A 57,671-nucleotide genomic window follows, 5' to 3' on the forward strand; every position below is an offset into this window, starting at 1 on the left:
GCCGGCCGGGCCGGGCCGCCGCTGCCGGGTCGGAGCGAGCCAGCGACCGCCGGCGCCGATCGCGCAACACGACACGCCCGCGGCACTTCCCTCGCGCGCGGTTCGCTACCAACCTGAGCGACGCGCCGGCGCCGCGATGGCGCCTCGCCGGACTTTCCATGCACTTCATCGATGAGGGATACGTCATGAGTTCACGCCGTAGCCGCACTGTTCGTCTGCTTCCCGCCGTGCTGGCCTTGGTCCTGGCCCAGGCCGGCGCCACGCCGCCGAAGATCGCGATCACCGAGACCGCCGCCTTCGACGCCGCCTCGGTGCCCGCCTTCACCGGCGATTACGCCGACGTGTATGCGCACCTGGAGAAACAGCGTGCGGCCGACCTCGCCCAGCTGCAGCGCTGGGTCAGGCAGCCTTCGATCAGCGCCCAGGACAAGGGCATCGAGGCGATGGCCGAACTGCTGCGCGGCGACCTGCAGGCGCTCGGCTTCCGCGATACCGCCCTGGTGCCGACCTCCGGCCACCCCGGCGTCTACGGTTATTACGACGCTGGCGCCGAGCACACGCTGGTGGTCTACATGATGTACGACGTGCAACCGATCGAGCCCACCGGCTGGAAGGTCGGCGCCTTCGACGGCGCGCTCGTCGACGACCCGCAGCTCGGCAAGGTGCTGATGGCGCGCGGGGCGACCAACCAGAAAGGCCCGCAGCGCGCCTTCCTCAACGCGCTCGACGCGGTGATCCGGGTGCGCGGCAAACCGCCGGTCAACCTGATCGTGCTGGCCGAAGGCGAGGAAGAACTCGGCTCGCCGCACTACCCGGAAGTCGTCGCCAAGTACGAGGCGCAGCTGCGCAAGGCCGACGGCGTGTTCTTCCCCATGAACACCCAGGATCGCGACGGCGAAGCCTCGATGTTTCTGGGCGTCAAAGGCATCCTGTATCTAGAGCTGGAAGCCAAAGGCAATCCCAAGACCGGCGGCCCGCAGAAGAGCGAAGTGCACGGCTCGCTCGCGGCCAAGCTCGACTCGCCGAGCTGGCGCCTGGTGCAGGCGCTGGCCACTCTGACCACGCCCGATGGCGAGATCGCCGTACCCGGCTATCGCGACGCGATCCGCCCGCCGAACGTCGAAGAGCAGCGTCTGTTCAACGGCCTGGTGGCCAAGCGCGGCAACGACACTCAGAAGCAGCTCGACGCCTTCGCTGCGGCGCGGTGGAAGAACGGCCGCAGCGACCGCGATGCGAGCGCCGCGGAACTGTTCGACACCACCCTCAACATCGACGGCCTGGTTGCGGGCTACACCGGCGAAGGAGTCAAGACCATCCTGCCGCACCGCGCCGTGGCCAAGGTCGACTCGCGCCTGGTGCCTAACCAGACCCCCGACGAGGCCGTCGCCCTGATCCGCAAACAACTCGACGCCAAGGGCTTCGACGACATCGAAATCCGCAAGCTGTCGGGCTACCCGCCGGCGCAGACCTCGGTCGACGCGCCGCTGACCCGCGCCGCGATCGGCGCCTACCGCAAACACGGCTTCACCCCGCCGGTCGCCCCGCGCATAGGCGGCAGCGCCCCCTATTACGTCTTCACCCAGACCCTGGGCCTGCCGATGATCGCCGGCGGCCTCGGCCACGGCAGCGGCGCCCATGCCCCGAACGAATACATGGTGATCGAACCCCCGAAGGGCTCGAAGATCGCCGGCCTCGTACAGGCCGAACGATTCTATGTCGACCTGTTGTACTCGTTGGCGGAGGCGTTGAAACAACCGAAGTGATTGCTTTGCTCGAGGGTAGCCGCAATCGGGCTGCGCCGGCGGGTTGCCGTTGCCGTTGCCGTTGCCGTTGCCGTTGCCGTAAAAGATTCTGCCGTTGCAGTGCGCAGTCTCGCACTAGCGAAGGCCATAGAAGACCCGGAGGGCGGCCCGCAGGGATGCGGGCCGTTTTTCATCGGGACAGGGAGGTCCCGTATGAAAAATCTCCGCGTATGCATCGAACGCGCGGGCCTGTGATTCAAAACAAAGCACTTTTCTTTGGTTACCTTTCTTTTGTTGCTTTAGACAAAAGAAAGTAACCCGCCGCTTTAGTGGCGGAAGCTTTGGGTTTGATCTTGATCTTGGTCTAGATGTTGATCTAGATATAGATCCTGATCTTTCTCGATCCATGCGCCGCGAAGCCGCCACAACGATTTCGCGGCTTGCGCCGCTCCTACCCTGGCGAAGGCGCGCCGCTTCGACGAACGGCGGCGGCCTCGTTACTACTACGCGTCCCGCGGTCGCGACTTACGTCGCTACTACAAGGGCTCGGCGAGTAACGACGCGAACATGAGGCGGCGCGGTCGCGGCTTGCGCCGCTCCCCCTGAGAGCCCGCCCGCTGTCGCTCAATCGAGAAACAAATCCGGCAACGGTTGCTTGCTCGCGTCCACCGCATAGCCGCTGAAATCGGTCACGCCGGCTTCGCCGAGCACTTCCTCGTCGATCAGGAAGCGACCGTAGAAACCCTGCGCCGGGCGCACCAGCACCGCGTGCACGGCGTCGGCGACGATGCTCGGCTTGCGGCAGCGGTCCATCGGGACGCCGGGGATCAGGTTCAGGGCGTCGGTGGCGATGATCGTCCTCGGCCACAGCGCGTTGACGGCGATGCCCTGCGGGCCGAATTCGCCGGCCAGGCCCAGGGTGACGAAGCTCATGCCCATCTTGGCCAGGGTGTAGCCGGTATGCGGCGCCCACCACTTCACGTCCAGGCTCGGCGGCGGCGCCAGGGTCAGGATGTGCGGGTTCGCCGCCTGCTGCAGGTAAGGCAGGCAGGCCTGCGCGCACAGGAAGCTGCCGCGCGAATTGACCTGCTGCATCAGGTCGAAGCGCTTCATCGGGGTGTCGAGCGTGCCGCGCAGCCAGATCGCGCTGGCGTTGTTGATCAGGATGTCGATGCCGCCGAAAGTGTCGACGACCGCGGCCACCGAGGCGTTGACCTCGTCTTCCTCGCGAATATCGCATTTGAGCGCCAGCGCGCGGCCGCCAGCCGCCTCGACTTCGGCGGCGACGCTGTGGATCGTGCCCGGCAGCTTGGGATTGGCGACCGAGGACTTGGCGGCGATGGCGATGTTGGCGCCGTCGCGCGCGGCGCGCAGGGCGATCTCGCGACCGATGCCGCGCGAGGCGCCGGTGATGAAGATGGTCTTGCCGGAGAGTGTGGACATGGCGGGATTCGGAAGGCGGGCGTCGGTCGCCATCCTAATCCGATTCGCGCCGCGTGAATCCGGACCGCAGGCTCGAACACGACGCTGCGAGTCCGACGCCTCCCGAATCGCGGTGAATCGAATCCTCGGCAGGCCACGGACCATACCAACGCGATACGTACCGCACGTTGGCGACTCACTCGCCGCGTTACCGCCTCGACGAGTCCCGGCTTCCGAACCGCAGCTCCATACCAACGCGATCCATATCGCCTGCCATCGAAGCCTCAATCGCCGAGTCACCGCTCCGGCGAGTCCCGAGTCCCGAGTCCCGAAACCCAAAACCCAAAACCCGAGCCAGCCCTCAAGGCTTCGGCCCCTGCCCCTCGTTGTCTTCCCAGTGCAGGATGCGCCGGGTGACGAAACGGTAGACCGGCTTGCCGGTGGCGAACCACAGCTCGCGCAGCCAGGAATGGCGCTTGAGCACTCGCCGTTCGACCGGGGTCAGCGCCCGCGGACAATAGGTGCGCTTGTGCTTGAGCAGATGGCGCAGGTCCTCGCGCGCCAGCAGGCGCATCCAGCGCGAACGTGGGTCGCCGCGAGTGGCGAGCTGGAAATCGATGATCGCCGGACTGCCGTCGACCAACACCAGCCAGTTGGCCTCCTTGGCCAGGTCGTTATGGGCCAGGCCGCGCCGATGCAGCCGCTGCAACAGGCGCCGGGCCTGGCGGAAATAGGCCAGGTCGCCGTGCGGCGGGCGCTGGTACATCGCGGCGCCGTCGAGGTAGCTGCGGTCGAGCCGGCGCCCGTCCCAGCGCAGCAGCTGCGGGGTGGCGTCGAGCCCGTCGACGCGTTGCAGCGCGCGCGCCTCGCGCCGCGCCAGCCACCAGGCCGGCAGGCGCAGCCACCACGGCACGTGGCCCAGGTCGCGGCGCACGAACAGCCCGGCACGATCGCGCATCAGGGCGATACGGCCGAAGCTATCTGCCTTGAGTGCGGCGACTTCGATGACATCGGAGGACATGCCGCCAGTGTAGCCGGGGACTCGGGACTCGGGACTCGGGACTCGGGACTCGGGACTCGGGACTCGGGACTCGGGACTCGGGACAGGCAAATGCATCGGCCCGGGCCAGGCAAGCGTTTGTGCGACTCTCGATTTCACCGCCCCCTTGCCGCCTTCAAGGCAGTGCCGTTGGTCACGGCCCGCCGTCAAGCGCGGGCAGTCATCCGCGCAACAGACATCGCTGCCTATAATCAGCCGATGGAACCTGCCTGGCTAGAAAGCGCGACCGCATGGATCGCGGCCAATCCGATCGCCGCAGGCATCGTGATCTTCCTGATCGCGTTCTGCGATGCTCTCGTCATCGTCGGTATCGTGGTGCCGGCCCTGCCCCTGCTGTTCGCGGTCGGCACCCTGGTCGGTCTCGGCCACATCAGCGGTCCGTATGCGCTGGTCTGCTCGACCCTCGGCGCCTTCGCCGGCGATGGCCTGAGCTACTGGGTCGGCTACCGCTGGGGGCCGCAGTTGCGCCAGCGCTGGCCGTTCTCGCGGTATCCGCAATGGCTGGATCGCGGCGAAAACCTGTTCCGCCGCCACGGCAGCAAGAGCATCGTGATCGCGCGCTTCGTCGGCGCGGTGCGGCCGTTCGTGCCGGCGATCGCCGGCATGTTGAAGATGCCGATGAAGCGCTATGCGATCCCGAGCTTTCTCGCCTGCCTGGTGTGGTCGGCGCTGTTCCTCGCGCCGGGCTGGGTGCTCGGCGCCTCCTACGACGCGGTCGCCGCGGTCGCCGACCGCCTCGCGATCGTGCTCGGCGCCCTGCTGGTCGCGGTCGCCCTGGTCTGGGCCACGGTGCTCTATACCTGGCGCTGGTTCGCCACGCACGCCAACAATCTGCTCGCGCGCGCCTTGCGCTGGACCCGCGCGCATCCGCGCCTGGGCCGCTACGCCGCGGCCCTGATCGACCCGAACCGGCCCGAATCGGCCTCGCTAGTGATGCTGGCGGTCTGCCTGCTCGGGATCAGCTGGATCTGGTTCACCCTGCTCGCCACCTTGCTCGCGAGCGGCGGGCCGCTGGCGATCGACCACAGCGTCCACGAGTTCATGTGGACCCTGCGCAATCCGCTCGCCGACCGCTTGATGGCGGGGCTGGCGAGCCTGGGCGATGCTGCCGTGCTCGGCCCGGCCTCGCTCGCGGTGCTGGCCTACCTGGCCTGGCGCCGGCGCTGGATGGCGGCGGCGCACTGGGTCGGCGCGATCGTGTTCGGTCTCGTCCTGACCTCGTTGCTGGAAGCGGCCATCGACATGCCGCGCCCGCCGACCGCGCCGGCCGGCTTCGGCTTCCCGTCGGTCGCGGTGACGATGACCACGATCGTGTTCGGTTTCTTCGCCGTGCTGATCGCACGCGAGCTGCCGGGCCGGCAGCGGGTCTGGCCGTACCTGCTGGCCGGCGTGGTCACCACCCTGGTCGGCTTCGCCCGCCTGTACCTGGGCGCGCACTGGCCCAGCGACCTGGTCGGCGGCACCTTGTTCGGCATCGTCTGGCTGCTGGTGCTCGGCATCGCCTACCGCCGCCACGTCGCGCGTTCGTTCTGGATGCGGCCGCTGGCTTGGCTGTTCTATACCGTGTTCGTCGCCGCCGCGCTGTGGCATGCGCCGCGCTCGGCCGACGCCTTGCTGGCCAAGTTCGCCGCCGCCACGCCGACCACCGTGCTCGACGCCGGGCCGTGGTGGAGGAGCGACTGGGCGACCTTGCCGGCGCAACGCAACGAGAGCGACGTGCGCCAGCGCTGGCCGCTCGACATCCAGATCGCCGGTCCCCTGCCGCCGCTGCGCGCGAGCCTGGAGGCCAACGGCTGGCGAGTGCAGGAGCAAGCCGACTGGCTGGCGACCATCGCCCTGCTCGACGACGACGCGCCGGCGCGCGAGCAGATCGTGCTGCCGGCCACGCTCGATGCGCAGGCCGAAGCGCTGTTGATGCTGCGCGACGGGCCCGGCCCGGACATGCAGTACGCGCTGCGCCTGTGGCCGGCCCCGGCGGTGCTCTCCGACGGCACCCCGCTGTGGGTCGGCACCACCCAGATCCTGCGCTTGAACAAGCCCTTCAACGCCGCCGCGCTGTGGCTGCCGCAGTCCGACGACGGCCGCGCCCACGCCGAAGTGCGCAAGGCGCTGACCGGCTTCACCATGATCGAACAGGCGCATCCGAAGAACGGCACCCGGGTGCTGCGTCTGCAATCGCGGTATCGCGTGCCGGGCACCGAACCGGCGCCGTGAGTTCGTCAGGGCCGGCGCCGGCCAATGCGGCGCCGATCAGGCCCGCAGGCGCGGGCTCAAGGCAAGACCGTCAGCAAGTGATCCAGGCGCTGGTGCGGCCCGTCCATCTGCAGCAGCGCCTGCCGCTGCGTCAACGACAGCGGTAGCAGCTCGGTCAGGCGCCAGCCGACCCAGGCCGCGTCGTCCATGCACGAATGCGGCGCCTTGGCGTGCTCGCCGCCGATCTGTTCGAGCAGGTGCTCGAGCAGGGTGACCAGCAGCGAATGCTCGGGCCGCACCACCTCGCTCGGGTCCGGTTCGCACCAGGCTACCTCGGCGACCTGCAGGCCGTTGTCGCGCACCCGCACGCGCTCGGCGTGGAAGCGGCGCGTGCCGCGCACCCGCAAGGTCAGCAGGCCGTCGTCGCCGGTGCCGAAATCCTCGATCACCGCCTCGGTACCGTAGGCCGCCGCCGCGGCCGGCGCGCCGGCCTCTTGGCCGTCGATGATCAGGCAGACCCCGAAACCGCGCCCCTGGCGGCCGCAATCGCGCACGAGGTCCAGATACCGCCGTTCGAACACCCGCAAACCGAGCGCCGCACCGGGCACCAGCACGGTATGCAGCGGGAACAATCCCAGCGATTCGGGGGCGGCGATGTCTTCGGACATGGCCGCAGTGTAGCCAAGAGTGGTGGCGGCCACGATATGGGGCGGGCGGCGGGCGGGTTTGTGGCGGGCGGTGGCGCGCGGCAATGGCCTCGGTTGCTTTGTTCGTGCGCAAGCGACGCGGTACCGCGATCCATCCCCTGTAGGAGCGACGTGAGTCGCGACAAGGGACGCAGAAATGACGGGGCCGTCGCCGGTCTTGGAAGCGGCGTTTCTTTCGCAGGGTAGGAGCGGCGCAAGCCGCGACATCGCCGCGACGGTCTTGCGACGTATTCCTCGTGGAAGCATCAATATCAAGTCCGAAGCTTCGGTTGCTTTGTTCTTGCGCAAGCAACGCGGTACGGCAAGGCCGCCCCTTGTAGGAGCGACGTGAGTCGCGACAAGGGACGCGCAGAAATGACGGGGCCGTCGCCGGTCTTGGAAGCGGCGTCTCTTTCGCACGGTAGGAACGGCGCAAGCCGCGACATCGCCGCGACGGTCTTGCGGCGTATTCCTCGTGGAAGATCAGCATCAAGATCAAGATCAAACCCAAAGCTTCCGCCACTAAAGCGGCGGGTTACTTTCTTTTGTCTAAAGCAACAAAAGAAAGATAACCAAAGAAAAGTGCTTTTCTTTGAATCAAGGGCCCGCGCGTTCGATGCATACGCGGGGATTTTTCATACGGGACATCCCTGTCCCGATGAAAAACGGCCCGCATCCCTGCGGACCGCCCTCCGGGTCTTCTATTGCCTTCGCTAGTGCTAGGCGGCGCACGGCAACGGCAACGGCAACGGCAACGGCAACAATGACAGGCGCACGCGCAGCCGCAATCGCGCCGGCGCCGTTGCGGGGACCTGTGCGGTCGCGGCTTGCGTGGCTCTTACCCGTATGGGGCCCGGCCGGTTACGGCGGGGGCCGACGCTGAGCGGTCGCGGCTGGCGCCGCTCCTACAATGGGGATCTGCGACGGCGATGGAAGCTACGCCGTCTACACGTTCCTCAACGCGGCGAAGAACCGGCGCGGCGCGCCGTCGAAACCGCCGTTCGACATGAACACCACATGGTCTCCGGCGCGCACGCGCTCGCGCAATGCGGCGATCAGGGCGTCGGCATCGGGCACGGTCACACCTTCGCCGCGCAGGCCTGCGACGACTTTGCCGGCGTCCCAGGCCAGTTCGGGACGGTGCAGGAAGATCACGATGTCGGCGCCGTCGAGCGAGGGCGCCAGAGCTTCGGAATGCGCGCCCAGGCGCATCGAATTGCTGCGCGGCTCCATCGCCACGACGATGCGCGCGCTGCCGACGCGGGCGCGCAGGCCGGCGAGGGTGGTGGCGATCGCGGTCGGATGGTGGGCGAAGTCGTCGTAGACGGTCACACCGCCGCTTTCGCCGATCACTTCCAGGCGGCGCTTGACACTGCGGAACGCGGCCAGGGCCGGCAGCACGCCGGCGACATCGACGCCGACCGCATTCGCGGCGGCCAGCGCGGCCAAGGCGTTCATCACGTTGTGGCGGCCGAGCAAGGGCCAGCGCACTTCGCCGACTTCGACGCCGTCGTGGATCACCGCGAAGGCGCTGCCGTCTGCCTCGATCAGGCGCGCGGTCCATTCGAAGGCCGGCTCGCCCGATTCGGAATGCAGGCCGAAGCGCTCGACCGGAGTCCAGCAGCCCATCGCCAGCACTTCGCTCAAGCGTTCGTCCTCGCCGTTGACGATCAGCCGGCCGCGGCGCGGCACGGTGCGCACGAGGTGATGGAACTGGCGCTGGATCGCGGCGACATCGGGAAAGATGTCGGCGTGGTCGTATTCGAGGTTGTTGAGGATCGCCACCAGCGGCCGGTAGTGGACGAACTTGCTGCGCTTGTCGAAAAAGGCAGTGTCGTACTCGTCGGCTTCGACGACGAACTCGCGGCCGGCGCCGATGCGCGCGGACACGCCGAAATCCTCGGCGACGCCGCCGATCAGAAAGCCCGGCTGGCGGCCGGCGGCTTCGAGCAACCAGGTCAGGATGGTCGTGGTCGTGGTCTTGCCGTGGGTGCCGGCGACGGCCAGCGTGTCGCGCCCCGGCAGCACCTGCTCGCTCAGCCACTGCGCGCCGGAGGTGTAGCGGCGGCCGTCGTCGAGGACCTGCTCGACCGCGGCGTTGCCGCGCGACAACGCGTTGCCGACCACGATCTCGTCGCAATCGGCGCCGATGTGTTCCGGCTTGTAGCCTTGCTTGAGCGCGATGCCGAGCTGTTCGAGCTGGGTCGACATCGGCGGATAGACCGCCTGGTCGCTGCCTTCGACCTCGTGGCCGAGTTCGCGCGCGAGCGCGGCGACGCCGCCCATGAAAGTGCCGGCGATGCCAAGAATATGGAGCTTCAAGATTCGACGTTCCGAATAAGGCTGCGAAGGTTCAACGAGTCGGCTGCCGCACGGCATCGACGCCCCCTCGCCCGCTGCGGCGACCGAAGGAAGCGCGTAGCCGACAGAGCCAGCGGCAAGCATGTGCGCGAATCGGCGTTCGCAGGGAACGCGGCAGTTGGGCCGCGGCTGATAAAACGTGTGCCCTCACCCCGCCCCTCTCCCGCAAGCGGGAGGGGGAGAACGACCGGAGCGCGAACGCGGCGCGGCCGGAAAGAGCGCAAGGCCGAAGCGCGAACGCGGTGCGTGAGGGCGAGGGTCAGCCGACCGTCGGCGCCGGTTCCAGCGCTTCGATGATGCGGGTGAACACCACGTCGAGCGAGCCGACGCCGTCGACCACGGTCAGGCGGCCGTGCTGACGGTAGTACTCGATGACCGGCGCGGTCAGCTCGTCGTAGACCTTCAGGCGGGTGCGCACCGCTTCCGGGCTGTCGTCGACGCGGCCCTGCTCGGCGGCGCGGCCGGCGATGCGTTCGACCAGCAGTTCGGTCGGCACTTCCAGTTGCACGGCGAAGTCCATCGGCTGGCCGATCTTCTTGAGCAACACGTCGAGCGCGTCGGCCTGGGCCAGGTTGCGCGGGTAACCGTCGAGAATGAAACCGCCGGCGGTGTCGGGGCGCGAGAAACGGTCCTCGAGCATGCCGAGCAGGATTTCGTCGCTGACCAGGTTGCCGGCGTCCATCACCGCCTTGGCTTCCAGACCCAGCTTGGAACCGGCCGCGACTTCGCCTCGCAACAGATCGCCGGTGGAAATATGCGGCACCTGCAAATGCTCCTTTAGCCGCGCAGCCTGCGTGCCCTTGCCGGAACCGGGCGCGCCCAGAAGTACCAATCGCATCAACATCGCTCCTGAAAACTAACGAAATCGTCGCGGCCGGCGTTCGCCACGCCGGCCTCGCAGCCCACCGGCCGCCCCAGGCTGGCCAGTCCGCGGGGCGGCGCTACACTCGGAGCCGCCATTCACCCGCCGGGCAAAATATTGCTGGCAGCTTACCGCAATCCGGCCGAAATCCTGGAATCCCCATGCCCAACGGAACTTTGCTGTACGCCCAATCCGGCGGTGTGACCGCCGTCATCAATGCCACCGCCTCGGCCGTGATCGAGACCGCCCGAGCCCGCAAGGTCAAGGTACTGGCCGCCCGCAACGGCATCCTCGGCGCCCTGCGCGAGGAGCTGATCGACACCTCCCGGGAGTCGGCCGCGGCGATCCGCGCCCTCGGCCATACGCCCGGCGGCGCTTTCGGCTCGTGCCGGGTCAAGCTGAAGTCGCTGGAGGCCGACCGCGCCCGCTACGAGCGCCTGCTGGCCGTGCTCAAGGCTCACGACGTGCGCTGGTTCCTCTACAACGGCGGCAACGACTCGGCCGACACCGCGCTCAAGGTGTCCCGGCTCGCGGCCGAGTTCGGCTATCCGCTGACCTGCATCGGGGTGCCGAAGACCGTCGACAACGACCTGGCCGTGACCGACTGCTGCCCCGGCTTCGGCTCGGCCGCCAAGTACACCGCGGTGTCGGTGCGCGAGGCCGCCCTCGACGTGGCGGCGATGGCCGAGACCTCGACCAAGGTCTTCGTCTACGAGGCCATGGGCCGCCATGCCGGCTGGCTGGCCGCGGCCGCCGGCCTGGCCGGCCAGGGCCCCGACGACGCCCCGCACCTGATCCTGTTCCCGGAACGCCCTTTCGACGAGGCCGATTTCTTCGCCAAGGTCCGCGTCACGGTCGAACGGGTCGGCTATTGCGTGGTGGTGGCCAGCGAAGGCATCCAGACCGCCGACGGCCGCTTCGTCGCCGATGCCGGCGGCGGCCACGACTCGTTCGGCCACACCCAGCTCGGCGGGGTCGCCTCGCATCTGGCCGGGCGGGTCAAGGACGCCCTGGGCTACAAGGTGCACTGGGCCCTGCCCGACTACCTGCAGCGCTCGGCCCGCCATCTGGCCTCCAAGACCGACGTCGAGCAGGCCCGCGCGGTCGGCAAGGCCGCGGTCGAGTTCGCACTGAAGGGCCACAATTCGGTGATGCCGGTGATCGTGCGTACCTCCGACGCGCCCTACCGCTGGAAGATCGAGGCGGCGCCGCTGAGCAAGGTGGCCAACCACGAGAAGAAGATGCCGGCCGGGTTCCTGCGCAAGGACGGCTACGGCATCACCGCCAAGGCACGCGCCTACCTGGAGCCGCTGATCCGCGGCGAGGCCCCGCCGCCGTACGGCCGCGACGGCCTGCCCAAGTACGTGGCGCTGAAGAACGTCGCGGTGAAACCCAAGCTGCCGGCGTTCGAAGGCTGAGCGAACTGCGACGGCCGGCCGCTAACCGAGCGGCCGCATCGCCCCGGGCGCGCCGCCCGGGCGGGGCGGCGCTATCCTCGGGCGGCGGCGAGGGTCGCCGCACCAAGGACCGCATTCGCTCATGGACAGTCGCACGAACACCGCCACGCGGGCCGCCTGGGCGGCCTGCCTCGCCGCGCTGGCGTCGGCGCCGGTCTGCGCCGGCGAGAGCTTTCTGTTGCATCGCTACGGCGAGCGCCCGGCGCGCGGCCTGATCTATGCCGACAGCAGTTGGATCGAGAGCGCGCTGCCGCCCGAGGACGAAAGCCGGATCTTGTTCGCCGACGGCCCCGACGCGGCGATGAGCGCACGCGAGGCGGCGCCGCGCTCGATCCAGGTGTTCGAGGTCATGGAACACGAATCCGCGCCGGACAAGATCGTCCACCGCCTGCAGTTCGACTGCGCGCGCGGTCGGATGCGCAGCACCTCGGCCGATGTGTATCGGCGCAACGACACTCAGGACACCCTGGCGCCGACCGACTGGGCGCCCACGCCGGCCGGCTGGATGAGCCAGGCCCAGCGCTTCGCCTGCGAGCCGGCCTCGCGCACGGCCGAACACGGCATGACCCGGCTCGACAGCGCGGCCAATCTGCTGAGCGTGGTCGACCTGTCCTGGCAGCGCTTCTGGACCGACGGCAAGCGGCCGCGCTATACCAGCAGCCGCTCCAAGACCCAGATCGCCGCGCGCCGGCAGGAAGTCGAGGGCGCGCTGGCGCGCCTGTCCGGCGCGATGGACCAAGTCCATGCCGAGCTGCGCGACCAGCAGGAGGACGCCCGCGCCCAGGCCGAGGCCGCGGCGCGCAGCGCCCGCGCGAGCGAACGCCGCGAACGCACGCCGAACCCGACGCTGGAAAGCTGGATCGACGCGCCGCTGCAACTGCTGGTCGGCACCTGGGGCGACCCGGTCTCGTATCGCGACGAAGATCGCAGCCGCTTGCTGCATTACCTCCTGCCGGCGGCCGAGCCCCGGCGCGGCCCGGCCGCGGACGCCGGCCGCTGCACGATCAAGTTCATCGTCCGCAACGGCACCGTCTTCGACTACACCGCCAGCGGCGCCGGCAACTCGTGCGAGAACGCCGCGGTGCCGGCGCGCTCGGTGTCGATGTGAATGCGCGAGAGCGTCCGACCGCATCCGGGCGCATGATCGTGGCTTGCCCCGCGCCATCGCCCCTTGACCCATGACCGCCGAATCTCCGCTGCCGGCTTCGTTGCATCCGTGGATCGAACGCATCTGGGTGTGCGAGCGCCCGCGTCGGGCGCCGCGCGCCCTGCGCGAGCATTCCTTGCCGAACGGCGCGATGCATCTGGCGGTGCGGCTGGACGGGCCGCCGCTGCGCCTGTACGCCGATGCCGACGACCGCATCGGCCGCCGCCACGCCGCCGCGACCGTAGCCGGCATCCGTGCCGGGTACTGCATCAAGGACGCCTCCGCGCCGGCCGCCTCGGTGGGCGCGGTGCTGCGGCCGGGCGCGGCGCTGGCCTTGTTCGGCGTATCCGCGGCCGAGCTCGCCGGCCAGCACGTGGCGCTCGGCGATCTGTGCGGCAGCGCCGCCGACCTGCTGGTCGAGCGCCTGGCCGCGACCGGCGATCCCGAGCGTCGCCGCCGAGTGTTCGAAGATTTCCTGCGCGAACGCCTGCGCCCGCCGCGCGGCCTCGACCCGCAGATCGTGCAGACGGCGAGCCGGCTTCAACGCGCCTGCGGCGGTGAGGAGGCCATCGCCGCGATCGTCGCCGGCGGCGGCGGCAGCCATCGCCATTTCATCGCCGCCTTCCGCGATACGGTCGGCCTGGCGCCCAAGCGCTATGCGCGGGTGCAGCGCTTCCGTCGCCTGCTCGCGGCCTTGTCCGCCGCGCCGCGGCCGGCCTGGGCGCAACTCGCGATCGAGCACGGGTATTTCGACCAGTCGCACCTGATCCGCGAATTCCGCGAGTTCGCCGGAGTCAGCCCGCGCGAATATCTGGCTTCGCCGCTCGCCTCGCCGCATCATCTGCCGATCGGGCCGGGCTAGCCACGCGCGCCGCGGCGGCGACGGTCAATTTTATCCAATCCTCGCGAGCGACCCGCCTCCATGCTGGCGCCGACATCCACCACGGAGCCCGCCATGGCCGTCCACGAACTGTTTTCCTATCTGTGCGTCGGCGACGCCCAGGCCGCGATCGCGTTCTACTGCAAGGTCTTCGACGCTACCGAAAAATTCCGCCTGGTCGAACCCGGCGGCCGCATCGGCCACGTCGAACTCGATCTCGGCGGCACCACCTTGATGCTGTGCGAAGAGTTTCCCGAAGTCGAGATCCGCCGCCCCGAGCCGGAGCGCGGCCACAGCCACACCCTGCACCTGCATGTCGACGACGCCGACGACGTGGTCGCGCGTGCGGTCGCCGCCGGCGCGCAGCTGGCGATGGCGCCGCGCGATCACTTCTACGGCGAACGCTCGGGCACGGTCATCGACCCGTTCGGCCATCGATGGAACATCGGCCACAGCATCGAGCAGATCGAGCCCGAGGAAATGCAGCGACGCTACGAACGCGACCCCGGCTGCTGAGGGCTGCGCGCCCTCGACAACCGCACCGCCAAGGGCCGTACAGCGAATACCGCAGGCCGCATCGCGCGCGCCCGCTACCGCCCTGAAGCCACAGGCCGCACGCCGCGTGCGGCGCAGCGTCCTGGCTGTGCGCACGACCGTTGCCGCGGCGACTGCGCGGCCGCGAGTTCAGCTTCGCGGGCGCCACAAGCTGTGCGCTGCGTCAGGAATAGGCACACAGCACATTAAGCCTGCGCCGAAACCCGTTGAATCGCCTGGTCGATTGCGGCACTCTGCCATCGCGCGCGTTCATGCACTTAATGGCGGACGCACGGACGCTGAGTTTCGACCCATCAAGGAGGCCTTCATGAAAGGCAAGCTGTTACCGCTGCTCATTCTCTTGCTGCCCTCGGCTTCGGCCCTGGCCGGCAAGTGCGAAGACAATTTCACCAAGTCAGGCAACCCGCTCAAGGGCACCGAGTACTCCACCTCGGTCACCGTGCCGGGCCTCAGCGTCGCCAGCGCGGTCGGCCAGATGAACAACATCGCCGTGTCCGACGGCATGAACGTGATCGATGCGAACAGCGAGTCCGGCTCGCTGCTGCTCGAAGTAGCACCGAACCTTGCCCACCGCGGCCTGCAGGTCTACGTGACCGCGGTGGCGGACGGCACCGTGTCGATGCTGATGAAGACGCGCCGCGGCGCGCTCGCCAACGCCGACTCGATCAAGACCTCGATGTGCAAGATGCTGTACCAGCTCAAGCCCGGCAAGGCACCGCCGAAGGCCGCTGGCGGCGGCGCCAAGCCGATCTCGATCTCGGCCATCAAGCTGGCCGACGAAGTGTCCAAGACCGTCCAGGACAACGTCGCGATGATCGACGTGCGCAACAAGGGCAAGACCTACCGCGTCAGCGGCTACTTCCTGGGTTCGGAATCCGGCAGCGGCGGCCTGAGCGTGTTCTACGACATGAAGCCCTCGTTGCTGCCGGGCTTCATCCCGAGCAGCCGCGACGCCATCGTCTTCACCCGCGTGATGTGCCACATGGCCTCGGACCAGCGCGGTTATTCGATGACCCTGCGCAAGGGCGACAAGCTCGACCTGATCGGCACCTTCGACTCCTACCAGGCCGACACCCGCCTGATCCACCTCGGCAACTGCCGGGCCGCCAAGTAAGCGCAGCGGCTTCGCGACGAAGCCGCCGCACTCGAACGGGACGAAAGAAAGGGCCGCATTGCGGCCCTTTCTTTATGCGCGACGCTCTTCGCGGGACGCTCTTCGCGCGCTGCTTATCCCAGAGCCCTCGTCGCGCGATGCCCGCTGCGCGACGGGCCCATGGCTACGACGCGTTCAGCCGCCGCAGCTCGCGCCTTCGACCTTCATCGACGCGGCGAACATCGGCACCGCGGCGAGCTTGTTGGCCGCGGCCTTTTCCTTTTCGTCCTGCAGGTACAGGCGCGACTTGCCCTGCGCATCCAGGGTCGGCGGCACCGCGGCCGCAGCCGGCTTGCGCCAAATCCGCACCACCGCCTGTTGCTGCGGGCAGGCGGCGCTGGGCACGCGAATCAGGTCGTTGAATTTCCAGCCGCTCGCTTCCGACGGCTGCGCCTTGGCGGCGTCGACGAAGCGCGCACGCGGCTGGCAGTTCGGGCTGGTGCGCACGACCGCGAATTTGTACGGCTCGGCGGCCTGGCCGGTGAATATGCCCTCGATCCGCGCGCAGGCTTCGGGAATCTGGCGCAGGGTGTGCAGGCGGGCGACCGCCTGGGCCGGGATCGGCCCGCGCTGGATCTCGGGCGCCGGGTCGGCGGTGGCGGCAGTCGCGAGCGCAGGGCTAGCGCACAGGATCGAAACGAACAGCACTGGGACGAATCGCATCGTCGGCTCCGGTCTGGCAAGGCCGGCGCAGACTGGCATGCATCGGCTGAACCCTCGCCGGCCGGATGCGGAGGCTGGCCAGCCGCGTTCACAGGCCCGGCGGCGGCCCGGACCGCGAACGCGCCGGCCGCCTCGAAGGGCGGCCGGCGCGCGGGGTCTAGCCGACCCGCGGCTCACCCGCCGGGCTTGCGCCAGCGGCGATCACTCCAGCGGGATGGGGCACTGCTTCTGCACACAGCACGCCCAGCAATAGGTCTGGGTGTTGCCGGCCAGCTTGCAGTCGTAGATGCACTGCGCCATTTCCGGGGTGATGCTCGAGCCGCCGGCGGCGGCGGTCAGGCCCAGCCCCATACCGAACACGAACACACAACATGCGATCAGCTTCTTGCTCATGGACATCTCCTGATTGAGGTTCGAGGGACAGCGTTTGCTTGGCTCAGCGCGCGGACCTCGGCGTCGACGACGCCTCCATCCGTGGCTCCCCTGCGGAACACCCGCAGTGCGCATCGGCAACCTCAGCGTTTCCCCGGATGGCGACTCCCCGGCCGGCACGATGCGCGCCAACGACTAAACGGCGCATCGCGGGCACTGTCAAACCGAGGCCGCTCCAGCGCGACGCGCGCGCCGGAACGCGGGTGCACGCCACCGTCGCGCCCCGCTCGCCACGCGTATTCAGCCGCTGCGTCACAGCGCGCGCGTGCACCGGTCAAGCCCATAACGGGGTCGATCCCGGGAACGAACCGGACCCGATCCGTGACTGGAGTCGCAGCCCCGCCGATGCCGCCTCGCCTCTCGCACCGCCTCGCGGCAGCGAGGTTTCACCGGCCCAGTGCGTGTGCGATAGTCGCGACACCGCCGTGTTCGCAGCACGGCGTCGCTGCAATGCAACACGCATCAGCGCAAGAAGCGATTCCGCGGCACACCGGCCAACAGCTTTCCGCGGCACAACACGATCGACCCGTTGTCCTGTGATGTCCACTTCTACATTTGGGGAGGGGTTCATGCTGGAGCAGTACGGTTTGACCTTGGCGCTGGGCTGCGCCGTCATCGCGATCCTTTACGGCATCGTGTCCGCGCGCTGGATCAGCGCTCAACCCGCCGGCAACGAACGAATGCAGGAGATCGCCGGCGCGATCCAGGAGGGCGCACGCGCCTATCTCAACCGCCAGTACATGACCATCGGCATCGCCGGCGCGGTCTTGTTCGTGTTGATCTGGTTCGCTCTCGGCGGGCCGACCGCGATCGGTTTCCTGCTCGGCGCGGTGCTCTCGGGCGCGGCCGGCTACATCGGCATGAACGTGTCGGTGCGCGCCAACGTGCGCACCGCCGAAGCCGCGCGCAAGGGCATCGGCCCGGCGATGGACGTGGCCTTCCGCGGCGGCGCGATCACCGGCATGTTGGTGGTCGGCCTGGGCCTGCTCGGCGTGGCCGGCTACTGGCTGGCGCTGGCCAAGCTCGGCGTGACCGGCGAGAAAGCGCTGCACGCCCTGGTCGGCCTGGCCTTCGGCTCTTCGCTGATCTCGATCTTCGCCCGGCTCGGCGGCGGCATCTTCACCAAGGGCGCCGACGTCGGCGCCGACCTGGTCGGCAAGGTCGAAGCCGGCATCCCCGAGGACGACCCGCGCAACCCGGCGGTGATCGCCGATAACGTCGGCGATAACGTCGGCGACTGCGCCGGCATGGCCGCCGACTTGTTCGAGACCTATGCGGTCACGGTGATCGCGACGATGCTGCTCGGCAGCCTGATGACCAGCACGGTCGGCGCCAACGGCGTGCTGTACCCGCTGGTGCTCGGCGGCGTGTCGATCATCGCCTCGATCATCGGCGCGTTCTTCGTCAAGGTGAAAGCCGGCGGCTCGATCATGGGCGCCCTGTACAAGGGCGTGATCGTCTCGGCGGTGCTCGCGGCGATCGCGTTCTATCCGATCACCATCGAGCTGATGCGCGATGCCAGCCACGGCGCGATCAACCTGTACGGTTGCGCGCTGATCGGCCTGGTCCTGACCGGCGCCATCGTCTGGATCACCGAGTACTACACCGGCACCCAGTACGCACCGGTCAAGCACGTCGCCGCGGCATCCACCACCGGTCACGGCACCAACATCATCGCTGGCCTCGGCGTGTCGATGAAGTCGACCGCGCTGCCGGTGATCGCGGTGTGCGTGGCGATCTGGGGCTCGCATGCGCTCGGCGGCCTGTACGGCATCGCCATCGCCGCGACGTCGATGCTGTCGATGGCCGGCATGATCGTCGCCCTCGACGCATACGGCCCGATCACCGACAACGCCGGCGGCATCGCCGAAATGGCCGAGCTGCCCTCGGACGTGCGCGCTGTCACCGACCCGCTCGACGCGGTCGGCAACACCACCAAGGCGGTGACCAAGGGCTATGCGATCGGATCGGCCGCGCTCGCCGCGCTGGTGTTGTTCGCCGATTACACCCACAACCTGCAGGCCGCGCATCCGGGCGTGCTGTTCAACTTCGACCTGTCCGACCACATGGTGATCATCGGTCTGCTGATCGGCGGCCTGATCCCCTACCTGTTCGGCGCGATGGCGATGGAAGCGGTCGGCCGCGCCGCCGGCGCGGTGGTCGAGGAAGTGCGGCGCCAGTTCCGCGACATTCCCGGGATCATGGAAGGCACCGGCAAGCCGCAGTACGACAAGGCCGTGGACATGCTGACCAAGTCGGCGATCAAGGAAATGATCGTGCCGTCCCTGCTGCCGGTCGCGGTGCCGGTGGTAGTCGGCCTGCTGCTCGGGCCGAAGGCGCTCGGCGGCCTGCTGATCGGCACCATCGTCACCGGCCTGTTCGTAGCCATTTCGATGACCACCGGCGGCGGCGCCTGGGACAACGCCAAGAAGTACATCGAGGACGGCCACCACGGCGGCAAGGGTTCGGAAGCGCACAAGGCCGCGGTCACCGGCGACACCGTCGGCGACCCGTACAAGGACACCGCCGGCCCGGCGATCAATCCGCTGATCAAGATCATCAACATCGTCGCCCTGCTGCTGGTGCCGCTGCTGCCGGTGAACGGCATGGGCACCGCGGGCGCCGCGCACGGCGTCAGCGAAGTCGTGCTGACCGCGCCGGCGACCGACGTCGGCGGGCCGGTGGCTTCGAGCGGAGCGGCTTCCACCGAAGCCGATTCCGCCGCAGCGGGCTCGACCGGCACCGAGGCATCGGCCGCGGTCGAGTCCACCGACAGCGCGTCGGCCGCGGCGGCCGCCGGCACCGCCAAGCTCTACTTCGGGGTCGATTCGGCGACGCCGCCGGCCACCGCCGAGGCCGACCTGGCCGGCGTGGTCGCCGCGCTGAAAGCCGAGCCCTCGACGAAGGCGCGCATCTCCGGTTTCCACGACGAGTCCGGCAATGCCGCGAGCAACGCCGAGCTGGCCAAGCAGCGCGCGCAAGCGGTGCAGCGCTGGCTGGAATCGCAGGGGATCGGCCAGGACCGCATCGTCCTCGACAAGCCGACGGTCACCGCCGGCGGCGGCAGCGCCGAGGAAGCGCGGCGGGTGGAAGTGAAGGTCGAATAAGTCCGGCACCTGCCTCGAACGGAAAACGGCGGCCTCGGCCGCCGTTTTCTTTTGCGTCCCCGAAGCTCGGGGGCGTCCGGCAGCCGGGCGACTCAGCGCGCCGCGAACCCGTTCGCGGCGACGTCGAACCACGGCGTGCACACGAGCTGCTGCCGCTCTACCACTGCGAACGACGCGCGCCAGACCTCGACCCCGCCAGCGCTTTCGGGCGCGGTGAAATCCCGGTCTTCGAACGCCGCCACGCCGAGACACCAGCGCAACCGTTTCGGCGCATCGAGGCCGGGCAGCGCGAACTCGAAACGCCCGGCGGTCTGCGCACCCGCGGCTACGCGGATCGCCAACGGCGTCGGCGGCGAAACCGGCGCCGGATTCGGCAACGGCGCAGCAGCGTGGCTCAACGACACATCGCCTCCCTCGATCCGCCAGGCCGGCGCGGCGATCGCGCCGGCGGTCTGCCGCCCCGTCGCCACCGCATGACGGTCGCCGCGATCGAACACCGCGAGCGGCCCAGCGCTGAGGTTGTGCACGCGGTAGCTCACCGTCACTACGCGCTTGGAGCCCGCATAAGCGAACTCGGCTTCCAGCGCGACGCCGCGACCTCGCACCTTCGCGGTACCAGCGGCGTCAGAAGCGCTGTCAGCAGGCATGGGGTCGGGCTCCGCGGATGAGGAAGGTTGCGCATGCGCGCAGGCGATCGCGGCGAGCGCCAGCGAACACGCGAACCAGCGGCGAATGCGAGAGTACATCGTCGAGCTCATGCCGGCACTCGTTTAAAAAAGAAGGGGCGGCGCAGGCGGCGGACGAATACGGCCGCCACGGCCCACGCTCGATCGGGAACAACGACGTCCACCGATCTTAGACAAACCTCCGAGACAAAACCGGGCAGCCCGCGATGAACGCGGGCTGCCCGCCTGTCTCCCCAGAGATCGTCGTCACGATGCGCGGAAGGCCGCGCGGTCAGCTCGCATAGCTCGGCCGGTCCGGCAGGCCGAGTTCGCCCCGGATACCGTTCTCGGTCAGGTGATCCGGATTGGCGGTGGTCTTGGGCGTAGTGGGGTCGCCGTCGAAATCGTAGGCCGGTGCGCTGGTTTCCAGCCCCACCGCCTGGCGCTCGGCATTCGGCACTCGGCCGTCGTCGGGTCCGGTGCCCTGGTAGGTGCCCGGCTGGAAGGTGCCGGTGACGCCGTTATAGGCGTGCGACATCTCGTGGTAGAGCACCACCACCGGCGCCGGGAACTCGGCCAGATGGAACGAGGGGTTGTAGCTGATCTGCACGTCGCCGCCGGCGCCCGGCTTGCCGTTGACGATGTCGGCGTCGTTGCTGAAGGTCTGGGCGTAACCGTTCTGTTCGTTCGCCAGTTCCTTGATGGTCACGCTGTTGCCGCGCGCGGCGGCCCGGTCGAATTCGGCCAGCATCTGCTGTCCGTTCGGCGAGCTGCGCAGGAACTCGATCTCGGCGCCGACGCGCTGCTTGAATGCGTCCGAGCCCTCGATGGTCACGCCCTTGCTGGCGCTGATCTCGACGTTGATCACGGTGTTGCGCGCCCCGGTGGCGGCATTGATGAGGTCGCTGGCCTGCTGCGCGTACACGGTATCGTTCCCGCCGCCGTTGTCGACCGTGTCCCGGCCGGCGCCGGTGTAGACCGCATCGTCGCCGCCGCCGCTGCGCAAGGTGTCGTCGTCGAGGCCGCCCGACAGCATGTCCTTGCCGGCGCCGCCGTCGAGCGTGTCGCCGCCCCGGCCGCCTTCGAGGAAGTCCACCCCGCTGCCGCCGCCGAGCGTGTCGGCGCCGTCGCCGCCATAGATCACGTCGTCGCCGTCGCCGGCATCGAGACGGTCGTCGCCGCTGTTGCCGAATATATCGTCGCGGCCGGCGCCGGTGGAGACCACGTCGTTGCCGAGGCCGGCGTCGATGCGATCGCTGCCGGCACCGGTGCTGATCGCGTCGTCGCCGGCGCCGCCGTCGACGACGATGTTCACCTTCACGTTCGAGGCGACGTTGATGGTGTCGTTGCCGGCGCCGCTGCGGATCGTCAGCTCCTGGTTCTCGCCCAGGCGCACCTCGTACTTCTCGCCGTTGATGCCGACGTCGAGGGTGCCGTCGTCGCGCTGAGTGATCTGCACGTCGTCGTTCTTGGTACCGGTGGTCAACACGACCTGATCGCTGCTGACGTAGCTGCGACCCAGGCCGGCATCGGCCAGGGTCTGCTCGCGCGCGATCGAGACCTCGGCGCCCCGGTGCAGCGGATCGATCTGCACGATCTTGCCGTCGGGCGTGCGGCCCTCGCTGCGCTGCTGCGGATTGGTGTCGCTGCCGTCGATCGCCACCGCCTCGTCCAGCCCCGGATTGGCGATCGTCGGGTTGCCCGCCTCGGCGATCGTCGGTTCGATCGCCGGCGACTGCGGCTCGGCCAGCCGGTTCGGATCGGCGGCGACCGGATCGTTCCAGTAAGAGTCGACCGGCGGCGCGGAACGGGTGGCGTCGAGCTGTACGGACATGGCAGGCCTGCGATGGAAAGAGTACGAGCCTCCTAGATACGCAGACGTATGGCTGCATCCAAGCTAGGGCGTACCCAAGCTAGGGTCGTCCCCAGGAGCGGTTCGGCGGCGGGCCGGGCGCTCACCAGGCCTCCAGTTCGTAGATGCGGGTGGCCGGATCGGCCGGGTCCTGCGCCGGCTGGGTCACGTCCAGGCGCACATAACGCGCCCTAGCCGGCGCGATGCGATGCACGCTGACGGCATCGACGTTGTCGTCGACCTCCGCCACCTGCCGCCAGCGCGCGCCGTCGTCGGACACCGACAACGCGAACTCGCGGGTGTTCATCGCCGCCGCTTCGCCGCCGGCCTGGGCATGCTTGACGGTGAAGCCGCGCAGCTCGCGCTGAGCCTGCAGGTCGATGCGCAGCCAGGCCGGCCGCTGCAGCGAACAGAACTTGTCGTGGGTCTTGCTGGCGAGCAAGCCGTTGACCGCTTTCTCCGCTTCCTCGCCGGGCTTGCAGATCGCCGAGCCGGTGGCCGGCCGATGCAGGGCCAGATTGGCTGGGGCGGGCTCGCCGGTCGCCGCCGGCCCGCACGCGGCGAACAACAGCCACGCGACGACCGCCCCGCGCCTCATGGCGCCTCCTGTTGCGCCAGCCAGGCGCGTTTGCTGACCTGCGCGGTCTTGTGCTCGCCGTCGTGGCTCCAGCCCGGCGGCATGAGCGGATACAGCAGTTTGTTCTTCCATCCAGGCGCGGCGGCGATATCGCGCGACAGGGCGACGAACTCGCCGAGATAGGCATCGAGAAAACTGCCGGGTTTCAGCGGCCGCGTGATGCCGTACTCGATCCACACGTCCTCGCGCTGCGGCTGATAGGTGCGGAACACGCGGTCCCAGACGTTGAGCAGGTTGCAGAAATTGGTGTCCATGTAGACCGCGTTGCGGGCGTGATGCACGCGGTGATGCGCCGGGGTCAGGATCAGCCGGTGCAACGCCCCGAGGCGCCCGTCCTTCAGCGCATGCTCGCCGAGGTGGATGAACTGTCCCCACAGCCCGTCGACGAACATGATCAGCAACAGCAGCGGCGGCTCCACCCCGGCCAGGATGCAGATCGTGGTGCGCACGAAGTCGGCGTAAGGCGCTTCCAGAAACAGGTGGGCGTAGTTGACCGACAGATTCATCGCCACCGGCGCGTGGTGGGTCGAGTGCAGGCACCACAGCAGGCGCACTTTGTGGGCGAGGTAGTGGTAGACGAAGTGGGCGAACTCCCAGACCAGGTAGCCGTAGATCAGCCCGGGCACGCCGATCCCGACCTGGAACGGCGCATACGGCTGGAACAGGCCGATGCACAGGGTCACCACCCCGAAGGTCAGGAAAGTCGAGATCAGCCGGTTGGCCAGCAGGGTCAGGAAAGGGAGCTTGTAGTCCTCGAGCTTGAACCGGCGCTGGGCCACGGTGCGCAGCAATTCGTACACCAGCAGGATCGGGATGACCGGATACAGCAGGGCAGCGGCACCGTCGGCACTGAGCAAAGCCCGGTATCCCTGCTCGGCCAGCAACTTCAACAGGGCCCCCAGGCCGAAGAAACTGATCAGCTCCTGCTCGACATAGCCCCACCACGCCATCGCCGCCCCCGCGTTTGTCTCGATCTAAATGCAGGATTAACACCGCCCGGCGGGAGCGGCAACCGCCTCGGGCCGAACCCGCCCGGGCGGCATTGGACGAGGCCTTGGCGCGTTTGGACATGGCGCGGACCGCCGCCCGCGCGGCCGCGCTGTCGCCACTCGTTCCACGCCGTTCGGTGCACGAAGCCGCCGCTTTGCCGCCGATTGACCGTTTACGCGTCGGCTGGCGCCGTGCCGGGCCGGTTCCCGCCGCGTGCTGCAACGCAGCACCCGGCCGCGTAGAATGGCCCATCTTCTTTCACCGCCCGCCTTCCGGCGGGCCACAGCAGTCGGAGCACACATGGGTCTGGACCTCGTTTCCACCGGCAAGAATCCGCCGCACGAGATCAACGTCATCATCGAAATCCCGAAGGATGCCGAGCCGGTCAAGTACGAGGTCGACAAGTCCTCCGGCGCCATCTTCGTCGACCGCATTCTGTCGACTCCGATGCGCTATCCCTGCAACTACGGCTACGTGCCGCACACCGTCTGCGGCGACGGCGACCCGGCCGACGTGCTGGTGATCCTGCCGCTGCCGCTGATTCCGGGCTCGGTGATCCGCTGCCGTCCGGTGGCCGTGCTGAAGATGTCCGACGAAGCCGGCAGCGACGAAAAGCTGCTCGCCGTGCCGGTCGACAAGGTCTTCGCCGGCTACAGCCACATCCACGACATCGAACAGGTCAGCCCGCACTGGCTCGAGCGCATCGGCCACTTCTTCGAGCACTACAAGGACCTGGAGAAGGGCAAGTGGGTCAAGCTCGACGGTTGGGGCAATGCCGAGGAAGCCAGGAAGATCCTGGTCGAAGCCATCGAGCGCTACGCGGCCACCTCGGAAGAAGACAAGCCGAAGTTCTGATCGGTACTCGGTTCTGCATCAGACAAAAGGCCGCCTTCGGGCGGCCTTTCGCTTTGCGGCGAGGCACCGTTGGCCCGCTGGCGAGCCTGAAGCCGATTCGAGCGCCACGCCGTTACCGCAGTCAACACCTTCCTCTTTTGATCAGATCGAGCAGGTCTCCCAAGAGCACGAACGGCTAAGCCCCCGAAACCAAGAATGCATAGGCTGCGGTCTCCAGATCGTGCATGAAGCAATAAACCACCACTGTAAACACAGCTACCGAGAACAGATAAATCTCGGCGCCAGCCAAGTGTCGAAGTGTCATGTCATCGCTCTCGATTCTTTCCCTTCAGGCCCAACTCGCACTGCACCATTCACCCGCTTTCAACCGGTCGAAAAGGATCGCAGCCGCTGAACCGCCATAACGAGCAAGGCGAACAACATCCCTTTAAACAACCGTAGCCGAACCAAAAGAGCAGCCCGCCCGCGATAGCTACAAAGGCAGCTACTTTCTGCTCTTTCCAAAAGCGCCGGCTCACGACACTCGCCTCGTCCTCCATTTGGCGCTCTTCCAACGAACGGCGAGAACCAACGGCCGCAGCCTCATCGGCCGCTTCCGCCACAAAGAACTACGGCCCCTTTCGGGGCCGTAGTCGTATTGCGGTACTACCTGACGCTTATCAGAAGCGCTGCGTGTACTTCATGTAGACGAAGCGACCGATGTCGAAGCTGCCGTTGTACGAGAAGCTGCTGTTCGGCTGGCTGTACATGGTCTGGCCGACGTGGTCGAACACGTTGTTCGCGCCCAGCGCCACCGTGGCGTTCCACGGGGTGTTGTAGCGGACCTGCACGTCGTGGAAGGTGTTGCCGCCCACTTCGCGAATCGGCTGGATGCCCTTGTAGCTCGACTGGTAGTTCGGCTTGTCGCATTCCGCGCCGCCGTCCAGATCGTACGAGCACTCTTCCTTCAGGCCGGAGTAGTAACGCAGGCCCCAGCTCGCGCCGAAGTCGCCGTAGCTCCAGTCGGCGTTCAAGTTCGAACGCACGCGGAAGTTGCTGCCGCCGTCGGCGACCCAGCTCGTACGCTGCTCGACCGGGGTGGTGGACTCGCCGTCGCGCTTGTATTCCAGGTAGTCGACGTAGGTCGTCTTCCAGGTGAACGAGAAGTTGCCGAAGCGGGTGTCCATCAGACGGTAGGCGATGCCGAGGTCGTAACCGGCCGTTTCCTGGTAACCGCCGTTGATCAGGTTGCGAGTCACGCCCACGACCTGGCCTTCGCCGTCGCGCACGAAGCGGCCGCAGGCCGAGTCGATGCCGAGGACGTAGCAGTTGTTGAGGATCGAGGTGACGGTTTCAGCCGCGATGACGTCGTCGATCTTGATCTTCCACCAGTCCAGGCTGATGTCGAGGCCGCTGACGTAGCTCGGGCTGTAGACGAAACCGATGCTGGTCGACTTCGAGGTTTCCGGCATCAGATCCGGGTTCGAGCCGGACAGGAACGCGCTGTCGGACTGGGCGTTCGGACCGGTGGCCGGACGACCGCCGGAGGCGACCTGGCGGAAGTTCGCCGGGACCACGCCGCCGCAACGCGCGGCGACCTGCGGGTTACGCACGGCCGAGCCGAACAGCGTGTCGCAGGGATCGGTGTAGTTGTCGAAGCTCTCGCTGACGCCGCCGTACAGGTCGGCCACGGTCGGGGCGCGGAAGCCCGTCGCGTAGGTGCCGCGCACCAGCAGGTCGTCGATCGGCTTCCACTTCAGGCTGAACTTGCCGTTGGTGGTGTCGCCGAAGGTGTTGTAGTCCGAGTAACGGCCGGCGAGGCTGAACGACAGTTCCTTCGCGAAGGCCACATCGGCCAGCACCGGCACGGCGAGTTCGACGTAGAACTCGTCGAGCGAGTAGCCGCCCTGGGTCTCGCTACCGGCCAGGTCGGTGCTCAGGCCCGACTGCAGCAGGGCGTCCGGCGAGTAGTGCGCCGATTCCTTGCGGTGCTCGTAGCCGGCCGCCAGGCCGAGGTCGCCCGCCGGCAGCGTGGCGAGCACGCCGCTGAGGTTGAGGCTGTAGACCTCGGTCTTGGTGGTCGAGGTGTCGTGGGTCGGCAGGTACAGGTACTTCTGCAGATCCTTGTTGTTCAACGAACCCGGTGCATTGACGTCCGGACCCAGCAGCGGGTTCCAGGCCAGGCAGTCGGCGATCGGGTTGGCTGCGGTGCCGCAACGGGCCACGCCGCCCGCGTCGATGAACGACGGGCCCAGGGCCTTCTCGGCGTGCGGCAGGTACAGATTGCCGGTGCCGGTCTTGACGCCCTTGTTCTGGTTGTACATGTAACCGGCGTCCCAATCCCACGGCTTGCCGGCCAGTTCGAACGAACCTTCGAGACCGCCGCTGAAGCGGTAGGTGGTCAGCTCGGACTTGGTCTGGCGCGGGACTTCCCAACCACGGCGGTAGAAGTCGGCGTCATAGCCCAGCGGGTTGAACGCGCTGCCGGCCTTCAGGCTGAGGTCGCCTTCGTAGCGGTCGCTGAAACCGGTGGAACGGAACGGATAGCCGGCGATCTGCTGGATGGCTTCGCGGTCCGTGTACAGGACGTCGGCCTTGGCGCGCAGGTTGTCGGTGATGTCGAACTCGGCGTTGGCGAACACCGAACGACGCTCCAGGCCGGTCGACAGATACATCTGCTCGTTGGCGTTGGCGTAGTCGGTCAGCGGGTTCGTCGCGTGGAAGTTCGCGATGTTCGAGGTGTCGGTGGTGCCACGGTTCGCGGTCAGCCCGTTGCCGGCGTCGTCGAACAGGGTGCCCCACTGGTTGATGCCGCTCCAGCCGTTGGTGCGGATGCCGTCCGGGCCGATGTCCGGGACCGGGTGGCCACGACCGTTCGGGTAGCGAGTGAAGGCGCGATCGCGGGCCATGACCGGATCTTCCTTGCTGTACTCGGCGCCCAAGGTCACCGAACCGCGCTCGCCGGTCTGGCCGACGACGAAGTTATAGACTTCCTTGTTGCCGTCGCCCTGGCCGTACTGGCCCAGGTAGGCGCTGGCTTCGAGGCCGTCGAAACGCTTGCGGGTGATGATGTTGACCACGCCGGCGATCGCGTCCGAACCGTACAGGGCCGAAGCGCCGTCGGTGAGGACTTCGATGCGCTCGACGATCGAGCTCGGGATCGCCGCCAGGTCGGAGTAACCGCTGGAGCTGATGCCCATGCGCTTGCCGTCGATCAGCACCAGGGTGCGCTGCGGACCGAGGTTGCGCAGGTCGACGTACTGGCCGCCCACGTCTTCGCCCGACGCCAGCGCGTCAGCGCGCGAGATCGCCGGCGAACCGGTGGCGGTGATGTTCTGGACGATGTCCGCGACGCTGGTGAAGCCCTGCTTCTGGATGTCGGCGCGCGTCATCGTGACGACCGGCTGCGAGGTTTCCAGATTCGCCTGACGGATGCGCGAACCGGTGACTTCGATGCGGTCGAGGGTGGTGGTGGCCTGATTGGAGGCGTCGGCTTCCTGTGCGCCAGCGATCGCCGGGATCAGGGCCGACACTAACGCCGTAGCGATGGCGGACGGCAGCAAGCCGTACCGCGCCGCGGGGCGCAGACTGCGATGGTTCATCTATCTCTCTCCAGTAATCTCGTTATGGGCGTGTTAAAACGCTTTGCAAAAGTACGACCCGAACGCCGCTGGTGCTTTGCCCTTGAGGCCGGGAGACTTTGCCGATTGAGTCGTCGCGGTCGTGGCCACAACGCAACGAGCCAATCAAGCGCCGATCAAAACGCGTCGCCTCGCTCATGAGCGAATTCGCGAAGCGAGTCGATGCGACGCTGCACACGCGGGACGCATGCGTTTGCGCGCGACGACCGAAACGTTTGCCGATGCTGTCGATGCATTCGGAATGAACGATGGATGAATTCGAGCCGCTTCGGAACGACGCGCGCGACGCGAATCGCCGCGCAACGATTCAGCGCAGGTTGCTGGAGAAGAAATCGAGATGGGGCGCTGCGTGCTGGGAGATCGCGTGCGGCGATCGTGCCGGGCTGGCCCTGCGCTCGCGGCCGTAGCCACGATCCTCGCCGAAGTTTCGATGCGCGCGCGGCGCGCATTCGAAACTTCAGCGGTCGTCCTGATTACCTGTTGCGATGTTGCGGTAATGCGATGCCGCGTACGCCGACCTGCCGGCCCACGATGACCGACGCGGTCATGCGGCCTTGCGCAGGGGCTCGGCCGCCGGCTTGACCGCTTCCAACTCAGCCGACTTCGGCTGGATCGCTTTCAGCTGAGCGGCCTTCAACTGGGCCGATTGCAGCTGGGCCGATTGCAGCTGGACCGATTCCAGCTTGGCGCTGGCGGCAGCGCTGCGATACCGCGTCGCCGAGGTGCCGAAGCGTGCGCGGAAGGCACGGGCGAAACTGCAGCAGTTGTCGAACCCGCTGGCCGCGGCGACCTCGCCGATCATCATCGAGGTGTTCTTGAGCAGATCGGCCGCGTGCTCCAGGCGCATGCGCGCCGACGCCGCCTGCGGGCTCTCCTCATACAGACTGTGGAAGGTCTTGGAGAAGTACCAGCTCGAGAAGCTGGTCAGCTCGGCCAGCTCGCTGATCCGCACCACCCGGTCGCAGTTGCCTTCCAGGTACAGGCGGGCGCGCTGCAGACGGCCGAACACCTGGCGCTTGCGGCTGCGCGAGCGGCCCGGGCAGCGCTGGATGCGCGCGGTCAGCTCGCGCTGGACGCCGGCCAGGTGCAACAGGATCGGGCGCAAGGCGTTGATGTCCAGGCCGCCGTCGGCCTCGCCGTTGCGGGCATGGGCCTGGCGCCACAGGCGCAGGGCGATGCGGGCGTCGTGGCGGCTCATGTGGCCGCGGCCCGCGTACAGGTTGCACTCGGCGAGCCGGGCCATGGCCTTGATCGCGTCGGCGGTCAGGTTAAGGCCGATGCAGACGCCGTAGCGGTCGGCCTGCAGGACCGGCTTGGAATCGCGCTCGAACGCGATCCAGTCGCCGCGCTTGAGCCGGAACTTACCTTCCTTGGCTTCGACCCAGGAGCTGCCGCGCAGCTGGACCCAGATCGAGAAATGCGCGCCCGACAGCTGGGCGCTGCCGAGACGGGAGACGCCGACGCAACTGGCCTGAACGGCGGGATCCTGACCGTCCAGCTGCAACAGCTGTCCGCGGTCCGCCCACAATGCTTGCTCCATTGGTCCACCTCATGTGCCGAGAATGAGGTGTTGTTTTGCCTAACTCCGGCGCGCGACTTCAGAAATTTGACGGAGAGTTAGGCGAATTCGGAACGACGTCACAACCGAAGCTTTTCCGAAAGAACATTTATTCGAAAAATCAATCAGTTGAGCCAGCCGGGCACGAAGGTCTTCGGTTCTTCGGGCAGGTCCATGTAACCGATATCAGCGCCATCCCACTTGGCCAGGGCCAGATAAACGGCGTCGCCGCGCGGACTCAGGCTGAATCCGTTGATGGCCGAGCGCCGGCTCTGGTCCAGGCACAGCACCGACGGCGGCAGGTCGGGCGAGGCGATCCGGCGCAGCAGGGACAGGCAGGTCGGCTGCTGGTCGAGATAGCGTAGCTCGCCGGTCTCGGTGGCCACGTCCCACAGCCGGTAGCGGTCGGCGACGGGTTCTCCGTCGTCGATGCGACGCACGCTGGCCGGAGTCAGGTCCAGGTCCGACTGCCACAGCCCGGCCTCGGTCTGGCGGGTGAACAACAGGCGGTTGCGCGCGCCGTCGACCCGCACCTCGGACACGTCGGCCAGCTGGGCCAGCCGCCGCCAGGGGCGCAGGCGGCGGTCGAACAGATTCAGGCTCAGCCGGCCGTCGCCGGTGCCGGCCAGGACCAGCAGGCGATGCGGGTCGGGCAGCTGCACCGCCTGGATCGGGTCCTGCAGCGGTACCGGCAGGCGGGTCACGCGGCCGCTGGCCGGGACGATCTCGTGAACCACGTTGCGGCCTTCCGCGTCCGGCCCGACCACGGTCACCCGGGTGCTGTCGCCGGACCACGACGGCGCGTAGCGGGTGCCGGGCTGCACGCCCTGGAGCATGCGCAGCGAGTCCGGCTGGTCCATGTCGGCCCACCACAGATGAGTGCTGCCGGAGCGGTCGGAGACGAACACGATCTGGTGCGCGTCCGGGGCGATGGTCGGCAGGATGTCGCGGGCCGAGGACGGGAACAGCGGATCGACCACGTGCACCGCGCCCTGCGAGGTGTCGCCGAGCACCACCCGGAACAGGCCGAAATACGGCTTGCGCTGGACGAAGGCCGCGGCCGGCCGCGCCGCCGCCACCGCCGGCGCCTGAGCCGACTCGATGCCCAGGTCGCGGGCCTGGCCCGTGTCGAGGTCGAGGCGGAACATCCGGGTGTCGCCGTCGATCATGCGTCCGAACAGGATGTTGCGGCTGTCCGGCAGCCAGTCCCAGCCGCGCACGTCGGCGCTGAGGTGGCTGAGCCGTTCGGCCTTGCCGCCCTCGGCCGGCAGGCGCCAGAAATCGCCCTGCGGGCTGTTGCGCACGAACACCAGCCAGCGCCCGTCCGGCGAGAACCGCGGCGACAGGTCGAGGTTGCCGGCGCCGGGCTCGTAAGGCACCGCGCGCCATTCGCCGCTGGCGAGGTCGAGCACGCGCATGCCGACGATGCCTTGCGGGGTCCACATGCTGCCGAAGATCAAGCCGCGGCCGTCGCCGGTCCAGTCGAAGGTCGGCGGGTTGCGCGAGTCGCAGCCGCCGACTTCGCGCTCGGCGCCGCCGTTGGCGGCGATCACCAGCACCCGGCACGAGACCCCGGGCTCCAGCCGCAGGAAGGCGATCGAACGGCCGTCCGGCGACCAGGCCGGGGCGCTGTCCTCGGCCTGCCCATTGGGCTGGGTCAGTTGGCGCGGCGGGGTCTGGTCGGTGGTCTGGACCAGGATCGCGGTACCGCGCTGGCCTTCGGGAATCGCCACGTACGCCACCATCGCCGCATCCGGCGACAGGGTCGGGGCGAGCTCGAAGCCCGGCATCGAGGTGATCAGGCGGTACGGGCGCGGAGCACTGGTCGCCCGCGCCGGATCGACCGCCGGCGCGGCCGCCGGGGATTGCGGCTGGCGCGCGAGCGACCACCACACCAGGCCGCCGACCAGGCCGATCACCAGCGCGATCACGCCGACGATAGAACGCCAGGTGCCGCGCGGCCAGGCACTGCTCGGCAACGGCACCGGCTCGAGGTGTTCGTCGACCGGCGCCGGCGCGGCCGACAGTTCGACATCGTCGGCCGGTTCGTGGCTATGCGAGGGCGCGCTCTCGGGCGGCAGCCATTCCACCTCGGCCAGCAGGCGGTAGCCGTTCTTGGCGATGGTCTCGATGTAGCGCGGGTTGCCGCGGTCCTCGTCGAAGGCCTTGCGCAACTGGGTGATGGCCTGGGTGACGACGTCGTCGGTCGGCAGGGTGTCGGGCCAGACCTCGGTCAGCAGCGCATCGCGGCTGACCACGCGGTCGGCGTGTTCGACGAGCACCAGCAGCACGCCCATCGACTTGGGCGTGATGCGGCGAGGCCGACGGGCGCCCGGTGCGCGGATCTCGCGCAAGGGAATGTCGACCAGGCACTCCCCCACCCGCAGTTGCTCGGCGGGCGGGGGCGGTAACGATGGCTCGTGAATTCGCGGCATGTATCCTGCTGATGATGCGCACTCGCCCAGCGCCGGTCATGTGCCTGAACGCATGGGCGGCGAGACGACAAACCGACATATCCGGCATGGCGCGATGGCGCAATCGGTAAAGCGCGTTGGAACCGCCTATTCTAGCGTCCGCGAAGCTGAGCCGGGCCTGTTCGAGTGACGCAGGCGGCCCGAAACCGGCCGAAACGCCGGAACGTATCGTTCCAAAAGGGCCCGCGAGCCGAGCATGGTCCTGTAATCGGGCGGTGTTAGCGGCTCAGCGCCGCTCGTTGCGCAGGATGGTCAGGCCGATCAGGCGCGACACCACCGCGGCGATGTACCCCACCCCGGCGAACTGCTCGAACATGGTCAACACCCGCGCCGCCGGGCTCATCGGCAGGATGTCGCCGAGGCCGACCGCCGACAGATTGGTGAAGCTCAGGAACAGCAGCTCGATCCAGGTGCGCGGCTCGCCCGGGCGTTCGGCGCCGACGAAACTGCCCGGATACCAGGCCTGGCAGACCAGGAAGGCATAGGCGAAGCCCCAGGCCAGCAGGGTGAAGGTCGCCCCGGCCGCGAACAGCTCGTCGGCCGTGACCCGGTGGTCGCTCATCATGTAGGCGATCAGGCTGCCGGCGGCATAGAAGTACAGCGCCGCCTCCAGCGCCGACGAGGCGATCAGCAGGCTCGGGCTGGCGAACAGCACCGACAGCACCGACAGCGCGAACGCCGGCACCGCGATGATCCAGGCGATCCACTTGATCGCCGGGCTGCGGTTGACCACCCACACCGCCAGCGCCAACACCAGCACGCCGAACGCGCCGAACACCACCCGCCCGCCGCCGGACGGCTCGAACAGGGGATAGGCGAGCATGCTCAGCAACTGCGCCGCGAGCAGGAAGGCCGAGGGGTGGCGTCGCGCATGGACGCGCCATTTCAGGGAGGTGTAGCTGCGCTCGCTCATGCGGCGAGAGTGTGCAGGACTTGGCCGGCGGCGCACAGAGGGGTGAGCGGGGTGGTCGCTCGAATGCAGGCCGGGCGATCGCTCCCTGCAGGAGCGGCGTGGGCCGCGACCCACCGAAGAGGCCGAATACCACGACGCCGCCGAAGCTTGGGGCATCCGGTCGCATCCGGTTTCGAGATTCGCAACGAACAGCCGAGCTTTCGTGCAACGAGGCTTCGGCTACTGCGGCTACTGCGGCTGCGTTCGTCGCTGCGGGTGGTCGGGGCTTGCGCCGCCCCCACCCTCAAGCGCGACGCCGCGGCGTGCTGTCGTCGCAGCCCCGCGACACCGGCGCGACGCAACCGCGTCGCGCCGGGCGGTCCGCGCCGCTCAGGCGCGGCGGTAGACCTCGGCGCCCTGGGCGCGGAACTCGGCGGCCTTTTCGGCCATGCCCTCGTCGAGCGCGGCGGTTTCCTCGACGCCGTGTTCCTTGGCGTAGTCGCGCACGTCCTGGGTGATCTTCATCGAGCAGAAGTGCGGGCCGCACATCGAGCAGAAGTGGGCGACCTTGTGCGCGTCCTTCGGCAGGGTTTCGTCGTGGTACTCGCGGGCGCGCTCCGGATCGAGGCCGAGGTTGAACTGGTCTTCCCAACGGAACTCGAAGCGCGCCTTGCTCATCGCGTTGTCGCGCGCCTGCGCGCCGGGATGGCCCTTGGCCAGGTCGGCGGCGTGGGCGGCGATCTTGTAGGCCATCAGGCCTTCGCGCACGTCGTGCTTGTTCGGCAGGCCCAGGTGCTCCTTCGGGGTGACGTAGCAGAGCATGGCGGTGCCGAACCAGCCGATCATCGCCGCGCCGATCGCCGAGGTGATGTGGTCGTAGCCCGGGGCGATGTCGGTGGTCAGCGGCCCGAGGGTGTAGAACGGCGCTTCGCCGCAGACCTCGAGCTGCTTGTCCATGTTCTCCTTGATCAACTGCATCGGCACGTGGCCGGGGCCTTCGATCATGGTCTGCACGTCGTGCTTCCAGGCGATCTTGGTCAGCTCGCCCAGGGTTTCCAGTTCGCCGAACTGGGCGGCGTCGTTGGCGTCGGCGATCGAGCCCGGGCGCAGGCCGTCGCCGAGCGAGAAGGCCACGTCGTAGGCCTTCATGATTTCGCAGATTTCCTCGAAGTGGGTGTAGAGGAAATTCTCCTTGTGATGCGCCAGGCACCACTTGGCCAGGATCGAGCCGCCGCGCGAGACGATGCCGGTGACGCGCTTGGCGGTCAGCGGCACGTAGCGCAGCAGCACGCCGGCATGGATGGTGAAATAGTCCACCCCCTGCTCGGCCTGTTCGATCAGGGTGTCGCGGAAGATCTCCCAGTTGAGTTCCTCGGCGCGGCCGTCGACTTTTTCCAACGCCTGGTAGATCGGCACCGTGCCGATCGGCACCGGCGAGTTGCGGATGATCCACTCGCGGGTCTCGTGGATGTGCTTGCCGGTCGACAGGTCCATGACCGTGTCGGCGCCCCAGCGGATCGACCACACCAGCTTCTCGACTTCCTCGGCGATGCCCGAGGACACCGCGCTGTTGCCGATGTTGGCGTTGACCTTGGTCAGGAAGTTGCGGCCGATGATCATCGGCTCGCTTTCCGGGTGGTTGATGTTGTTCGGAATGATGGCGCGTCCGCGCGCGACTTCGTCGCGGACGAATTCCGGAGTGATGATCTTCTGGATGTTCGCGCCGAAGCTCTGGCCCGGGTGCTGGGTCAGCAGATGGCCTTCGCGGATCGCTTCCAGGCGCTGGTTCTCGCGGATCGCGATGTATTCCATTTCCGGGGTGACGATGCCGCGGCGCGCGTAATGCATCTGGGTGACGTTGGCGCCTGCGACGGCCCGGCGCGGCAGCGGCCGGTTGCCGAAACGCACGTGCGCGAGCTTGGGGTCGTGCTCGCGCTTGCGACCGAACTCCGAGGACAGGCCGCCCAGCGCCTCGGTGTCGCCGCGTTCGGCGATCCAGCCGGCGCGCAACGGCGCCAGGCCGGCGGCGAGGTCGATGACCGCGCCGGTATCGGTGTAGATGCCCGAGGTGTCGTAGACCGCCAGCGGCGCATTGTCTTCGCCGCCGAAGATGGTCGGGGTGCGCGCCAGCGCGATCTCGCGCATTGGCACCTGCAGGTCCGGGCGCGAGCCTTGCACGTGGATCTTGCGCGAGCCGGGGATCGGGCGGGTGACGTCGGCCGACAGCTTCTCGGCTTGCTGGATCAGTTCGCTGGGCACCGCATTCATCGAAGTTCGTCCTGTGGATAGCTCTTTGAGCTTGGCTCATTCGAGCCGGGACGAAGCGGGCGGCGCGCGGACGCGCCCGCGGCGCCTCCGGCGAAGCTTCCCTACGGCGGTCTCAACCGCATCAGGTTCGAAGGGTCTGTCTCAACCACCGGGCCGTTCAGGCCGCCGGCGGTACCCCCGCTTCAACGCGCATTAGACATGGAAACCGGCGACGGCGCCAATCCGGGCGGGCCGCGGGCGAATCCGCGCAGGCGCGATCCGGCGATTGCCCGCCGCGGCCGGGCCGGCTAGGGTTCGGCGATGAAACCGTCCCAGCCGCGCCGACGCGCCGACCGCCCGCCCACTCTCGCCGCGTTGCTCGCGGCCCCGCTGGCCCTCGCCCTGGCCGCTTGCACCGGCCCGACCGCGAAGCCCGGCTCCGCCGATGGCGCTTCCGCACCGGCCGCCACCGCGGCGAGCCATCGCTCCGACCTGCTCGACCGTCTGCGTCCGCTGTGCGGCAAGGCCTACGCCGGGCGCGTCGTCGTCGACACCCCGACCAGCGCCGACAACCCCTTCGCCGGCAAGCCCCTGATCATGCACGTGCGCGATTGCGGCGCGAACGAGATCCGGGTGCCGTTCCATGTCGGCGAGGACCGCTCGCGCACCTGGGTGCTGCGCGACGACGGCGCGCGCTTCAACCTCAAGCACGATCATCGCCACGCCGACGGCAGCGCCGACGCGATGACGATGTACGGCGGCGACTGGCGCGAGTCGCAGGCCAGCGGCCGCTACGAGTTTCCCGCCGACGATGAGAGCAAGGCCTTGTTCGGCCGGCTCGATCGCGCGGTCTCGATTCCCAACGTCTGGGCGATCGAGATCGACGAAGGCCGCTTCGTCTACGAACTCGCCCGCCCCGGGCGATTGTTCCGGGTCGAATTCGACCTGACCCGGCCGGTGCCGGCTCCTCCGCCGCCCTGGGGCGCCTGAGGCGCGCGTCCTGTCGCCGGCCGGCGATAATGCGCCCCGCTACCCCGCATGAGCGTGCTGCGCGCACGCCCCGCCGATGCCCAGGCCTCGGTCCATCGCTCACACGGATGCCACGCCATGAACCTGTTGCGCCACGTTCCGTCCCTCGTCCTGCTGCTCGCATCGCCGCTGGGATCGGCCGCCGAGTTCGTCGTCGAGAGCCCCGACATCCGCGAGGGCGACGCCATCGATGCGCGCCACGTGTTCAACGGCTTCGGCTGCAAGGGCGCCAATCGTTCGCCGGCGCTGGCCTGGCACAACCCGCCGGCCGGCACCCGCAGTTTCGCGGTGACCATGTACGACCCCGATGCGGCCGGCGGCAAGGGCTGGTGGCATTGGGTGGTGGTCAATATTCCGGTCAAGGCGGCGTTTCTCGACAGCGGCGCGAGTTCGGTCGCGAAAGCCTTCCCGCCGGGCGCCGTGCAGACGCGCAACGATTTCGGCCGCGCCGGTTATGCCGGGCCCTGCCCGCCGGTGGGCACCGCCCATCGCTACGAATTCACCGTGTGGGCGCTGAAGGTCGACTCGCTCAAGCTCGATGCGAACGCCGGCGGCGCGCTGGCCGCCTTCATGCTGCGCGACCACGTCATCGGCCAGGCCCGCATCACCGCGAACTACGGCCGCTAGTCCGCGCCGGGCCGGTCCGCCCGCGGGCCGGCGCCCGCCGGCGCAGCCGGACCGGGCGGCGGCCGATTCCGCCGTTCGCCACACTCTGGCCGTCCCCCTCTTGACGCGCCGCACAACGGCGGGTTATTGCTAGCCCATGCACCCCGCCTTCGCCATCGCCCGCAACGTCTCGACCCAGCCGCAAGGCGGGGTATCGGCGATTGCGTCGATGTCGATTACCACCACCGGTACCGGTACCACCTCTCACCAGGTGCGGACGGGCGTGTCCAGCTAATCGACCACGCCGCTCCGCACCCGACCAGGGTGCGGGCTGCCAGCCTCACCCGAACCGGGACACGGAGCTCCATCAGGAGTTTTCCATGTCGTCCGCTCAGCCTCAGTCAGTTCTAGACGACCAGCCCGAAGCGGCTGGGTCCGACGCCGAAGCGTCCAAACCCGCGCACGCCTTCTCGCCGCCCGTGCAGGGCTCGGCCCATGCGCCGGTGCGCGCGCCCGCGCGCCATGCCCACAAGTTCGGCGGCAGCAGCCTGGCCGATGCCGGCCGCTACCGCATCGCCGCCAGCCTGCTCGATGACGGTTCGCCGCACCGGGTGGTGGTGGTCTCGGCGATGCAGGGCGTCACCGATGCCCTGGTGGCCCTGGTCGCCAGCGCACGCGCCGGCCAGGATTGGGCCCCGGCCTGGGCGCAGTTGCGCCGCCGCCACCTCGACACCGCCGACGCGCTCGACGCCTCGCATCGTCATGGCGCCAGGGCCGCGATCGAGGCCGAGTTCGAAACCCTGCGCGCGGCGCTCGAACCGCTGGCGAACGCATCCGATTCCGCCCGCGGCGAGGCCCTGCCCGGCCTCGGCGAAGTGCTGTCCTCGCATCTCATGTACGCCGCGCTCGGCGGCGACGCCGCGGGCTGGACGCGGCTCGACGCACGCGAGGTGCTGGTGGTGCATCCCGGCGAGATGGGCGTCGGCGTGGACTGGGCGGTGAGCCGCGCGCGCCTGGCCGAGTGGCGCAAGCAGCATGCCGGCGGCGACGTGGTCATCACCGGCTTCGTCGCCCGCGACGGCCAGGGACGCGACACCACGCTCGGCCGCAACGGCAGCGATTACTCCGCGGCGATCTTCGCCAACCTGTTCGACGCCGATGCGCTGACGATATGGACCGACGTCGACGGCGTGCTCTCGGCCGACCCGCGCCTGGTGCCCGACGCAGTCTGCCTGCCGACGATGTCGTACGCCGAAGCCTGCGAACTCGCCTACTTCGGCGCCAAGGTCCTGCATCCGCAAACGCTGGCGCCGGTGCAGCAACGCGGCATCCCGCTGCGCATCCGCAACACCCGCAACCCACAGGCCCCCGGCACCCTGATCAGCCTGGTGTCGGAACCCGATGCGGCGCCGGTCAAGGGATTGAGCCTGGTCCACGATCTGGCCGTGCTCGAACTGGTCGGCAACGGCATGGTCGGCGTGCCCGGCACCGCCGAACGCCTGTTCGGCGCGCTGCGCAGCGCCGGCGTGTCGGTGACGATGATTTCGCAAGGCTCGTCCGAACATTCGATCTGTTGCGTGGTGCGCGCCGACCAGGCCGCGCGCGGCCGCGACGCCATCCTCGCCGCGTTCGCCGACGCGATGGCCGACGGCCAGGCCCAGCACGTCATCGTCACCCCGGACATCTGCGTGCTCGCCGCGGTCGGCGACGGCATGGTCGGCACGCCTGGCGTCGCCGCCCAATTGTTCGACGGCCTGGCCAAGGCGCGGATCAATCTGCGCGCGATCGCCCAGGGCGCCGGCGAGCGCAACATCTCGGTCGCGATCGCCGCGCGCGACGCCACCCGCGCCCTGCGCGCCGCGCATTCGGCGTTCTGGCTGTCGCCGCATTGCCTGTCGATCGGCCTGATCGGCCCCGGCAAGGTCGGCCGCGCGCTGCTCGCGCAACTGCACCAGGCGCAATCGCGTTTCCAGCGCGACCGCCGCCACAACAAGGTCGACCTGCGCCTGCGCGCGGTCGCCGACAGCCGCCGCATGCATCTGGCGCCGCGCGCGATGGCCTTCGACGATGCGCACCAGGCCCTGGCCGGCGGCGGCGTGGAAACCCTGGACCTGGAACGCTTCGCGGCCCACGTGCGCGCCGAGCACATCCCGCATGCGCTGATCGTCGATTGCAGCGGCAGCGATGCGGTCGCCGCGTTCTACCCGCAGTGGATCGCCGCCGGCATCCACATCGTCACCCCGAGCAAGCACGCCGGTTCCGGATCGCTGGCGCGTTACGAGGCGATCCGCGAGGCCGAACGCAGCGGCGGCCAGTTCCGCTACGAAGCCACGGTCGGCGCCGGCCTGCCGGTGATCCAGACCCTGCGCTCCCTGCTCGACACCGGCGACGAGCTGACCGAGGTCGAAGGCATCCTCTCGGGCACCCTGGCTTGGTTGTTCAACCGCTACGACGGCCAGACCGCGTTCTCCGAACTGGTGCGCGAAGCGCATGCGCTCGGCTATACCGAGCCCGACCCGCGCGACGACCTGTCCGGCACCGACGTCGCCCGCAAGCTGGTGATCCTCGCCCGGGAAGCCGGCCGCGCCCTGTCGCTGGACCAGATCGAAGTAGAGAGCCTGGTGCCGGAAGCGCTGCGCCAAGTATCCAAGGAAGAATTCTTCGCGCGCCTGCACGAACTCGATGCGCCGCTGCAGCAACGCTTCGACGCCGCGCGCGCCGCCGGCCTGAGCCTGCGTTACCTCGCCCGCCTCGATCGCGACGGCCGCGCCAGCGTCGGCGTGGTCTCGCCGCCGCCGGGCCATGCCGCCTTGCACGGCGCGCTCACCGACAACCTGATCCAGTTCCGCACCCGCCGTTACGCCGATAATCCGCTGGTGGTGCAGGGCCCCGGCGCGGGCCCGGACGTCACCGCCGCCGGCGTCTTCGGCGACCTGCTGACGATCGCGCAAACCCTTGGAGCCCGTGCATGAGCGCCGCTTTTTCCTCCGCTTCCTCATCCGCTCCGTCCGGCTCCGGCGCCGCCACGGAACGGCGCCAGGCCAGCGCGTTCGCGCCGGCCAGCGTCGGCAACATCGGCGTGGGCTTCGACCTGCTCGGCCATTCGATCGAAGGCCCGCGCGATGTCGCCACGGTGCGCCGCATCGACGCGCCGCAAGTGCGCATCCGCGCGATCCGCGGCGACGTGCCCGGCGCCGACTCGCTGCCGCTGGAAGCCGCGCGCAACACCGCCGGCCAGGCCTTGATCGCGTTGCGCGGGAAACTCGGCCTGAGCCATGGCTTCGAACTCGAACTCGACAAGGGCATTCCGCTCGGCTCCGGCCTCGGCGGCTCGGCGGCGTCCTGCGTCGCCGCGCTGGTCGCCGCCAATGCGGTGCTCGCGCAACCGCTGTCGCGCGATGCACTGTACGAATTCGCCCTCGACGGCGAGTCGGTGTCGAGCGGCAGCCGCCACGGCGACAACGTCGCGCCGATGCTGCTCGGCGGCGTGGTCATGGCGACCTCGACCCGGATGATTCCGTTGTCGGTGCCCGAGTGGCTGTATGCGGTGGTGGTGCACCCGGACCAAGTGTTGGAAACGCGGCGCGCCCGCGCCGTGCTCGCCGACCCCTACGGTCTGCCGCTGGTGGTGAAGCAGAGCGCGCACCTGGCCTTGTTCCTGACCGGACTGCAGCGCGGCGATGCGAGCCTGTTGCGCGAAGGCCTGGTCGACTTGTTGGTGGAACCGCGTCGCGCCCCGTTGATCCCCGGCTTCGCCGCGGTCAAGGCGGCTGCGCTCGATCACGCCGCGCTCGGCGCGAGCATCTCCGGCGCCGGCCCGAGCTGCTTCGCCTGGTTCGCCTCGCGCGCCGAAGCGGCCGCGGCGGCGCCGTCGATGCGGCAGGCCTTCGCCGACGCCGGTTTCGATTCGCGCGCCTACGTCACGCCGGTGGCGGGACCGCGCGCGGAGGTGATCGGGTAGGGAGGTGGCCTGGGGTTGAGAACATAAGCAACAGCCCCCCAGTCCCTCCGTCAAAGGTGAGAGCAAAGGCAAGCTCCGCACTTCCATCCACTTCCGGCATCCGCCTATCCGACGTGCTTGTTTTCCCCCTTTGACAAAAGGGATCGAGGGGGAAGTTGCTGTTCACGCAACAAGCGCCACCCCATCACTTCCGGACACCGCATGAACTTCCTCAGCACCCGCGGCAACACTCCGCCGACCGCAATCGACCAGGCGCTCGTCGCCGGTCTCGCGCCCGACGGCGGCCTGTATGTTCCCGAACGCATTCCGCCTGTGGCGCAACCACTCGAAGGCGAACGCCTCGCCGATACCGCGCACGCGATTCTGGCGCCGTACTTCGAGCACTCGCGCCTGCGCGACGGCCTCGCCGAAATCTGCGGGCACGCGTTCTCCTTCGATGCGCCGCTGCGCCCATTGTCGCGGCCGGACGATTGGCTGCTCGAGTTGTTCCATGGTCCGACCGCCGCCTTCAAGGATTACGCCGCGCGTTTTCTCGCCGCAGCGCTCGCCGGCCTGCGCGCGTCCGACGCAGCACCGACCACGATCCTGGTCGCGACTTCGGGCGACACCGGCGCCGCGGTCGCGGCCGCGTTCCATCGCCGTCCCGGCTTCGAGGTGGTGATCCTGTATCCCGACGGCCGCGTCTCGCCGCGCCAGGCGCACGGCCTGGGCTGCTGGGGCGACAACGTCCGCGCGCTGCGCGTCGACGGCGATTTCGACGCCTGCCAGCGCCTGGCCAAGCACGCCTTGTCGGACGAAGCCCTGCGCACGTTAAGGCCGCTGAGTTCGGCCAACAGCATCAGCCTCGGCCGTTTGTTGCCGCAAGCGGCGTACTACGCGCACGCCGCCGCACGCCATTACACCGAACGCGGCGAGCCGCTCAACTTCATCGTCCCCACCGGCAACCTCGGCAACGCCTGCGCGGCGTTCGTCGCCAAGGGCATGGGCCTGCCGATCGGCGAGATCGTGCTTGCGACCAACGCCAACGACACTTTGCCGCGTTACTTCGCCGGCGCCGACTATCTGCCTCAGCCGACCCGGGCGACCCTCGCCAACGCGATGGACGTCGGCGCACCGAGCAACTTCGAGCGCCTGCGCCATTGGCACCGCGACGACGCCGAGCTGCGCGCCGCCGTGCGCGCGGTCGGCGTCGACGATGCCACCATCACCGAGACCATCCGCAACGCGCCGCAGCGCCACGGCATCGTGCCCTGCCCGCACACCGCGACCGGCCTGCACTTGCTCGAGGCCTCGCGCGCGCGCGGCGACGAACGCCCGTGGGCGGTGGTCTCGACTGCGCACCCGGCCAAGTTCGACAGCATCGTCGAGCCGCTGGTCGGCCATGCGGTCGAACCGCCCCCGGCCTTGGCCGAGTCCTTGGCGCGCCCGGCGAGCGCCGAACCGTTGGCGGCCGACTACGCGGCGTTGCGCGAGCGGTTGTTGGCGGGTAGCGCTTAGTCGGTGGATCGTGCCTGAGCAAACGCGCGCGGCCCACGCGCCCCCTTTGGCAAAGGGGGCCACGTCCGGCGCAGACATGAAGTCTGAACGCGGCGGCACGTGGGGGATCTGCTTTCGCGAAGAGATGAAAGCCAGAGCAGACCCGCCTGCCCCCCCCCTTTTCCGAAGCGGGGAACTGCATGGGAGAACTGCAGTGGGCACAAAGCACATTGGCTGCGCCAAGCTGAGGTGTGACCGCTTACGCGGCCTGCGATGGTTTTCCAAGAAACTATTGACAAGCCCGGAACGGGCATGTTCTTCTCGCTGACATGACGCAGCGCAACAACCACTCGCAGACGACTTCGGTCCAGGCCCGGCAGGCCTCGAACGACGCCGCGCGCGTTGCGCTCCGACACGGTCCGGCTATCGCCACGCTTATTCTCGTCCTCGTACTTATTACCTCGCTAACCAGCGCGGGAGTCGGGTACGTGTAGCAAAAACACACAAACCCAGGTCGAAAGAACCTAGACCCCGCGCCCGAAAGGCGCGGGGTTTTTCGTTTTAAGGCCCTGGGTTCCTGTCGCCAACGACTTAGGAACACCCGTTCGTGAGAAGCAACGCCATCAAGCAAGGCCCGGCCCGAGCCCCCGCACGCGCGATGTTGCGTGCGACCGGCCTCGACGACGCGGCCATCGCCAGACCGCTGGTCGCCGTCGTCCACACCTGGTCCGACGTTTCGCCGTGCAACATCACCCTGCGCGACCTGGCCCAGCACGTGCGCCGCGGCGTGCACGACGGCGGCGGCACGCCGATCGAGTTCAACACCATCGCCGTCACCGACGGCATCGCGATGGGCACCGACGGCATGCGCGCTTCGCTGGCTTCGCGCGAAACCATCGCCGATTCGATCGAACTGGCGGTGTCCGGCCATTGCCTGGACGCGATGGTGCTGCTGGTCGGTTGCGACAAGACCATCCCGGCCGCGGCGATGGCCGCCGCGCGCCTGGATATCCCGACCGTGATCCTCTACGGCGGCACGATCATGCCGGGCCACTGCCCGTCGAAAGCCGGCCAGGACGACAAGCCGCTGACCGTGCAGGACGTGTTCGAGGCGGTCGGCGCGCATTCGGCCGGGCGCATCGACGACGCCGAGCTGCATCGCATCGAGTCGCATGCCTGCCCCGGCGCCGGTGCCTGCGGCGGCCAGTTCACCGCCAATACCATGGCGATGGTGCTGACCTTCCTGGGCCTGTCGCCGCTGGGCCTCAACGACATCCCGGCGATCCACGCCGACAAGCCCGAGGCCGCGCGCGCCTGCGGCGAGATGGTCATGCAGCAGTTGCGCAATGGCGGGCCGAGACCGCGTGCGCTTCTCTCTCCCCATGCGTTGCGCAACGCAGCGCGCGCGGTCTCGGCCACCGCCGGTTCCACCAATGCCGCCCTGCACCTGTTGGCGATCGCCCACGAAGCCGGCGTCGCTTTCGACCTGGAAGAATTCGAGGCCGCCGCGCATACGCCGGTCATCGCCGACCTGAAACCGGGCGGCCGTTACACCGCCGCGGAGATGTTCGAATTCGGCGGTGCGGCACTGGTCGCTCGCGAACTCAAGGCGGCCGGTTTGATCGAGGATATTCCGACGGTCACCGGCCGTTCCTTTTTCCTGGAGTTGGCCGAGGCGCGCATGGCCGACGTCCAGGACGTGGTGCGGCCGATCGCCGACCCGCTGAAGCCGCGCGGCGGCTATTCGATCCTCTACGGCAACCTCGCGCCGGAAGGCTGCATCCTCAAGCTGGCCGGCCACGGCCGCGAGCATTTCGCCGGCCCGGCGCGAGTGTTCGATTCCGAGGAAGCCGCGTTCGCCGCGGTGCAAGCCCGCAAGATCAACGCCGGCGACATCGTGGTGATCCGCTTCGAGGGCCCGGCCGGCGGCCCCGGCATGCGCGAAATGCTGGCGGTCACCGCCGCGCTGGTCGGCCAGGGCCTGAGCAACGACGTCGCGTTGATCACCGACGGCCGCTTCAGCGGCGCCACCCACGGCTTCATGGTCGGCCACATCTCGCCGGAAGCCGCGCACGGCGGCCCGATCGCACGCCTGCGCGAAGGCGACGTGGTCAGCATCGACGTCAAGAGCCGTCGCCTCGACGTCGCCGCCGACCTGGCCGCGCGCGAGCCCGCGCGCATCGAGCCGCGGGTGACCACCGGCGTGTTGGCCAAGTACGCGCGCCTGGTCGGTTCGGCCTCGCAGGGTGCGGTCACCGCGCCCGGCCCGCGGCAATCGCCGGCCCCGAAAAAGATCGACGCGGCACTGATCGACACCGCGCTGCCCCAACCCGCCTGACCCGCTCCATCGCTCGCTCCTCTCCGCTCACTCCTCCTTACGAGATCGTCATGACCACCAGCACCGCCTCCCGCCCCAAGATCGCCATCGTCGGCTACGGCAGCCAGGGCCGCGCCCATGCGCTGAACCTGCGCGACTCCGGCTTCGACGTCACCGTAGGCCTGCGCCCGGGCGGCCCGACCGAGATCAAGGCCAAGGCCGACGGCTTCACCGTCAAGTCGCCGACCGAAGCCGTCGCCGGCGCCGAGCTCGTCGCCGTGCTGACCCCGGACATGGTGCAGGCGCAGCTCTACCGCGACGTGATCGAACCCAACATCGCCCAGGGCGCCTGCCTGCTGTTCGCGCACGGCTTCAACGTGCACTACGGCCAGATCGCCCCGCGCGCCGATCTCGACGTGGTGCTGGTCGCGCCGAAGGGCCCGGGCGCGCTGGTCCGCCGCGAATACGAAATCGGCCGCGGCGTGCCGAGCGTCTACGCCGTGCACCAGGACACCAGCGGTCGCGCCGAAGAATTCGCCCTGACCTATTGCGGCGGCATCGGCGGCGCGCGCCAGAACGCGATCAAGACCACCTTCAAGGAAGAGACCGAGACCGATCTGTTCGGCGAACAGGCGGTGCTGTGCGGCGGCGCGACCAAGCTGGTCCAGGCCGGTTGGGAAACCCTGGTCGAGGCCGGTTATCAGCCGGAAGTGGCCTACTACGAGTGCCTGCACGAGCTGAAGCTGATCGTCGACCTGTTCTACGAAGGCGGCGTGACCCGCATGCACGAGTTCATCAGCGAGACCGCGCAGTACGGCGCGCTGACCCGCGGCGCCTACGTGGTCGACGACAACACCAAGGCGCAGATGCGCAAGGTGCTGGCGGAAATCCAGGACGGCACCTTCGCCCGCCAATGGATCGCCGAGTACGCCTCGGGCAACGCCAACTACAAGGCGCTCAAGCAGGGCGATCTCGACCATCCGATCGAAGCGGTCGGCAAGAAGCTGCGCGCCAACATGAAGTGGCTGGACACCGCGCCCAAGGCGCCGGCCGCCGCTCCCGCCGCGCCCCGTGGCGAACGACAGGAAGAGGCCGCCTGATGAACGGTGCCCGCTGGCTGGTGCAAGCACTGGCCGCAGAAGGCGTGGACACGCTGTTCGGTTATCCGGGCGGCACGATCATGCCTTTCTACGATGCCCTGCACGGGTCGGACCTCAAGCATGTGCTGGTCCGTCACGAGCAAGGCGCGGCTTTCGCGGCCAACGGCTATGCCCGTGCCAGCGGGCGAGTCGGTGTATGCGTAGCCACGTCCGGCCCGGGCGCGTCGAACCTGGTCACCGGCATCGCCGACGCGATGCTGGACTCGGTGCCGATGGTCGCCATCACCGGCCAGGTCGCGACCTCGCTGATGGGCACCGACGCGTTCCAGGAACTCGACGTGTTCGGCATGACCATGCCGATCGTCAAGCACAGCTTCATCGTGCGCCGGGTGGATGATCTGCCGGGCATGGTCGCCGAAGCGTTCCGGCTGGCGCGTTCGGGCCGTCCGGGCCCGGTGTTGATCGATCTGCCCAAGGATGTGCAGAACGCCGACGCCAGCCATCTGGCGCCGCATGTGCCGCTGGCGACCGACCCGGTGCCGAGGGCGCCGGATGCGGCCTATCACGAAGCCGCGGCGCTGATCGCGCATGCGCAAAAGCCGCTGATCTACGGCGGCGGCGGCATCGCCCTAGGCGATGCGGTCGAATCCTTCCGCGCCTTCGTCGACGGCTGCCAGATTCCGGCGGTGCTGACTCTCAAGGGCCTGGGCGCCCTGCCGGACGCGCATCCCTTGAACCTGGGCATGCTCGGCATGCACGGCAACCGCGCCGCCAACATGTCGGTGCAGGAATGCGACCTGCTGATCGTCGTCGGTGCGCGCTTCGACGACCGAGCCACCGGCAAGCTGGCCGAGTTCGCACCGAACGCGCGCGTGGTCCACATGGACCTTGACGCCTGCGAGATCGGCAAGCTGCGCCACGCCGACGCCGCGGTCAACGGCGATCTGCGCCGTGCGCTGGATGCGCTGACTCCGCCGTGCACCGCGCAACTGCGCGGCCGCAACGGCAATGCGCGCCGCAGTTGGCGCGACACCTGCCTGCAACGCAAGCGCGACTGCACGCCGCGCTACGACGCGCCCGGCGAAAGCGTGTACGCGCCGTCGCTGCTGAAGCGTCTGTCGGAACTGGCGCCGGAGGCGGTGGTGAGCTGCGATGTCGGCCAGCACCAGATGTGGGTCGCCCAGCATTGGCGCTTCGACGACCCGCGCAAGCACCTGACCAGCGGCGCCCTCGGCGCGATGGGCTTCGGCCTGCCCGCGGCGATCGGGGCGCAACTGGCGCTGCGCCGCGACGGCGAGCCTGAGCCGCAGGTCATCTGCGTCAGCGGCGACGGCTCGTTCCTGATGAACGTGCAAGAGCTGGCGACCGCCGCGCGCTATCGCCTGCCGATCAAGATCGTCCTGCTCGACAACCAGGCCCTGGGCATGGTCCGGCAGTGGCAGGAACTGTTCTTCGAACGCCGCTACTCCGAGATCGACCTGTCCGACAACCCGGACTTCTGCGCCCTGGCCAGCGCGTTCGGCGTCAAGGCCATGTACGTCGATCGCGCCGACTCGGTCGCCGAAGCGCTGGCCTACATGCTCGACACCCCGGGCCCGGTGCTGCTGCACGTGGCCATCGACCAGGCCGCCAACGTCTGGCCGCTGGTGCCGCCGAACCACAACAACGCCCAGATGCTCGACCCCGAGGCCCACGACGCCGACGCGATCGTCAGCCTGACGCCCCCCACCACCGCCGAAAAGGAGGACGCCCATGCGATACCAGCTTGAACTGACCCTGCGCCAGGCCGAAGGCGCGCTGGCTCGCGTATTGGGCGCCGCCGAGCGTCGCGGCTTCCGTCCCCTGTCGGTGGACGGCGAAGCGCAACCCGACGGCGATCGCTGGCACCTGCGCATGACGGTGGAGGGCGACCGCGCCGACTCCGCCCTGCAGAGCCAACTCGCCAAGCTGTACGACTGTCTTGCTGTCGAGGTTTCCCCATGCACCTGAATACCGAAACTCTGGAGCGTCCGGCGCAAGCCGAGACGCAGTCGTCCGCACAGGCTGCGGCGGCGATGCGCGAGCGGGCTTATGCGCTGGCGCGGAGCGAAGTCCCGAGCGCTGAAGTCGCTAGTTCGACCGCCGCTCGTGGCTCTGAGTCCCATGCTCGGAGCGAAGTGCCTCGTGCCGAAGTCGGAGCGCCGACCTCTGCTGAAAACTCTGAGTCCCGCGCTCGCAGTCAAGTCCCGGCTTCTTCGCAGCAACCGCTCATTTGGTTCGACGGCGAGTTCATCGCTGGCGACACCCCGGAAGCGCCGCTGACCACCCACGCGATGCACTACGGCACCGCGGTGTTCGAGGGCATCCGCAGCTACGCCACCGCCGACGGCGGCGCGGCGGTGTTCCGCCTGCCCGAGCACATGGAACGCATGCGCAAGGGCGCACAGATGTTCGGCATCGACTTCGACGTCGAACGCGCGAGCGAGGCGACCCTGGCGACCCTGCGCGCCAACGGCCATCGCGACGCCTACATCCGCCCGCTGACCTGGATGGGCACCGGCAGCATCGGCCTGGACGTCGACCCGCTGACCCAGCACCTGATGATCGCCACCCTGGCCAAGGTCGTGCACCTGGGCGGCGCGCGCACCCGCCTGACCGTCTCGCCGTGGAAGCGCAACCCGGCCACCTCGCTGCCGGCGCTGAAGCTCAGCGGCGCCTACGTCAACTCGATCCTGGCCAAGCGCGAAGCTAAGCAACGCGGCTTCGACGAGGCGCTGTTCACCGACGACAAGGGCTACGTCGTCGAATGCACCGGCGCCAACGTGTTCATGGTCAAGAACGGCGTGATCACCTCGGTCGATCATCGCGACGCCCTGCCGGGCATCACCCGCGACACCATGATCGAACTGTCGGGCGCGCAGTCGCGCGAAGTCACCCTGCACGAACTGCTCGACGCCGACGAAGTGTTCGTCTGCGGCACCGCCGCCGAGGCCACCGCGATCGCCGTGCTCGACCGCCGCGAGTTCGGCGACAACCCGGTCACGCGCGAGCTGGCCGCCCTGTACGCGCGCGTGGTGCGGGGCGAAGAATCGCGCTACGCCTCGTGGCTGACCCCGGTCTGAGCCCGTGGACTGCGACGTAGCCAGCCTGGCCCAAGTCAGCGCCGCCGATCTGTTGGCGGCGCAGGCGCGGCTGCGGCATTACCTGGAACCCACCCCGCTGCATCACGCCGAGCGCTTCGGTTGCTGGCTGAAGCTGGAGAACCTGCAGCGCACCGGCTCCTACAAGGTGCGCGGCGCCCTCAACGCGCTGCTGGCGGCGCGCGAGCGCGGCGATCACCGCACCGTGATCGCCGCCTCCGCCGGCAACCATGCGCAAGGCCTGGCCTGGGCGGCTTACCGCCTGGGCATCAACGTCATCACGGTGATGCCGCGCTGCGCGCCGCAGACCAAGATCGCCGGCGTCGCCCACTGGGGCGCGACCGTACGCCTGCACGGCGAGACCTACGACGAGGCGAAATCGTTCGCGATCGAACTGGCCGACCAGCACGACTACCGCCTGCTGTCGGCCTTCGACGATCCCGACGTGATCGCCGGCCAGGGCACGGTCGGCCTGGAATTGGCCGCGTTCGCGCCCGACGTGGTGATGGTGCCGATCGGCGGCGGCGGCCTGGCCGCCGGCGTAGTCCTGGCGCTGAAATCCGAACTGCTGGCGCGTACCCCCGCGGCGCGGCGCATCCGGGTGATCGGCGCCCAGGTCGAAGGCGTCGACTCGATGGCGCGCGCGCTGCACGGCGACCGCCGCCTGATCGAACCGGTCGCGACCCTGGCCGACGGCGTGCGGGTCAAGGACCCGGGCCGGCTGACCGAGCGCGTACTCAGCAGCATGCTCGACGACATCGTCATCGTGCGCGAGGCCGAACTGCGCGAGACCCTGGTCCGCCTGGCCCTGGAAGAACACATCATCGCCGAGGGCGCCGGCGCCCTGGCCCTGGCCGCTGGCCGCCGCATCGTCGGCAAGCGCAAATGCGCGGTCGTCTCCGGCGGCAACCTGGACGCCGGCGTGCTCGCGCAACTGCTGTCGGAGGTGCGCCCGCGCGCGCCGCGGCGCCCGCGCCGTCGCGCTCGCGAAGCGCTCGGTCGCGAGACCGCAACCATCGAGGCGGACATTTACCAGCTGGCCAATCTTCCTCCGGCGTTGCGACTTAGCCGGGGCCCGAGCGGCCCCGACTCTCGCCCCGCCACCGATGCCGCGCATTCCATTTCGCCGCATTCGAACCGAACTCCAGCTGCAACAGAGGAACTCCCCGCATGAACGACTCGCCCGGACCGGTAGCACCGATCAGCGACGCGTCCGAACACGTCACCATCTTCGACACCAGTCTGCGCGACGGCGAACAATCGCCCGGCTGCAGCATGACCGCGTCGCAGAAGCTCCGTTTCGCCCATGCCCTGTCCGAACTGGGCGTCGACGTCATCGAAGCCGGCTTTCCGGCCAGCTCGGAAGCCGACCTGGAAGGCACCCGCGCGATCGTGCGCGAAGTGCGCGGCTCCACCCTCGCCACCTTGGCGCGCTGCCACCCCGGCGACATCGAGGCCTGCGCGCGCGCGCTCGAAGGCGCGGCCAAGCCGCGCATCCACGTGTTCATCTCGACCAGCCCGCTGCACCGCCAGCACAAGCTCAACCTGGACAAGGCCCAGGTGATCGAACGCGCGATCGCCGCGGTCGAACAGGCGCGCCGCTACGTCGACGACGTCGAGTTCTCGGCCGAGGACGCGCTGCGCACCGAGCACGACTACCTGGCCGAGATCTGCAGCGCCGCGGTCGCCGCCGGCGCGCGCACCCTCAACATCCCCGACACCGTCGGCTACACCACCCCGAGCGAAATCCGCAGCCTGTTCGAGTACCTGCGCACCCACGTGCGCGACGCCGACCGCGCCGTGTTCAGCGCCCACTGCCATAACGACCTGGGCCTGGCCGTGGCCAACAGCCTGGCCGCGATCGAAGGCGGCGCGCGCCAGGTCGAATGCACCATCAACGGCATCGGCGAACGCGCCGGCAACTGCGCACTGGAAGAACTGGTGATGGCGCTGCGCGTGCGCAACGCCTATTACAACGTCGGCACCCGCATCGACACGCGCCGGCTGGTGCCGACCTCGCGCCTGCTGTCGCGCATCACCGGCATGGTGGTCCAGCGCAACAAGGCCATCGTCGGCCAGAACGCCTTCGCCCACGAGTCCGGCATCCACCAGCACGGCATGCTCAAGCACCGCGGCACCTACGAGATCATGCATCCGGAAGACGTAGGCTGGGCCCAGTCGCAGATGGTGATGGGCCGCCACAGCGGCCGCGCGGCGCTGAGCGATCGCTTGCAGACCCTGGGCTTCACCCTGGACGAGGCGCGTCTGAACGCAGTGTTCGCCGGTTTCAAGGCGCTGGCCGAGAAGAAGCGCGAAGTGTTCGACGCCGACCTCGAATCGCTGGTGCTCGGCGCCGACGCCAAGGCCGGCCGCGGCCATCGCCTGGTGCGCGCGCACGTCAGCACCGGCGTCGCCGACGGCAGCCTGCCGACCGCGAGCGTGCAGTTGCTCGATCCCGATGGCGCCGCGGTCAGCGAAGCGGCGATCGGAGACGGTCCGGTGCACGCCTTGTTCGCCGCCCTCGCGCGCGCGACCGGCGTGGCCTTGCGCATCGACAGCTACAACGTGTCGAGCGTGACCACCGGCGACGACGCCCAGGGCCAGGCCAGCGTGACCGCGCGCATCGACGGCGTCGAGATGACCGGCTCGGGCACCAGCACCGACATCATCGAAGCCAGCGCGCTGGCCTGGCTCGACGTCGCCAATCGCATCCGCCGCACCCAGCAGGCGCCGCAGCGGCTGACGGCTACGGCATGAGCGGATTGCCTTCTTCCCGCCTGGATGAGGCAAGAAAGATTGGACGCGCGTGAACCAACCGAACTCCGGCGCAGCAACAAAACACTCCAGCCATAGCAGCCAAACAGAACACCGGACTCCATGACTACCACCTCGGCTCCTCCGAGCACTCTGTTCGACAAACTGTGGGACGCGCACCTGGTATCGCCCGAAAGCGATGCGGTGCCCGCGGTCCTCTACATCGACCTGCACCTGATCCACGAAGTCACCTCGCCGCAGGCGTTCGCCGAACTCGAATCGCGCGGGCTGTCGCCGCGCCGCCCGGACCTGACCAAGGGCACGCTCGACCACTCCACCCCGACCCTGCCGGCCGGCGCCGACGGCCGCCTGCCCTATTTCACCGCCGAGGCCGAGAGCCAGGTCGAGACCCTGCGCCGCAATTGCGCGCGCCATGGCGTCGAGCTGTTCGATTTCGACAGCGCCTACCGCGGCATCGTCCACGTGATCGGGCCGGAGCTCGGCCTGACTCAGCCCGGCATGACCATCGTCTGCGGCGACAGCCACACCGCCACCCACGGCGCGTTCGGTGCGCTGGCCTTCGGCATCGGCACCAGCGAGGTCGGCCACGTACTGGCCACCCAGTGCCTGCTGCAACGCAAGCCCAAAACCCTGGCGATCAACATCGAAGGCGAACTGGCGCCGGGCGTCGGCGCCAAGGACCTGATCCTGCACGTCATCGGCGAGATCGGCGTCAACGGCGGCACCGGCCAGGTCATCGAGTACCGCGGCTCGACCATCCGCGCCCTGTCGATGGACCAGCGCATGACCGTGTGCAACATGTCGATCGAAGCCGGCGCGCGCGCCGGCCTGATCGCACCCGACCAGACCACCTTCGACTACCTCGCCGCGACCCCGCGCGCGCCGCGCGGCGCCGACTTCGAGCGCGCGGTCGAACGCTGGAGCGCCTTCAAGACCGACGACGGCGCGGTGTTCGACCGCGAGGTGCACATCGACGCGAGCGCGATCAAACCGACCCTGACCTGGGGCACCCATCCCGGCCAAGTCGCGGCGATCGATGCGCACCTGCCGCAGGCGAACGATGCCGACGAAGCCAAGGCCCTGGCCTACATGGGCTTCGACGGCGGCGCGGCGATGGCCGGCCGCCCGGTCGACGTCGTCTTCGTGGGCAGCTGCACCAACTCGCGCCTGTCGGACCTGCGCGAAGCCGCCGAGGTATTGCGCGGCCGCCACATCCATCCGCGCGTGCGCATGCTGGTGGTGCCGGGCTCGGAGCAGGTCAAGCGCGACGCCGAGGCCGAAGGCATCGACCGCATCGTGCGCGAGGCCGGCGCCGAATGGCGCGAGCCCGGCTGTTCGATGTGCATCGCCATGAACGGCGACCTGGTCGGCCCCGGCCAGCTCGCGGTCTCGACCAGCAACCGCAATTTCGAGGGCCGCCAGGGCAAGGGCTCGCGCACCTTGCTGGCCTCGCCGCTGACCGCCGCCGCCTGCGCGATCGCCGGCCAGGTCACCGACCCGCGTCCGTATCTCACCGCCGTCAAGGAGGTCGCGTAATGTCCGCGTCCCAGTCTGCCATCACGCCCCCCCGCGCGGCGCAGCCGAACGACGGCTTCGTCGAGCTGGTCTCGCGCACCGTGGTGCTGCGCGAACGCAATATCGACACCGACCAGATCATCCCCGCGCGTTTTCTCACCACCACCGAGCGCAAGGGCCTGGGCCGCTTCGCCTTCAACGATTGGCGCGCGCTGCCGGACGGCTCGCCGAACCCGGACTTCGTCTTCAACCGCCCCGAGAACGCCGGCGCCGCGATCCTGGTCGCCGGCCGCAACTTCGGCTGCGGCTCCTCGCGCGAACACGCGCCGTGGGCGCTGACCGACCTGGGCCTGCGCGCGGTCGTCAGCAGCGAGATCGCCGACATCTTCCGCAGCAACTCGCTCAAGAACGGCCTGCTGCCGATCGTGGTCTCGCAGGAGTTGCTGGACGAACTGCTGGACCAGCCCGGCATCGAGCTGCGCATCGACGTGCGCACGCGCCGCCTGCACCTGCCCGACGGCCGCGCCATCGAGTTCCCGCTCGACGCCTTCGCCCAGACCTGCCTGATCGAAGGCGTGGACCAGCTCGGTTACCTGCTGCGCCAGCTCGACACCATCAACCAGTACGAACAGCGCCGCGCGACGGCGCCGAACCCCCGCCAGGAGAATCCACATGCGCGCTGACATCGTCGTTCTGCCGGGCGACGGCATCGGTCCGGAAGTCACCGCCGCCGCGGTCGAAGTGCTGCGCGCGGTCGGCCGCCGCTACGGCCATCAGTTCACCCTCGACGAGCACCTGATCGGCGGCGCCGCGATCGACGCCAGCGGCGAGCCGCTGCCGGCCGCGACCCTGAGCGCCTGCCAGCGCGCCGATGCGGTGCTGCTCGGCGCGGTCGGCGGCCCCAAGTGGTCGGACCCGAAGGCGAAGGTGCGCCCCGAGCAGGGCCTGCTGGCGCTGCGCAAGGGCCTGGGCCTGTACGCCAACCTGCGCCCGGTGCAGCCGCACGCGGCCACCCTCGGTGCCTCGCCGATCAAGCCGCACCTGCTGGCCGGCGTCGACATGATCGTGGTGCGCGAACTCACCGGCGGCATCTATTTCGGCCGGAAGCAACGCAGCGAGACCGGCGCCAGCGACCTGTGCGAGTACAGCGTCGAGGAAATCGAGCGGGTCGTGCGCCGCGCCTGCCAGCTCGCGCGCGGCCGCCGCCAGCACGTGGTCTCGGTAGACAAGGCCAACGTGCTGGAGACCTCGCGGCTGTGGCGCGAAGTCGCCACCCGCGTCGCCCGCGACGAATTTCCCGACATCACCCTCGAACATCAACTGGTCGATTCGATGGCGATGCACCTGATCGCCAAGCCGCGCGCGTTCGACGTGATCGTCACCGAGAACATGTTCGGCGACATCCTCACCGACGAGGCCTCGATGCTGGCCGGTTCGCTGGGCCTGCTGCCGTCGGCCTCGCTCGGCGAAGGCAAGGTCGGCCTGTACGAACCGATCCACGGCTCGGCGCCCGACATCGCCGGCCGCGGCATCGCCAACCCCTGCGGCACCATCCTCAGCGCGGCGCTGTTGCTGCGTCATTCGCTGGGCCTGGATGCGGAGGCCGACTGCATCGAACAGGCGGTCGCGGCGGTGCTCGAGGCCGGCGTGCTGACCGCCGACCTCGCCCCGGCCGGCGAAGCCGTCGGCACCCGCGCGGTCACCGACGCAGTGCTGGCGCAGCTCGAACTGCCCTGCCCCATCGCCGAACTGCGCGACTGAGCTCGGCCGATCTTCCGCAAGCCGCCGCAAGACTGCTCTCTCTCCAGAGGTTTGGACACTCCACCCGGTGCTCGCGCACCGGGTTTTTTTGCCCCTCGCACGGGCGCTTCGCCACACTGCCGTCACCCGCCGTTGATGTGAACCCCGGCCACAATCGATTCGTCGCCGTATGCCATCATCCTGACGTGTCCTGGGTCGACGCCGCGGCCCGCAGCATTCGCGAGAGCGCATGACCGAACCCGCATCCGCTCCCGACCGCCCAGCGCCCGCCGCGACTCAGCCCGATGCCGTGCTGTCCGAGACCGGGCTTTCCGCCGACGAGCTGTCCGCCGTCGATGTATTGATCGTCGGCGGCGGCATCAACGGCGTCGCCATCGCCCGCGACGCCGCCGGCCGCGGCTTGTCGGTGCTGCTGTGCGAACGCGACGACATCGCCTCGCACACCTCCAGCGCCAGCACCAAGCTGATCCACGGCGGCCTGCGCTATCTCGAACAGTTCGAGTTCGCCCTGGTCGGCAAGGCCCTGGCCGAACGCAAGCGCCTGTTGCGCATGGCCCCGCACATCATCTGGCCGCTGCGCTTCGTCCTGCCGCACCAACCGCATCTGCGCCCGGCCTGGATGATCCGCATCGGCCTGTTCCTGTACGACCGCCTGGGCGGCCGGCGCGGACGCGGCCTGCCGGGCTCGCGCTCGGTCAACCTGCGCAAACACATCACCGGGCGCCCGTTGCGCGACGACTTCGTCCACGGCTTCGCCTACTCCGACGCCTGGGTGCAGGACGCACGGCTGGCAGTGCTCAACGCGATGGATGCGGCCGAACGCGGCGCGACCGTGCTGACCCGCACCGCCTGCGTCTCAGCGCAGCGCGGCGCCGAGGCCTGGGAGGTGCAGTTGCGCGGTCCCGACGGCGGGCCGCGGCGAGTGCGCGCACGCGCGCTGGTCAATGCCACCGGCCCGTGGGCGGCGCGCTTCCTCGACGAAGTCGCACAGGTAAAGCATCGGCACAACCTGCGCTTGATCAAGGGCAGCCACATCGTCGTGCCGCGGCTGTTCGAACACGATCACGCCTACATCTTCCAACAACCCGATCGCCGCATCGTGTTCGCGATCCCTTACGAACACGACTACACCCTGATCGGCACCACCGACGTCGACTACCACGCCGATCCCGCGGCGCCGCGCATCGACGAGGCCGAAACCCAGTACCTGTGCGAGGCCGCCTCGCGCTATTTCAAGCGGGCCATCCAAGCGAGCGACGTGGTCTGGACCTATAGCGGGGTGCGCCCGCTGCTCGACGACGAAAGCGACGCCGCCTCGGAGATCACCCGCGACTACCTGCTGACCCTCGACCGCGAAGGCGCGGCCTTGCTCAACGTGTTCGGCGGCAAACTGACCACCGCGCGCAAGCTCGCCGAGGAAGCCTGCGACCGGCTCGCGCCCTTGTTCGGTGCGCCGCGCCCGGCCTGGACCGGTGCCGAGCCGCTGCCGGGGGGCGACCTGCCCGGCGCCGACTTCGAAGCCTTCCACGCCGACTTCAGCCTGCGCCGGCCGTGGCTGCCCGACGCCCTGGCCCTGCGCCTGTGCCGCAACTACGGCAGCCGCGCGCTGCGCATCGTCGAGAGCTGCTCGCATCTGGAAGAGCTGGGCGAATGCTTCGGCGCCGACCTGTACACCGCCGAGGTCGACTACCTGGTCGATTACGAATGGGCGCGCAGCGCCGAGGACGTCCTGTGGCGACGCTCGAAGCTCGGGCTGCGCATCGATGCGGCGGGTGCGATGCAACTCCAGGGTTATGTTGCGCGACGTCTGGCTGGCCGGGCTGGTATAGATGTACCCGCGGAGGATGTACCAGCGGAGGACGCATGAGCCGGGGCGCCGCCACGCACTGTCGGGAGTGCGCGCTCAGTCGCTCGTCCCCCCATCGTCATTCCCGAGAAGGCAGGCTCCGCTTTCATTTCGGCGAAGCCGAACCTCCAGGGCTCCTCGGAAGCATGGCTCTGAAGTCTATGGATTCCCGCCCTCGCGGGAATGACGAAAGGAAGGAATTTCGTTTCCGTTGGCCGCCCACCACTCCTAACCGAACTATCGCCACGACTCGCAACGCCGTAGCCGCCCTCGATAACGCCACCGACGTACCGACGCGACACCCAGGAGAGTCATCGCAATGGTCACACCGATGTCGCAATACCTCAGCGAGTTCATCGCCACCTGCATGCTGATCCTGCTCGGCAACGGCGTGGTGGCCGGTGCCCTGCTCAACCGGTCGAAGGCGCAAGGCGCCGGCTGGGGCGTGATCACCGCGGCCTGGGGGCTGGCGGTGTTGATCGGCATCTTCATCGCCGGACCGACCAGCGGCGCGATCATGAACCCCGCGCTGACCATCGCCCTGGCGGGCATCGGCAAGCTCTCGTGGGCGGTGGTGCCGGGCTATGTCGCCGCGCAGATCGCCGGCGCCTTCGCCGGCGCGGTGCTGGTCTGGCTGGCCTATCTGGCCCACTGGC

Annotated in this window: 42 protein-coding genes, 2 pseudogenes and 1 riboswitch (1 of these 45 running past the window's edge); of the genes and pseudogenes, 28 read left to right on the top strand and 16 right to left on the bottom strand. The window is 68.8% G+C overall.

The window, feature by feature from the left end; translation table 11 throughout:
- The first annotated feature begins 185 nt into the window (after window positions 1–185).
- Complete coding sequence (locus ACSAMQ_RS05720) at window positions 186–1,763, top strand: M20/M25/M40 family metallo-hydrolase (RefSeq protein ID WP_435394732.1); 1,578 nt, start codon at window positions 186–188, stop codon at window positions 1,761–1,763.
- A gap of 603 nt (window positions 1,764–2,366) precedes the next feature.
- Here the strand turns inward: ACSAMQ_RS05720 and ACSAMQ_RS05725 are convergent.
- Window positions 2,367–3,185 carry an SDR family oxidoreductase gene (locus ACSAMQ_RS05725; RefSeq protein ID WP_435394733.1) on the bottom strand — a complete coding sequence of 273 codons (819 nt, stop codon included), beginning with the start codon at window positions 3,183–3,185 and terminating at the stop codon, window positions 2,367–2,369.
- A gap of 340 nt (window positions 3,186–3,525) precedes the next feature.
- A complete protein-coding gene (locus ACSAMQ_RS05730; RefSeq protein WP_435394734.1) occupies window positions 3,526–4,185 on the bottom strand; it encodes a serine/threonine protein kinase in 660 nt (219 codons plus the stop codon).
- Window positions 4,186–4,422: 237 nt separating this feature from the next.
- Here ACSAMQ_RS05730 and ACSAMQ_RS05735 point away from each other — a divergent pair, with 237 nt between their 5' ends.
- Window positions 4,423–6,438, top strand: a complete 2,016-nt coding sequence (locus tag ACSAMQ_RS05735; RefSeq protein WP_435394735.1) for a bifunctional DedA family/phosphatase PAP2 family protein — start codon at window positions 4,423–4,425, stop codon at window positions 6,436–6,438.
- 56 nt (window positions 6,439–6,494) lie between these two features.
- Here the strand turns inward: ACSAMQ_RS05735 and ACSAMQ_RS05740 are convergent, their stop codons facing one another.
- From ACSAMQ_RS05740 to ACSAMQ_RS05750, 3 genes are all read right to left on the bottom strand, one after another.
- A complete protein-coding gene (locus ACSAMQ_RS05740; RefSeq protein WP_435394736.1) occupies window positions 6,495–7,085 on the bottom strand; it encodes an LON peptidase substrate-binding domain-containing protein in 591 nt (196 codons plus the stop codon).
- A 963-nt stretch (window positions 7,086–8,048) separates the two neighbouring features.
- A complete protein-coding gene (mpl, locus tag ACSAMQ_RS05745) occupies window positions 8,049–9,428 on the bottom strand; it encodes a UDP-N-acetylmuramate:L-alanyl-gamma-D-glutamyl-meso-diaminopimelate ligase (protein ID WP_435394780.1) in 1,380 nt (459 codons plus the stop codon).
- Window positions 9,429–9,723: 295 nt separating this feature from the next.
- Complete coding sequence (locus tag ACSAMQ_RS05750) at window positions 9,724–10,302, bottom strand: adenylate kinase (RefSeq protein WP_435394737.1); 579 nt, start codon at window positions 10,300–10,302, stop codon at window positions 9,724–9,726.
- A 185-nt stretch (window positions 10,303–10,487) separates the two neighbouring features.
- Here ACSAMQ_RS05750 and ACSAMQ_RS05755 point away from each other — a divergent pair, with 185 nt between their 5' ends.
- From ACSAMQ_RS05755 to ACSAMQ_RS05775, 5 genes are all read left to right on the top strand, one after another.
- Complete coding sequence (locus ACSAMQ_RS05755; RefSeq protein WP_435394738.1) at window positions 10,488–11,744, top strand: 6-phosphofructokinase; 1,257 nt, start codon at window positions 10,488–10,490, stop codon at window positions 11,742–11,744.
- A 121-nt stretch (window positions 11,745–11,865) separates the two neighbouring features.
- Window positions 11,866–12,891: a hypothetical protein gene (locus tag ACSAMQ_RS05760; protein WP_435394739.1), complete on the top strand. Its 1,026-nt coding sequence runs from the start codon at window positions 11,866–11,868 to the stop codon at window positions 12,889–12,891.
- 70 nt (window positions 12,892–12,961) lie between these two features.
- On the top strand, window positions 12,962–13,792 hold the full coding sequence (locus ACSAMQ_RS05765) for a helix-turn-helix domain-containing protein (RefSeq protein WP_435394740.1): 831 nt from the start codon (window positions 12,962–12,964) through the stop codon (window positions 13,790–13,792).
- A gap of 93 nt (window positions 13,793–13,885) precedes the next feature.
- On the top strand, window positions 13,886–14,326 hold the full coding sequence (locus ACSAMQ_RS05770) for a VOC family protein (RefSeq protein WP_435394741.1): 441 nt from the start codon (window positions 13,886–13,888) through the stop codon (window positions 14,324–14,326).
- Window positions 14,327–14,672: 346 nt separating this feature from the next.
- Complete coding sequence (locus tag ACSAMQ_RS05775; protein ID WP_435394742.1) at window positions 14,673–15,479, top strand: hypothetical protein; 807 nt, start codon at window positions 14,673–14,675, stop codon at window positions 15,477–15,479.
- Window positions 15,480–15,653: 174 nt separating this feature from the next.
- Here ACSAMQ_RS05775 and ACSAMQ_RS05780 read toward each other — a convergent pair whose 3' ends face one another.
- Both ACSAMQ_RS05780 and ACSAMQ_RS05785 read right to left on the bottom strand, forming a co-directional pair.
- Window positions 15,654–16,181 carry a hypothetical protein gene (locus tag ACSAMQ_RS05780; protein ID WP_435394743.1) on the bottom strand — a complete coding sequence of 176 codons (528 nt, stop codon included), beginning with the start codon at window positions 16,179–16,181 and terminating at the stop codon, window positions 15,654–15,656.
- A gap of 201 nt (window positions 16,182–16,382) precedes the next feature.
- Window positions 16,383–16,574 carry a hypothetical protein gene (locus ACSAMQ_RS05785; RefSeq protein WP_435394744.1) on the bottom strand — a complete coding sequence of 64 codons (192 nt, stop codon included), beginning with the start codon at window positions 16,572–16,574 and terminating at the stop codon, window positions 16,383–16,385.
- Window positions 16,575–17,182: 608 nt separating this feature from the next.
- Here ACSAMQ_RS05785 and ACSAMQ_RS05790 point away from each other — a divergent pair.
- A pseudogene (locus ACSAMQ_RS05790) lies at window positions 17,183–19,207 on the top strand (sodium-translocating pyrophosphatase); the annotation flags it as partial.
- Between the two features lie 12 nt (window positions 19,208–19,219).
- Window positions 19,220–19,720 carry an OmpA family protein gene (locus tag ACSAMQ_RS05795; protein ID WP_435394781.1) on the top strand — a complete coding sequence of 167 codons (501 nt, stop codon included), beginning with the start codon at window positions 19,220–19,222 and terminating at the stop codon, window positions 19,718–19,720.
- A 92-nt stretch (window positions 19,721–19,812) separates the two neighbouring features.
- On the opposite strand, the gene ACSAMQ_RS05800 is transcribed toward ACSAMQ_RS05795, so the two are convergent.
- The 4 genes from ACSAMQ_RS05800 to ACSAMQ_RS05815 form a co-directional block, all read right to left on the bottom strand.
- Window positions 19,813–20,478 carry a hypothetical protein gene (locus ACSAMQ_RS05800; RefSeq protein WP_435394745.1) on the bottom strand — a complete coding sequence of 222 codons (666 nt, stop codon included), beginning with the start codon at window positions 20,476–20,478 and terminating at the stop codon, window positions 19,813–19,815.
- 199 nt (window positions 20,479–20,677) lie between these two features.
- Entirely contained in the window at window positions 20,678–22,219 is a 1,542-nt protein-coding gene (locus ACSAMQ_RS05805; RefSeq protein ID WP_435394746.1) for a M91 family zinc metallopeptidase, read from the bottom strand.
- A 121-nt stretch (window positions 22,220–22,340) separates the two neighbouring features.
- Window positions 22,341–22,835, bottom strand: a complete 495-nt coding sequence (locus ACSAMQ_RS05810) for a discoidin domain-containing protein (protein WP_435394747.1) — start codon at window positions 22,833–22,835, stop codon at window positions 22,341–22,343.
- Window positions 22,832–23,824 (bottom strand): sterol desaturase family protein, encoded by a 993-nt coding sequence (locus ACSAMQ_RS05815; RefSeq protein WP_435394748.1) that lies wholly within the window; start codon window positions 23,822–23,824, stop codon window positions 22,832–22,834. The genes ACSAMQ_RS05810 and ACSAMQ_RS05815 overlap by 4 nt, the downstream gene beginning before the upstream one ends.
- 340 nt (window positions 23,825–24,164) lie before the next feature.
- Here ACSAMQ_RS05815 and ppa point away from each other — a divergent pair, with 340 nt between their 5' ends.
- Entirely contained in the window at window positions 24,165–24,719 is a 555-nt protein-coding gene (gene ppa / locus ACSAMQ_RS05820) for an inorganic diphosphatase (RefSeq protein WP_435394749.1), read from the top strand.
- 659 nt (window positions 24,720–25,378) lie between these two features.
- Here the strand turns inward: ppa and ACSAMQ_RS05825 are convergent.
- Window positions 25,379–28,300: a TonB-dependent receptor plug domain-containing protein gene (locus tag ACSAMQ_RS05825; protein ID WP_435394750.1), complete on the bottom strand. Its 2,922-nt coding sequence runs from the start codon at window positions 28,298–28,300 to the stop codon at window positions 25,379–25,381.
- Window positions 28,301–28,587: 287 nt separating this feature from the next.
- Between ACSAMQ_RS05825 and ACSAMQ_RS05830 the strand changes: the two genes are divergently transcribed.
- Complete coding sequence (locus ACSAMQ_RS05830; RefSeq protein WP_435394751.1) at window positions 28,588–28,746, top strand: hypothetical protein; 159 nt, start codon at window positions 28,588–28,590, stop codon at window positions 28,744–28,746.
- Window positions 28,747–29,027: 281 nt separating this feature from the next.
- Here the strand turns inward: ACSAMQ_RS05830 and ACSAMQ_RS05835 are convergent.
- The 4 genes and pseudogenes from ACSAMQ_RS05835 to thiC all read right to left on the bottom strand — a co-directional run.
- A pseudogene (locus ACSAMQ_RS05835) lies at window positions 29,028–29,879 on the bottom strand (helix-turn-helix domain-containing protein); the annotation flags it as partial.
- A 143-nt stretch (window positions 29,880–30,022) separates the two neighbouring features.
- Entirely contained in the window at window positions 30,023–32,332 is a 2,310-nt protein-coding gene (locus tag ACSAMQ_RS05840; protein WP_435394752.1) for a winged helix-turn-helix domain-containing protein, read from the bottom strand.
- Window positions 32,333–32,597: 265 nt separating this feature from the next.
- Window positions 32,598–33,284 carry an ion channel gene (locus tag ACSAMQ_RS05845; RefSeq protein WP_435394753.1) on the bottom strand — a complete coding sequence of 229 codons (687 nt, stop codon included), beginning with the start codon at window positions 33,282–33,284 and terminating at the stop codon, window positions 32,598–32,600.
- Between the two features lie 369 nt (window positions 33,285–33,653).
- Window positions 33,654–35,531, bottom strand: coding sequence for a phosphomethylpyrimidine synthase ThiC (thiC, locus tag ACSAMQ_RS05850; RefSeq protein ID WP_435394754.1), 1,878 nt, complete (start codon window positions 35,529–35,531; stop codon window positions 33,654–33,656).
- 80 nt (window positions 35,532–35,611) lie between these two features.
- A riboswitch (TPP riboswitch) is annotated at window positions 35,612–35,720 on the bottom strand.
- A gap of 111 nt (window positions 35,721–35,831) precedes the next feature.
- Here thiC and ACSAMQ_RS05855 point away from each other — a divergent pair.
- From ACSAMQ_RS05855 to ACSAMQ_RS05935, 17 genes are all read left to right on the top strand, one after another.
- Window positions 35,832–36,500, top strand: a complete 669-nt coding sequence (locus ACSAMQ_RS05855) for a hypothetical protein (protein ID WP_435394755.1) — start codon at window positions 35,832–35,834, stop codon at window positions 36,498–36,500.
- Between the two features lie 117 nt (window positions 36,501–36,617).
- A complete protein-coding gene (locus tag ACSAMQ_RS05860; RefSeq protein WP_435394756.1) occupies window positions 36,618–37,166 on the top strand; it encodes a YbhB/YbcL family Raf kinase inhibitor-like protein in 549 nt (182 codons plus the stop codon).
- A gap of 359 nt (window positions 37,167–37,525) precedes the next feature.
- Window positions 37,526–40,117 carry a bifunctional aspartate kinase/homoserine dehydrogenase I gene (gene thrA / locus ACSAMQ_RS05865; RefSeq protein ID WP_435394757.1) on the top strand — a complete coding sequence of 864 codons (2,592 nt, stop codon included), beginning with the start codon at window positions 37,526–37,528 and terminating at the stop codon, window positions 40,115–40,117.
- Window positions 40,114–41,106 carry a homoserine kinase gene (locus ACSAMQ_RS05870; RefSeq protein WP_435394758.1) on the top strand — a complete coding sequence of 331 codons (993 nt, stop codon included), beginning with the start codon at window positions 40,114–40,116 and terminating at the stop codon, window positions 41,104–41,106. Before thrA ends, ACSAMQ_RS05870 begins: the two co-directional genes overlap by 4 nt.
- Before the next feature lie 201 nt (window positions 41,107–41,307).
- Entirely contained in the window at window positions 41,308–42,603 is a 1,296-nt protein-coding gene (gene thrC, locus ACSAMQ_RS05875; RefSeq protein WP_435394759.1) for a threonine synthase, read from the top strand.
- A 586-nt stretch (window positions 42,604–43,189) separates the two neighbouring features.
- Window positions 43,190–44,920, top strand: coding sequence for a dihydroxy-acid dehydratase (locus tag ACSAMQ_RS05880; RefSeq protein ID WP_435394760.1), 1,731 nt, complete (start codon window positions 43,190–43,192; stop codon window positions 44,918–44,920).
- Between the two features lie 50 nt (window positions 44,921–44,970).
- A complete protein-coding gene (ilvC, locus tag ACSAMQ_RS05885; protein ID WP_435394761.1) occupies window positions 44,971–45,999 on the top strand; it encodes a ketol-acid reductoisomerase in 1,029 nt (342 codons plus the stop codon).
- A complete protein-coding gene (ilvG, locus tag ACSAMQ_RS05890) occupies window positions 45,999–47,768 on the top strand; it encodes an acetolactate synthase 2 catalytic subunit (RefSeq protein WP_435394762.1) in 1,770 nt (589 codons plus the stop codon). The genes ilvC and ilvG overlap by 1 nt, the downstream gene beginning before the upstream one ends.
- Window positions 47,752–47,988 (top strand): ACT domain-containing protein, encoded by a 237-nt coding sequence (locus tag ACSAMQ_RS05895; RefSeq protein WP_031370333.1) that lies wholly within the window; start codon window positions 47,752–47,754, stop codon window positions 47,986–47,988. The genes ilvG and ACSAMQ_RS05895 overlap by 17 nt, the downstream gene beginning before the upstream one ends.
- A gap of 323 nt (window positions 47,989–48,311) precedes the next feature.
- Window positions 48,312–49,100: an aminotransferase class IV gene (locus ACSAMQ_RS05900; protein WP_435394763.1), complete on the top strand. Its 789-nt coding sequence runs from the start codon at window positions 48,312–48,314 to the stop codon at window positions 49,098–49,100.
- Window positions 49,101–49,104: 4 nt separating this feature from the next.
- Entirely contained in the window at window positions 49,105–50,292 is a 1,188-nt protein-coding gene (locus ACSAMQ_RS05905) for a threonine dehydratase (protein ID WP_435394764.1), read from the top strand.
- Window positions 50,289–51,875: a 2-isopropylmalate synthase gene (locus ACSAMQ_RS05910; protein WP_435394765.1), complete on the top strand. Its 1,587-nt coding sequence runs from the start codon at window positions 50,289–50,291 to the stop codon at window positions 51,873–51,875. The genes ACSAMQ_RS05905 and ACSAMQ_RS05910 overlap by 4 nt, the downstream gene beginning before the upstream one ends.
- A gap of 120 nt (window positions 51,876–51,995) precedes the next feature.
- Window positions 51,996–53,429: a 3-isopropylmalate dehydratase large subunit gene (gene leuC, locus ACSAMQ_RS05915; protein WP_435394766.1), complete on the top strand. Its 1,434-nt coding sequence runs from the start codon at window positions 51,996–51,998 to the stop codon at window positions 53,427–53,429.
- Complete coding sequence (leuD, locus tag ACSAMQ_RS05920) at window positions 53,429–54,091, top strand: 3-isopropylmalate dehydratase small subunit (protein WP_435394767.1); 663 nt, start codon at window positions 53,429–53,431, stop codon at window positions 54,089–54,091. The genes leuC and leuD overlap by 1 nt, the downstream gene beginning before the upstream one ends.
- Window positions 54,081–55,169 (top strand): 3-isopropylmalate dehydrogenase, encoded by a 1,089-nt coding sequence (leuB, locus tag ACSAMQ_RS05925; protein ID WP_435394768.1) that lies wholly within the window; start codon window positions 54,081–54,083, stop codon window positions 55,167–55,169. Before leuD ends, leuB begins: the two co-directional genes overlap by 11 nt.
- Before the next feature lie 229 nt (window positions 55,170–55,398).
- Window positions 55,399–57,036, top strand: a complete 1,638-nt coding sequence (gene glpD, locus ACSAMQ_RS05930) for a glycerol-3-phosphate dehydrogenase (protein WP_435394769.1) — start codon at window positions 55,399–55,401, stop codon at window positions 57,034–57,036.
- A gap of 298 nt (window positions 57,037–57,334) precedes the next feature.
- Window positions 57,335–57,671, top strand: partial view of an MIP/aquaporin family protein gene (locus tag ACSAMQ_RS05935; protein WP_435394770.1) — the start only. The gene runs 383 nt beyond the window's last position; only the first 337 of its 720 coding nucleotides appear in the window; it begins with the start codon at window positions 57,335–57,337; its stop codon lies beyond the right edge, outside the window.

This window comes from Lysobacter sp. 1R34A (assembly GCF_051217035.1).
GTDB lineage: Bacteria > Pseudomonadota > Gammaproteobacteria > Xanthomonadales > Xanthomonadaceae > Lysobacter.

What these genes read in the sequence shown, in the direction of transcription:
- ACSAMQ_RS05760 (WP_435394739.1), top strand. Translation starts at nt 11,866, where the DNA reads ATGGACAGTCGCACGAACACCGCCACGCGGGCCGCCTGGGCGGCCTGC.
- ppa (WP_435394749.1), top strand. Translation starts at nt 24,165, where the DNA reads ATGGGTCTGGACCTCGTTTCCACCGGCAAGAATCCGCCGCACGAGATC.
- ACSAMQ_RS05825 (WP_435394750.1), bottom strand. Translation starts at nt 28,300, where the DNA reads ATGAACCATCGCAGTCTGCGCCCCGCGGCGCGGTACGGCTTGCTGCCG.
- ACSAMQ_RS05800 (WP_435394745.1), bottom strand. Translation starts at nt 20,478, where the DNA reads ATGAGCTCGACGATGTACTCTCGCATTCGCCGCTGGTTCGCGTGTTCG.
- ACSAMQ_RS05860 (WP_435394756.1), top strand. Translation starts at nt 36,618, where the DNA reads ATGAACCTGTTGCGCCACGTTCCGTCCCTCGTCCTGCTGCTCGCATCG.
- thrA (WP_435394757.1), top strand. Translation starts at nt 37,526, where the DNA reads ATGTCGTCCGCTCAGCCTCAGTCAGTTCTAGACGACCAGCCCGAAGCG.
- ACSAMQ_RS05810 (WP_435394747.1), bottom strand. Translation starts at nt 22,835, where the DNA reads ATGAGGCGCGGGGCGGTCGTCGCGTGGCTGTTGTTCGCCGCGTGCGGG.
- ACSAMQ_RS05765 (WP_435394740.1), top strand. Translation starts at nt 12,962, where the DNA reads ATGACCGCCGAATCTCCGCTGCCGGCTTCGTTGCATCCGTGGATCGAA.
- ACSAMQ_RS05750 (WP_435394737.1), bottom strand. Translation starts at nt 10,302, where the DNA reads ATGCGATTGGTACTTCTGGGCGCGCCCGGTTCCGGCAAGGGCACGCAG.
- ACSAMQ_RS05830 (WP_435394751.1), top strand. Translation starts at nt 28,588, where the DNA reads ATGGATGAATTCGAGCCGCTTCGGAACGACGCGCGCGACGCGAATCGC.
- ilvG (WP_435394762.1), top strand. Translation starts at nt 45,999, where the DNA reads ATGAACGGTGCCCGCTGGCTGGTGCAAGCACTGGCCGCAGAAGGCGTG.
- ACSAMQ_RS05795 (WP_435394781.1), top strand. Translation starts at nt 19,220, where the DNA reads ATGGGCACCGCGGGCGCCGCGCACGGCGTCAGCGAAGTCGTGCTGACC.
- ACSAMQ_RS05845 (WP_435394753.1), bottom strand. Translation starts at nt 33,284, where the DNA reads ATGAGCGAGCGCAGCTACACCTCCCTGAAATGGCGCGTCCATGCGCGA.
- ACSAMQ_RS05815 (WP_435394748.1), bottom strand. Translation starts at nt 23,824, where the DNA reads ATGGCGTGGTGGGGCTATGTCGAGCAGGAGCTGATCAGTTTCTTCGGC.
- ACSAMQ_RS05870 (WP_435394758.1), top strand. Translation starts at nt 40,114, where the DNA reads ATGAGCGCCGCTTTTTCCTCCGCTTCCTCATCCGCTCCGTCCGGCTCC.
- ACSAMQ_RS05755 (WP_435394738.1), top strand. Translation starts at nt 10,488, where the DNA reads ATGCCCAACGGAACTTTGCTGTACGCCCAATCCGGCGGTGTGACCGCC.
- ACSAMQ_RS05840 (WP_435394752.1), bottom strand. Translation starts at nt 32,332, where the DNA reads ATGCCGCGAATTCACGAGCCATCGTTACCGCCCCCGCCCGCCGAGCAA.
- leuB (WP_435394768.1), top strand. Translation starts at nt 54,081, where the DNA reads ATGCGCGCTGACATCGTCGTTCTGCCGGGCGACGGCATCGGTCCGGAA.
- ilvC (WP_435394761.1), top strand. Translation starts at nt 44,971, where the DNA reads ATGACCACCAGCACCGCCTCCCGCCCCAAGATCGCCATCGTCGGCTAC.
- ACSAMQ_RS05780 (WP_435394743.1), bottom strand. Translation starts at nt 16,181, where the DNA reads ATGCGATTCGTCCCAGTGCTGTTCGTTTCGATCCTGTGCGCTAGCCCT.
- ACSAMQ_RS05775 (WP_435394742.1), top strand. Translation starts at nt 14,673, where the DNA reads ATGAAAGGCAAGCTGTTACCGCTGCTCATTCTCTTGCTGCCCTCGGCT.
- ACSAMQ_RS05785 (WP_435394744.1), bottom strand. Translation starts at nt 16,574, where the DNA reads ATGAGCAAGAAGCTGATCGCATGTTGTGTGTTCGTGTTCGGTATGGGG.
- glpD (WP_435394769.1), top strand. Translation starts at nt 55,399, where the DNA reads ATGACCGAACCCGCATCCGCTCCCGACCGCCCAGCGCCCGCCGCGACT.
- ACSAMQ_RS05725 (WP_435394733.1), bottom strand. Translation starts at nt 3,185, where the DNA reads ATGTCCACACTCTCCGGCAAGACCATCTTCATCACCGGCGCCTCGCGC.
- ACSAMQ_RS05855 (WP_435394755.1), top strand. Translation starts at nt 35,832, where the DNA reads ATGAAACCGTCCCAGCCGCGCCGACGCGCCGACCGCCCGCCCACTCTC.
- ACSAMQ_RS05730 (WP_435394734.1), bottom strand. Translation starts at nt 4,185, where the DNA reads ATGTCCTCCGATGTCATCGAAGTCGCCGCACTCAAGGCAGATAGCTTC.
- ACSAMQ_RS05895 (WP_031370333.1), top strand. Translation starts at nt 47,752, where the DNA reads ATGCGATACCAGCTTGAACTGACCCTGCGCCAGGCCGAAGGCGCGCTG.
- ACSAMQ_RS05900 (WP_435394763.1), top strand. Translation starts at nt 48,312, where the DNA reads ATGCACTACGGCACCGCGGTGTTCGAGGGCATCCGCAGCTACGCCACC.
- ACSAMQ_RS05910 (WP_435394765.1), top strand. Translation starts at nt 50,289, where the DNA reads ATGAACGACTCGCCCGGACCGGTAGCACCGATCAGCGACGCGTCCGAA.
- ACSAMQ_RS05720 (WP_435394732.1), top strand. Translation starts at nt 186, where the DNA reads ATGAGTTCACGCCGTAGCCGCACTGTTCGTCTGCTTCCCGCCGTGCTG.
- ACSAMQ_RS05740 (WP_435394736.1), bottom strand. Translation starts at nt 7,085, where the DNA reads ATGTCCGAAGACATCGCCGCCCCCGAATCGCTGGGATTGTTCCCGCTG.
- thiC (WP_435394754.1), bottom strand. Translation starts at nt 35,531, where the DNA reads ATGAATGCGGTGCCCAGCGAACTGATCCAGCAAGCCGAGAAGCTGTCG.
- leuC (WP_435394766.1), top strand. Translation starts at nt 51,996, where the DNA reads ATGACTACCACCTCGGCTCCTCCGAGCACTCTGTTCGACAAACTGTGG.
- ACSAMQ_RS05805 (WP_435394746.1), bottom strand. Translation starts at nt 22,219, where the DNA reads ATGTCCGTACAGCTCGACGCCACCCGTTCCGCGCCGCCGGTCGACTCT.
- leuD (WP_435394767.1), top strand. Translation starts at nt 53,429, where the DNA reads ATGTCCGCGTCCCAGTCTGCCATCACGCCCCCCCGCGCGGCGCAGCCG.
- thrC (WP_435394759.1), top strand. Translation starts at nt 41,308, where the DNA reads ATGAACTTCCTCAGCACCCGCGGCAACACTCCGCCGACCGCAATCGAC.
- ACSAMQ_RS05770 (WP_435394741.1), top strand. Translation starts at nt 13,886, where the DNA reads ATGGCCGTCCACGAACTGTTTTCCTATCTGTGCGTCGGCGACGCCCAG.
- ACSAMQ_RS05735 (WP_435394735.1), top strand. Translation starts at nt 4,423, where the DNA reads ATGGAACCTGCCTGGCTAGAAAGCGCGACCGCATGGATCGCGGCCAAT.